This is a genomic window from Cytobacillus sp. S13-E01 (assembly GCF_029193815.1).
GTDB lineage: Bacteria > Bacillota > Bacilli > Bacillales > Bacillaceae_L > Bacillus_BV.
On sequence record NZ_JARFVC010000032.1, the window covers coordinates 1 to 47,297 of the forward strand.

The 47,297-nt window shown below is 37.7% G+C and carries 45 protein-coding genes and 1 tRNA gene; 41 read left to right on the plus strand and 5 right to left on the minus strand.

Annotated elements, in window-relative coordinates:
• The coding region (locus PY093_RS16530; RefSeq protein WP_275644170.1) for a group II intron maturase-specific domain-containing protein at nucleotides 1-597 on the plus strand (597 nt) is incomplete at its 5' end.
• Between the two features lie 209 nt (nucleotides 598-806).
• Here the strand turns inward: PY093_RS16530 and PY093_RS16535 are convergent.
• On the minus strand, nucleotides 807-2,204 hold the full coding sequence (locus PY093_RS16535; protein WP_275646958.1) for a YjiH family protein: 1,398 nt from the start codon (nucleotides 2,202-2,204) through the stop codon (nucleotides 807-809).
• 1,012 nt (nucleotides 2,205-3,216) lie between these two features.
• Here PY093_RS16535 and PY093_RS16540 point away from each other — a divergent pair.
• The 12 genes from PY093_RS16540 (at nucleotide 3,217) to PY093_RS16595 (ending at nucleotide 15,042) form a co-directional block, all read left to right on the plus strand.
• A complete protein-coding gene (locus PY093_RS16540) occupies nucleotides 3,217-3,450 on the plus strand; it encodes a CsbA family protein (protein ID WP_275646959.1) in 234 nt (77 codons plus the stop codon).
• Between the two features lie 232 nt (nucleotides 3,451-3,682).
• Nucleotides 3,683-5,662: an excinuclease ABC subunit UvrB gene (gene uvrB, locus PY093_RS16545; RefSeq protein WP_275646960.1), complete on the plus strand. Its 1,980-nt coding sequence runs from the start codon at nucleotides 3,683-3,685 to the stop codon at nucleotides 5,660-5,662.
• 6 nt (nucleotides 5,663-5,668) lie between these two features.
• Nucleotides 5,669-8,542: an excinuclease ABC subunit UvrA gene (gene uvrA / locus PY093_RS16550; protein ID WP_275646961.1), complete on the plus strand. Its 2,874-nt coding sequence runs from the start codon at nucleotides 5,669-5,671 to the stop codon at nucleotides 8,540-8,542.
• A gap of 289 nt (nucleotides 8,543-8,831) precedes the next feature.
• A complete protein-coding gene (locus PY093_RS16555; protein ID WP_275646962.1) occupies nucleotides 8,832-9,137 on the plus strand; it encodes a magnetosome magnetite crystal formation protein family in 306 nt (101 codons plus the stop codon).
• 70 nt (nucleotides 9,138-9,207) lie between these two features.
• Nucleotides 9,208-10,344: a DUF4097 family beta strand repeat-containing protein gene (locus PY093_RS16560; RefSeq protein ID WP_275646963.1), complete on the plus strand. Its 1,137-nt coding sequence runs from the start codon at nucleotides 9,208-9,210 to the stop codon at nucleotides 10,342-10,344.
• Entirely contained in the window at nucleotides 10,341-10,535 is a 195-nt protein-coding gene (locus PY093_RS16565) for a PspC domain-containing protein (protein ID WP_275646964.1), read from the plus strand. Before PY093_RS16560 ends, PY093_RS16565 begins: the two co-directional genes overlap by 4 nt.
• Nucleotides 10,536-10,809: 274 nt before the next feature.
• Nucleotides 10,810-11,745 (plus strand): HPr(Ser) kinase/phosphatase, encoded by a 936-nt coding sequence (gene hprK / locus PY093_RS16570; protein WP_275646965.1) that lies wholly within the window; start codon nucleotides 10,810-10,812, stop codon nucleotides 11,743-11,745.
• A gap of 68 nt (nucleotides 11,746-11,813) precedes the next feature.
• A complete protein-coding gene (gene lgt / locus PY093_RS16575; RefSeq protein WP_275646966.1) occupies nucleotides 11,814-12,635 on the plus strand; it encodes a prolipoprotein diacylglyceryl transferase in 822 nt (273 codons plus the stop codon).
• Nucleotides 12,636-12,655: 20 nt separating this feature from the next.
• A complete protein-coding gene (locus PY093_RS16580; protein ID WP_275646967.1) occupies nucleotides 12,656-13,600 on the plus strand; it encodes a nucleoside recognition domain-containing protein in 945 nt (314 codons plus the stop codon).
• Nucleotides 13,590-14,231 (plus strand): pyrophosphatase PpaX, encoded by a 642-nt coding sequence (gene ppaX, locus PY093_RS16585; protein WP_275646968.1) that lies wholly within the window; start codon nucleotides 13,590-13,592, stop codon nucleotides 14,229-14,231. Before PY093_RS16580 ends, ppaX begins: the two co-directional genes overlap by 11 nt.
• 2 nt (nucleotides 14,232-14,233) lie before the next feature.
• Nucleotides 14,234-14,764, plus strand: a complete 531-nt coding sequence (locus PY093_RS16590) for an acyltransferase (RefSeq protein WP_275646969.1) — start codon at nucleotides 14,234-14,236, stop codon at nucleotides 14,762-14,764.
• A 20-nt stretch (nucleotides 14,765-14,784) separates the two neighbouring features.
• Nucleotides 14,785-15,042, plus strand: a complete 258-nt coding sequence (locus tag PY093_RS16595) for a hypothetical protein (protein ID WP_275646970.1) — start codon at nucleotides 14,785-14,787, stop codon at nucleotides 15,040-15,042.
• A 255-nt stretch (nucleotides 15,043-15,297) separates the two neighbouring features.
• Here PY093_RS16595 and PY093_RS16600 read toward each other — a convergent pair whose 3' ends face one another.
• Nucleotides 15,298-16,167, minus strand: a complete 870-nt coding sequence (locus tag PY093_RS16600; RefSeq protein ID WP_275646971.1) for a TetR/AcrR family transcriptional regulator — start codon at nucleotides 16,165-16,167, stop codon at nucleotides 15,298-15,300.
• 170 nt (nucleotides 16,168-16,337) lie between these two features.
• Between PY093_RS16600 and PY093_RS16605 the strand changes: the two genes are divergently transcribed.
• The 17 genes from PY093_RS16605 (at nucleotide 16,338) to PY093_RS16685 (ending at nucleotide 34,836) form a co-directional block, all read left to right on the plus strand.
• On the plus strand, nucleotides 16,338-19,448 hold the full coding sequence (locus tag PY093_RS16605; RefSeq protein ID WP_275646972.1) for an efflux RND transporter permease subunit: 3,111 nt from the start codon (nucleotides 16,338-16,340) through the stop codon (nucleotides 19,446-19,448).
• A gap of 307 nt (nucleotides 19,449-19,755) precedes the next feature.
• Nucleotides 19,756-20,382: a hypothetical protein gene (locus tag PY093_RS16610; protein ID WP_275646973.1), complete on the plus strand. Its 627-nt coding sequence runs from the start codon at nucleotides 19,756-19,758 to the stop codon at nucleotides 20,380-20,382.
• Nucleotides 20,383-20,763: 381 nt separating this feature from the next.
• Entirely contained in the window at nucleotides 20,764-21,936 is a 1,173-nt protein-coding gene (locus PY093_RS16615) for an ATP phosphoribosyltransferase regulatory subunit (RefSeq protein ID WP_275646999.1), read from the plus strand.
• Nucleotides 21,936-22,571, plus strand: a complete 636-nt coding sequence (gene hisG / locus PY093_RS16620) for an ATP phosphoribosyltransferase (protein ID WP_275646974.1) — start codon at nucleotides 21,936-21,938, stop codon at nucleotides 22,569-22,571. Before PY093_RS16615 ends, hisG begins: the two co-directional genes overlap by 1 nt.
• Nucleotides 22,572-22,602: 31 nt before the next feature.
• Nucleotides 22,603-23,868 (plus strand): histidinol dehydrogenase, encoded by a 1,266-nt coding sequence (gene hisD / locus PY093_RS16625; protein ID WP_275646975.1) that lies wholly within the window; start codon nucleotides 22,603-22,605, stop codon nucleotides 23,866-23,868.
• Between the two features lie 59 nt (nucleotides 23,869-23,927).
• Complete coding sequence (gene hisB, locus PY093_RS16630; RefSeq protein ID WP_275646976.1) at nucleotides 23,928-24,515, plus strand: imidazoleglycerol-phosphate dehydratase HisB; 588 nt, start codon at nucleotides 23,928-23,930, stop codon at nucleotides 24,513-24,515.
• Complete coding sequence (gene hisH, locus PY093_RS16635) at nucleotides 24,516-25,151, plus strand: imidazole glycerol phosphate synthase subunit HisH (protein WP_275646977.1); 636 nt, start codon at nucleotides 24,516-24,518, stop codon at nucleotides 25,149-25,151.
• A complete protein-coding gene (gene hisA / locus PY093_RS16640; protein ID WP_275646978.1) occupies nucleotides 25,148-25,885 on the plus strand; it encodes a 1-(5-phosphoribosyl)-5-[(5-phosphoribosylamino)methylideneamino]imidazole-4-carboxamide isomerase in 738 nt (245 codons plus the stop codon). The genes hisH and hisA overlap by 4 nt, the downstream gene beginning before the upstream one ends.
• Complete coding sequence (gene hisF, locus PY093_RS16645) at nucleotides 25,882-26,640, plus strand: imidazole glycerol phosphate synthase subunit HisF (protein WP_275646979.1); 759 nt, start codon at nucleotides 25,882-25,884, stop codon at nucleotides 26,638-26,640. The genes hisA and hisF overlap by 4 nt, the downstream gene beginning before the upstream one ends.
• Complete coding sequence (gene hisIE / locus PY093_RS16650) at nucleotides 26,637-27,260, plus strand: bifunctional phosphoribosyl-AMP cyclohydrolase/phosphoribosyl-ATP diphosphatase HisIE (RefSeq protein ID WP_275646980.1); 624 nt, start codon at nucleotides 26,637-26,639, stop codon at nucleotides 27,258-27,260. Before hisF ends, hisIE begins: the two co-directional genes overlap by 4 nt.
• Before the next feature lie 568 nt (nucleotides 27,261-27,828).
• Complete coding sequence (locus PY093_RS16655) at nucleotides 27,829-29,334, plus strand: tetratricopeptide repeat protein (RefSeq protein WP_275646981.1); 1,506 nt, start codon at nucleotides 27,829-27,831, stop codon at nucleotides 29,332-29,334.
• Between the two features lie 378 nt (nucleotides 29,335-29,712).
• On the plus strand, nucleotides 29,713-30,657 hold the full coding sequence (gene trxB / locus PY093_RS16660; protein ID WP_275646982.1) for a thioredoxin-disulfide reductase: 945 nt from the start codon (nucleotides 29,713-29,715) through the stop codon (nucleotides 30,655-30,657).
• 487 nt (nucleotides 30,658-31,144) lie between these two features.
• The gene (locus PY093_RS16665; RefSeq protein WP_275646983.1) at nucleotides 31,145-31,603 is read left to right on the plus strand and encodes an NUDIX hydrolase; all 459 of its coding nucleotides are present in this window, start codon (nucleotides 31,145-31,147) and stop codon (nucleotides 31,601-31,603) included.
• A gap of 36 nt (nucleotides 31,604-31,639) precedes the next feature.
• The gene (gene rapZ / locus PY093_RS16670) at nucleotides 31,640-32,530 is read left to right on the plus strand and encodes an RNase adapter RapZ (protein ID WP_275646984.1); all 891 of its coding nucleotides are present in this window, start codon (nucleotides 31,640-31,642) and stop codon (nucleotides 32,528-32,530) included.
• Nucleotides 32,531-33,511, plus strand: coding sequence for a gluconeogenesis factor YvcK family protein (locus tag PY093_RS16675; RefSeq protein ID WP_275646985.1), 981 nt, complete (start codon nucleotides 32,531-32,533; stop codon nucleotides 33,509-33,511). It abuts the gene before it with no gap.
• 96 nt (nucleotides 33,512-33,607) lie between these two features.
• The gene (gene whiA / locus PY093_RS16680) at nucleotides 33,608-34,552 is read left to right on the plus strand and encodes a DNA-binding protein WhiA (RefSeq protein ID WP_275646986.1); all 945 of its coding nucleotides are present in this window, start codon (nucleotides 33,608-33,610) and stop codon (nucleotides 34,550-34,552) included.
• A gap of 26 nt (nucleotides 34,553-34,578) precedes the next feature.
• On the plus strand, nucleotides 34,579-34,836 hold the full coding sequence (locus PY093_RS16685; RefSeq protein WP_275646987.1) for an HPr family phosphocarrier protein: 258 nt from the start codon (nucleotides 34,579-34,581) through the stop codon (nucleotides 34,834-34,836).
• A gap of 176 nt (nucleotides 34,837-35,012) precedes the next feature.
• Here the strand turns inward: PY093_RS16685 and clpP are convergent, their stop codons facing one another.
• Nucleotides 35,013-35,615 carry an ATP-dependent Clp endopeptidase proteolytic subunit ClpP gene (clpP, locus tag PY093_RS16690; RefSeq protein ID WP_275646988.1) on the minus strand — a complete coding sequence of 201 codons (603 nt, stop codon included), beginning with the start codon at nucleotides 35,613-35,615 and terminating at the stop codon, nucleotides 35,013-35,015.
• Nucleotides 35,616-36,003: 388 nt separating this feature from the next.
• Between clpP and PY093_RS16695 the strand changes: the two genes are divergently transcribed.
• Nucleotides 36,004-36,075 (plus strand) — tRNA-Arg (locus PY093_RS16695).
• Between the two features lie 129 nt (nucleotides 36,076-36,204).
• On the opposite strand, the gene PY093_RS16700 is transcribed toward PY093_RS16695, so the two are convergent.
• The gene (locus PY093_RS16700; RefSeq protein ID WP_275646989.1) at nucleotides 36,205-36,393 is read right to left on the minus strand and encodes a hypothetical protein; all 189 of its coding nucleotides are present in this window, start codon (nucleotides 36,391-36,393) and stop codon (nucleotides 36,205-36,207) included.
• A 397-nt stretch (nucleotides 36,394-36,790) separates the two neighbouring features.
• Between PY093_RS16700 and rpoN the strand changes: the two genes are divergently transcribed.
• From rpoN to eno, 8 genes are all read left to right on the plus strand, one after another.
• On the plus strand, nucleotides 36,791-38,107 hold the full coding sequence (rpoN, locus tag PY093_RS16705) for an RNA polymerase factor sigma-54 (protein ID WP_275646990.1): 1,317 nt from the start codon (nucleotides 36,791-36,793) through the stop codon (nucleotides 38,105-38,107).
• Nucleotides 38,108-38,146: 39 nt separating this feature from the next.
• The gene (locus PY093_RS16710; RefSeq protein ID WP_275647000.1) at nucleotides 38,147-38,389 is read left to right on the plus strand and encodes a glutaredoxin family protein; all 243 of its coding nucleotides are present in this window, start codon (nucleotides 38,147-38,149) and stop codon (nucleotides 38,387-38,389) included.
• Nucleotides 38,390-38,778: 389 nt separating this feature from the next.
• Complete coding sequence (locus PY093_RS16715) at nucleotides 38,779-39,798, plus strand: sugar-binding transcriptional regulator (RefSeq protein ID WP_275646991.1); 1,020 nt, start codon at nucleotides 38,779-38,781, stop codon at nucleotides 39,796-39,798.
• 54 nt (nucleotides 39,799-39,852) lie between these two features.
• Complete coding sequence (gap, locus tag PY093_RS16720) at nucleotides 39,853-40,860, plus strand: type I glyceraldehyde-3-phosphate dehydrogenase (RefSeq protein WP_275646992.1); 1,008 nt, start codon at nucleotides 39,853-39,855, stop codon at nucleotides 40,858-40,860.
• Between the two features lie 217 nt (nucleotides 40,861-41,077).
• Nucleotides 41,078-42,262 carry a phosphoglycerate kinase gene (locus PY093_RS16725; protein ID WP_275646993.1) on the plus strand — a complete coding sequence of 395 codons (1,185 nt, stop codon included), beginning with the start codon at nucleotides 41,078-41,080 and terminating at the stop codon, nucleotides 42,260-42,262.
• 75 nt (nucleotides 42,263-42,337) lie between these two features.
• The gene (tpiA, locus tag PY093_RS16730; protein ID WP_275646994.1) at nucleotides 42,338-43,099 is read left to right on the plus strand and encodes a triose-phosphate isomerase; all 762 of its coding nucleotides are present in this window, start codon (nucleotides 42,338-42,340) and stop codon (nucleotides 43,097-43,099) included.
• Nucleotides 43,092-44,627 (plus strand): 2,3-bisphosphoglycerate-independent phosphoglycerate mutase, encoded by a 1,536-nt coding sequence (gpmI, locus tag PY093_RS16735; protein ID WP_275646995.1) that lies wholly within the window; start codon nucleotides 43,092-43,094, stop codon nucleotides 44,625-44,627. Before tpiA ends, gpmI begins: the two co-directional genes overlap by 8 nt.
• A 34-nt stretch (nucleotides 44,628-44,661) precedes the next feature.
• The gene (gene eno, locus PY093_RS16740) at nucleotides 44,662-45,957 is read left to right on the plus strand and encodes a phosphopyruvate hydratase (protein WP_275646996.1); all 1,296 of its coding nucleotides are present in this window, start codon (nucleotides 44,662-44,664) and stop codon (nucleotides 45,955-45,957) included.
• A 118-nt stretch (nucleotides 45,958-46,075) separates the two neighbouring features.
• Here eno and PY093_RS16745 read toward each other — a convergent pair whose 3' ends face one another.
• Complete coding sequence (locus PY093_RS16745) at nucleotides 46,076-46,219, minus strand: hypothetical protein (protein ID WP_275646997.1); 144 nt, start codon at nucleotides 46,217-46,219, stop codon at nucleotides 46,076-46,078.
• A gap of 246 nt (nucleotides 46,220-46,465) precedes the next feature.
• Here PY093_RS16745 and secG point away from each other — a divergent pair, with 246 nt between their 5' ends.
• Both secG and PY093_RS16755 read left to right on the plus strand, forming a co-directional pair.
• Nucleotides 46,466-46,699 (plus strand): preprotein translocase subunit SecG, encoded by a 234-nt coding sequence (secG, locus tag PY093_RS16750; RefSeq protein ID WP_275646998.1) that lies wholly within the window; start codon nucleotides 46,466-46,468, stop codon nucleotides 46,697-46,699.
• 243 nt (nucleotides 46,700-46,942) lie between these two features.
• Nucleotides 46,943-47,297 (plus strand): DUF4372 domain-containing protein (locus PY093_RS16755; RefSeq protein WP_275645723.1); only part of this gene is annotated, 355 nt, incomplete at its 3' end.

A 47,297-nucleotide genomic window follows, 5' to 3' on the forward strand; every position in this document is an offset into this window, starting at 1 on the left:
TGCAATATTTACGTCAAAAGTAGACGGGCAGGTTATCGAGTGATGGAGAACTCAATCAATTTCCTAGAGGGTGAACTGAAATTAACCGTGAATCGTGAGAAAAGTGCGGTAGGAAGTCCACTGAAACGAAAGTTCCTGGGTTTTTGCCTACTGGCAACTAGAAACGGTGTCAAAATCCGACCACATCATAAGGCTAAGTCTACCGTGAAGCAAAAGTTGAAGAAAATAACAAAGCGGAGCAGAGGGAAGAGCATTGAAGTCCTCTTCAAACAAATCAAGCAGCTAATGACAGGGTGGATAAACTACTACGGCATTGGTGAAATGAAAAGCTTTATGAATGATTTGAATGGTTGGTTGAAACGACGAATCAGACAATACATTTGGAAACAGTGGAAAAACCCACGAACCAAACGTAGGAATCTCATTCAACTAGGTATCGAAAAGCAAAAAGCCTATGAATGGTCAAATACCCGAAAGGGTTACTGGAGGATTTCTGCCAGTTATATCCTTCATAGGTCTTTAACAGATAGAAAACTGGTACAACTCGGATATATGGATATATCCGCAAAATACCAGTTTGTACACTCAAATTATTGAACCGCCGTATACGGGTCCGTACGTACGGTGGTGTGAGAGGGTCGAACGAATCAATCTTCTGATTCGTTCACTCTACTCGATTTAAGTAGGCTACCCTGAAAATAGGGGTGAACTTCGCACGAGAACACTTGCTTTCCACCCGCGAAAAGCGAGCAACTGTAGCGGAAATCAACAGCAAAGTTTAACAGAGTGTTCAAGTAAGAATTTTTTTAAAATAAAAAGTGAGCGAAAAGTACAATAATTGGTAAAGTAATAATGGTACGTTGCAAGAAGATGATCACTAAGTCTAAGAAGCTAACTGGTAGTTTTGATCCTAATAATAGTCCTCCTACTTCAGACATATAAATCAATTGGGTTACAGAAACTCCAGCTATAACAAATCTTGTTAGCTCACTTTCTACGCCACTCCCAATAATGGCAGGAAGGAACATATCAGCAAAGCCGATAACCATTGTTTGGGCAGCTTCACCAGCCTCTGGTACCTGGAGTAAAGTAAGTAAAGGAACAAATGGTGCACCGAGGTATTTGAACACTGGTGTAAATTCAGCAATGACAAGAGCGATTGTGCCAATAGCCATTACAATAGGGATTACACCCATCCACATATCAAGAACATTTTGTAGGCCTCCCTTTAGAACAGACGAATAATTGTTGTTCTTCTTCGCCTGAGTAACAGCTTGTAAAAGTCCCCACCTGAGAGGCTTTACGTTTGCGGGGATAATCTCGTCTATCTTTTTACCTGCATGTTCATAATATGAATCTGGCTTTCTTGATAATGGTGGAATTCTAGGACAAATAAAAGCTGCCGCTAAGCCGGCTATGACAATTGTAAGATAGAATGGTCCAAACATATGTTCAAGCTTCATATAAGAGATAACTACGATAGTAAACGTGATTGATACTACAGAGAAAGTAGTGCCAATTACGGCGGCTTCACGTTTTGTATAGAACCCATCTTCATATTGTTTGTTTGTTAATAAAACACCAATCGTTCCATCGCCTAACCATGAAGCAATACAATCAATTGATGAACGACCTGGTAATGTAAATAAAGGTCGCATAATTTTTGTTAGTAATGCACCACATAGCTCCAATAACCCAAAATCTAATAATAGAGGCAGAAATAACCCAGCAAATAAGAAAACTGTAAATAATACCGGGATTAAATCATATAGTAATAGTCCGCCAGTATTTTCGGACCAAATAAATGACGGACCAACCTCAAATATCACCATTATCGAGAAAACCATACCTAATAATCTTGCAATAAGCCAAATTGGTGAAACGTGAAAAAGCTTATTTAAAAAAGGAGAATCGATAATAATAGCTGGCTTTGATAAACTAGTTATGAGTGATATAAGTCCCGTAAGCGCAACAACAACAGTTGCAATAGATGGAAGGGAATCAGCTAAACCTGTTTGCATCCATTTTGCCATTATAGCAACTGGGATTGTAATGCCTTCAGCAAGTGGAAATGGTATAACAAATAAAACAATACCTATTAACGATGGTATAAGAAATTGTAACAATTCATTTGTGCTGATTGATCGGATACTTTGTGTTTGATTTTGTTCTTGTTTTTTAGTTTGAATAGGTTGACTTTCCATATTTCACCTCGGGAATTTTAAATTTTGTCAATTTAACATAATTTATAATGAGTATTTTTAAATAGTTTACAATTTTGAGTTAAAATATAACTTTTTCTAGTCGTTTCACCTCCACCTGAATTAGAGTGAGCAATTCCTAATCACCCTTAATTGTCAAAGTGCTGACAACGAAAATCGAAAAACAGTAAAGAAGGTCACCTCGCTTGAAATTAATTGTAAGCGGTTACCAAAAAAATACGTATGCACTTTGGCCTATTAATTAAACACCTCTCCTTCATGTGGAATACTATTTAAATTTTCTAACAGATTTTAAAAAACGTAGCCATTTCTCCTTCTAGTACATTAAAATAGCTGTAGTAGAAATAAGTATGCAAGATTCATGCCAATAAACCGAACTCGCGACTGCTCTAACCTTGTACATTTTGTAAACGTCAATTTCCATTAAAGAGCAAAATTCTTTTGCATGAAGTGCAAAGAAAAGTAAGTTTTTTAAATAAACAATGTGGACAAAGTGATATAATTATCATGTGACATGACATTTAAAATACCGTTTACTAGGAGTTGCGATGAAAACGAAAGAATTCGACTCTGCTGAAATCATTGCGATGTTTTATGGTGACCATGGCGACTTCCCAGGCACAATATTAATATACAAATGCATGGTCTAATTCCATGTCTTTAAAGGTTTAAATGTCCTTGTCCATGCTAAAATCGGGATGAAAGTATGAACGGTTTACAAGAAAATATTTAACAATTAATCTACTTGTTAAACCGGGATTTAATCGACATAAGAAAAGCGCAGGGCGCCCACCTATCGGCGACAAGCATAAGACGGATTGGCTTATACCATAGAGCCGAGGGCGCCCGGAGCTATACACTAAAACTATGTACAAACTTTTATCTTTCTTATCTTTTGAAAAAAAGCACATTCTTCCTTTTTGGCGCGGAGATAAGGTATAGTAGATATGGACATTATTCCTAATATTTGAGCGTTGGAAAAGGAGTCATTATCATGATTTTAAAACTAATCCTTGCATTAATTCTGCCCTGTTTACTTGTTATTTTGTTTACAAGGGTAACATATAACCATTATGTCGGAACACTACTCGCGATATCGCTTCTAGTAGCAGCTGTCTATCAGGGGTACACTGACACTATTATAATTGGAGTAATAGATGTAATTTCTTTAACAGGAGGCTTCCTTTACTCTAAGAATATGATGTTCAAAATGAGAACAAAGGCATAAAGGAAACTTCCCTCGGGATAAAAAAGCAGTAAATTCTATGGTGAGAATTTACTGCTTTTCTTTTCTGTCAAAATATAGGCAAAGCTCTTTTAAAATAAATTAATCGAATATAAGTTCGTATTTTTAGTGATTTTTAGCTAAGATGTGGTACAATAATTTTACAACTGGATAATAACTACTAATGTATTTAAAATAGATATGTTTAAACATTTTTCGAATGGAGGCTTTTTTTGTGAATGATCGTTTTGAGTTAGTCTCAAAGTATTCACCACAGGGCGACCAGCCAAAAGCAATTGAGAAGATTGTAGCAGGTATTAATGAAGGCAAAAAACATCAAACCTTACTGGGTGCTACTGGAACAGGGAAAACGTTTACCATCTCAAATGTAATCAAAGAGGTAAACAGACCAACGTTGATTATTGCACATAATAAAACGTTGGCGGGTCAGCTTTATAGTGAATTTAAAGACTTTTTTCCAAACAACGCTGTTGAGTATTTTGTTAGTTATTATGACTATTATCAACCAGAGGCATATGTGCCATCATCAGATACATTTATTGAAAAAGATTCGAGTGTAAATGATGAAATAGATAAATTACGACATTCAGCAACATCATCGCTATTTGAACGTCGAGATGTGATTATTATTGCGAGTGTATCGTGTATTTACGGTTTAGGGTCGCCAGAGGAATATAAAGAATTAGTTGTTTCTCTAAGAGTTGGAATGGAACTAGAACGGAATCAGCTTTTACATAAACTTGTCGATGTTCAATATGCGAGAAATGATATTGACTTCAAACGTGGAACATTCAGAGTTCGTGGAGATGTAGTTGAGATTTTCCCAGCATCACGAGACGAGCATTGTATTCGTATCGAATTTTTCGGGGATGAAATAGATAGAATTCGTGAGGTTGATGCTTTGACGGGAGAGATTTTGGGAGATAGAGATCATGTTGCTATTTTCCCAGCATCCCACTTTGTAACCCGTGAAGAAAAAATGGAGATTGCAATAAAAAATATCGAAGCGGAACTTGAAGAACGACTGAAAGATTTACATGAAAACGGCAATCTTCTTCAGGCGCAGCGTTTAGAACAACGGACGAAATATGATTTAGAAATGATGCGTGAAATGGGCTTTTGCTCTGGGATCGAAAACTACTCACGTCATTTAACACTACGTCCACCAGGTTCTACACCCTATACATTAATGGATTTCTTTCCGGAGGATTTACTAATTGTTATTGATGAGTCACATGTTACACTCCCGCAAATTAGAGGAATGTTCAATGGTGACCAAGCACGCAAACAAGTGCTTGTTGATCATGGCTTCCGTTTACCATCTGCAATGGATAATCGGCCATTACGATTCAATGAATTTGAGGAACATATCAATCAAATTATTTATGTTTCTGCAACACCAGGACCCTATGAGCTTGAACATGCACCAGATGTAATACAGCAAATTATTCGCCCAACTGGCTTACTTGACCCAACGATCGATATTAGACCGATCCATGGCCAAATCGATGATTTACTTGGTGAAATTAACACCAGGGTTGAGCGAAATGAGCGAGTGTTAATTACAACATTAACGAAAAAAATGTCTGAGGACTTAACTAATTACTTAAAAGATGTTGGGATAAAGGTTAACTATTTACATTCAGAAATAAAAACCCTAGAACGTATTGAAATTATCCGAGATCTTCGTCTAGGAAAATACGATGTCCTCGTTGGGATCAACCTTTTACGTGAAGGCTTAGATATCCCAGAGGTTTCGCTTGTTGCGATTTTGGATGCGGATAAAGAAGGCTTTCTTCGTTCTGAACGGTCGCTGATTCAAACAATGGGGCGGGCTGCAAGGAATGAAAAGGGGCATGTGATTATGTATGCTGACAAAATTACCAACTCGATGGAGGTTGCGATTCGAGAAACGCAACGTCGTCGTGAAACCCAAGAAGAGTATAACAAAAAGCACGGTATTACTCCGCAAACCATTAAAAAGGATATCCGTGACTTGATAAAAGCAACACATGCAGCTGAAGGTACAGAAGAATACGATGCAGCACCAAAGCTTGCAAACTTAACAAAAAAAGAACGCAAAAAAGTGATCGCGGATTTAGAAGCAGAAATGAAAGAAGCCGCAAAAGCGCTTGATTTTGAACGTGCTGCCGAGCTTCGCGACCTGGTATTAGAGTTAAAGGCGGAAGGGTGACCAGTCATGGTAATGGATAAAATAATTGTTAAAGGAGCAAGGGCTCACAATCTGAAAAATATCGATGTTACGATTCCAAGAGATAAACTTGTCGTATTAACTGGTCTTTCAGGGTCAGGGAAATCATCGTTAGCATTTGATACAATCTATGCCGAAGGACAACGACGTTATGTTGAATCATTGTCAGCGTATGCTCGTCAATTTTTGGGACAAATGGATAAACCAGATGTAGATGTAATTGAGGGACTTTCTCCAGCCATTTCAATCGACCAAAAAACAACAAGTCGTAATCCGCGGTCAACGGTAGGTACTGTAACAGAGATTTATGACTATTTACGGTTGTTGTTTGCGCGTGTTGGACGACCAACATGCCCAAAGCATCATATCGAAATCTCATCACAAACGATTGAACAAATGGTCGATCGAATCATGGAATACCCAGAAAGAACAAAGCTTCAAGTGCTAGGACCAGTTGTATCAGGGCGTAAAGGAACACATGTTAAAGTATTTGAAGATATAAAAAAACAAGGCTATGTACGTGTTCGCGTTGATGGGGAAATGCTAGAACTGTCTGAAGAAATCGAATTAGAAAAGAATAAAAAGCATTCGATTGAAGTCGTTATTGACCGCATTGTTGTTAAAGAAGGTGTTGAATCCCGTCTTGCAGATTCTCTTGAAGCAGCCCTTAAACTAGGTGAAGGCAGAGTTGTCATTGATGTAATGGGCGAGGAAGAACTATTATTTAGTGAGCTTCATGCTTGTCCGTATTGTGGTTTTTCAATTGGTGAATTAGAACCGAGAATGTTTTCCTTTAATAGCCCGTTCGGAGCATGTCCTGATTGTGATGGATTAGGTTCCAAATTAGAAGTAGATGTCGACCTAGTCATTCCAAATTGGGACTTAACACTTCGGGAACATGCAATTGCACCATGGGAGCCGACAAGTTCTCAGTATTATCCACAGCTTTTAGAATCAATATGTAATCATTTTGGAATTGAAATGGATATCCCAGTTAAGGACATCCCGAAACATTTAATGGATAAGATTTTACATGGTAGTGATGGGGAAGAAATCTACTTCCGTTATGAAAATGATTTTGGACAAGTGCGTGAAAATTACGTTGCATTTGAAGGAATTCTTCGAAATGTAGAACGAAGATACCGCGATACAAGTTCTGATTATATACGTGAACAGATGGAAAAGTATATGGCTGAGCAGCCATGTCCTGGTTGCAAAGGCTATAGGTTGAAAAAAGAAAGTCTTTCTGTTCTTATTTCGGGTCAGCACATTAGCGAAATTACTTCTTACCCTATCAATAAGGTTCATGAATTCTTCACAACTATTGAGTTAACTGAGAAGGAAATGGCAATCGCGAAAATGATTTTTCATGAAATTGTTGAACGAATAGGTTTCTTAATAAATGTTGGCCTGGATTACTTAACGTTAAGTCGCTCTGCAGGTACACTTTCAGGTGGGGAGGCGCAGCGTATTCGTCTGGCGACTCAGATTGGATCACGTTTAACAGGTGTGTTATATATCTTAGATGAACCTTCAATTGGATTACATCAACGCGACAATAACAGGTTAATATCAACATTGCAAAACATGCGTGACATTGGGAACACGCTTATTGTCGTGGAGCATGATGAAGACACGATGCTTGCTGCTGATTACCTAATTGATATTGGTCCAGGAGCGGGTATTCATGGAGGTGAAATCGTCTCTGCTGGAACACCACAAGAAGTAATGAATGATCCTAATTCCTTAACAGGTCAGTACCTTTTAGGTAAAAAGTTCATTCCTTTACCATCTGAACGCCGTAAACCCGATGATCGCTTTATTGAGATTAAAGGAGCAACAGAAAATAATTTAAAGAATGTCAATGTTCGTTTTCCTTTAGGGATGTTTATTGCAGTAACAGGTGTATCAGGCTCTGGAAAAAGTACATTGATTAATGAAATTCTACATAAATCTTTAGCTCAAAGGCTGTACAAGGCAAAAAGTAAACCTGGAGAACACAAAGAGGTAAATGGGATCGAGCATCTTGAGAAAGTTATCGATATTGATCAATCTCCAATCGGGCGAACACCTAGGTCAAATCCTGCAACCTATACAGGTATGTTTGATGATGTGCGTGACGTTTTTGCCTCAACGAATGAAGCGAAAGTACGAGGCTATAAAAAAGGGCGTTTTAGTTTCAATGTAAAAGGTGGTAGATGTGAAGCTTGTCGTGGGGATGGTATCATTAAAATTGAAATGCATTTCCTTCCAGATGTCTACGTTCCGTGTGAAGTCTGCCATGGTAAGCGGTACAATCGTGAAACCCTAGAGGTTAAATACAAGGATAAGAATATATCTGATATTTTAAATATGACGGTTGAGGATGCCCTGTCATTTTTTGAAAACCTTCCCAAAATAAGAAGAAAGCTACAAACAATTTATGATGTAGGCTTAGGTTATATCACATTAGGTCAGCCTGCTACCACTCTATCTGGGGGGGAAGCACAGCGAGTTAAACTAGCATCTGAATTACATCGCCGTTCTACTGGTAAGTCATTCTATATTTTAGACGAACCAACGACTGGTCTTCATGTAGATGATATTGCCCGCTTACTGAAGGTACTCCAACGCCTTGTCCTAAATGGTGAAACTGTTCTTGTCATTGAACACAATCTTGATGTGATAAAGGCGGCAGACTATTTAGTGGATCTTGGACCAGAAGGTGGAGATAAAGGTGGACAAATCGTAGGAACTGGAACACCTGAAGAACTTATTGAAATAGCAGAATCCCACACGGGTTACTATTTAAAGCCAGTTTTGGAACGTGACCGCAAGCGTATGAAAGAGCTCATACAAGAAAAGGAAGCAGTAATAAAGTAATGGAAACAGGACCAATTGACATTTGTTGATTGGTCCTGTTAGTTATAGGAAATAATATTAAGTTGTTAATAAATCCCAATTTAGTTGTATAATAAAGGAAGGAGCTAGCATTTTTACCATATTAATTTTTAAACAAACGTTTGATTAATGAGGATGAGGCCTTATGGCTGAAGTGGTTGAAAAATTTAAACAATCGTTTGGTTGAAAGTATCCATTCTTTTTCAGACTTTAAAATTTTGAAACTATTTAATGCCAGTTCCGTATATGTATGTATAAGGAGATGATGGACATGGATTCAAATAAAATAATTTCGTCATTATGTTACTTCAGTATCTTTTTTGCGGGCTTTATTTTTCCGATAGCTGTGTACTTTATTGTTAGCGACCCTGAGGTAAAGGGACATGCGAAAAAAGCATTGTTCTCACACGTAGTTCCTTTCCTAACCATGGTTTTCTTCATCGTTCCATTCATTTTTACAGGCGGGGTGGAAGCTGCAGCAGCAGGGATGTTCATTATCTTTGGTTTATTTAGTTTAATTAGCTTAATTGTTGTTATTTGGAACGTTGTTAAAGGAATTAAAGTATTAACAATTTAATCAAAAATAAGAACGTATGGGATTAATGAATCCTAAACGCTGACTATAAACTTGCACTGGGGGGTTGAAAATGGTTGAAGACCGTAAACGAATCTTAAAGCTGATTGAAGATGGTAAAATAACTGCGGAAGAAGCGATTATTTTACTAGAAAAACTTGAAAAGGTGGAGATTTCGCCTTCTGAAAAGTATCAAAAGTCAGAGCAGGAAGAGATTGTTCAAGAGCTGTCTACCGTGGTAGATTTTGAGAATCACCAAAACCATAAAAGGGAACAGAAGTCGCAAAAGCAAGCCTCGGCCAAAACAAAGTTTATCGATTTTATTGACAGTGCCTTAAAAAAAATTAAAGATCTTGATCTCGATTTTAATTTTGGCAATGCTACCGAAGTTCACCATATCTTTTTCCATTCAAACGTAGATATTAACCAAATTGAGCTAGATGTTGCAAATGGTAGTATTAAGCTTGTTCCCTGGGATGAAAAAGATGTGCGGATAGAATGTGATGGTAAAGTATATAAAGTAGAATCCCAAGACGAAGCTCGTAACACATTCCTACAGGATGTATTATTTTCGATCGAGGGTGGCAAGCTTACCTTCAGTGTTCAGAAAAAACAAATGAAAGTAAACTCCATCCTATATATACCACAAACTGAATACGAGAAAGTAAAGGTGCGTACGTTTAATGGGCCAATTTCTGGAGAAAAATTGCATGTAACGGAATTTAAAGCTAAGACTGCTAATGGGTCTATTGATATAAATCAATTCCGTTCAACTGAAATTGAGCTTGAAACGGCAAACGGACATATTAAAGCAAAAGATTGTCGTAGCACTGCACTTGATGCCGAAACGATTAACGGTACGCTTGATGTTCGGGGAAGCTTCGGTAAGGTAGACTTACAGAGCTTTAATGGCAATGTAATTTGCTCACTTGCGGACTATTTATCCCATACTGCTCATATAAAAACAACAACAGGTAATATTGACCTTTATGTGTCTGGAATTCTGGCAATAGATGGTGAACTTAAATCAAATCTTGGTGGATTTAAATGCGAGGTTCCAAACATGGATATTGTTGAAGAAAAAAGTGAGGTTGTTCAAAAATTGTTACGCTTCAAAGCGAACAGTGATCAATCAAATCGACTGCATATTTTTGCTGAAACAAAAACGGGCTCTATATTAGTAAAACCAGAAGGGGGTGTGAATAATTGAAAAAACTATATCGATCACGTTCAAATAGAATGCTAGGCGGAGTTTTAGGAGGCCTTGCAGAGTATACAGGAATGGATACATCTCTCCTTCGAATATTATTTGTTTTAGCGTTAATATTAGGGGCAGGCACCCTTGGTTTAGTCTATTTAATCTGGATCTTTGTCGTACCAAATAGAGAGGATGTTATCTAGAAATGAAGTGGCTTGCTAGTATTTTAGGTTCAGTTACGTAAAAATAAAGGGGTAAGCCATAACCGGCTTGCCCCTTCTACTATTTAATAGCTACAATTCGACACCTTCCATGAACGTGTCGAAATCAGTGTTTCGACACTTTCATGGAAGGTGTCGAATTCTATGAAGGGTGTCGAATTTTAAAATTGTACATATTTCTATTATTTGTTTTTTGTTACTAGAAGAAAAGTGCTAAAATGATATTAATGTCTACCTAGTGAAAGGGGAAATGATTGTGCCCAAAGTTCGCACAAAGGATATTATTGAGAAATTCAAGCTTGAGCTAGTAAGTGGGGAGGAGGGAATTAACCGTCCTATCACAACTAGTGATATATCGAGGCCAGGTCTTGAAATGGCTGGATATTTTACATATTACCCAGCTGAGAGAATTCAACTTTTAGGTAAGACTGAGCTTACATTTTATGAACGATTAAGTTCTGAGGAAAAAGTGATTAGAATGGAAAAGCTTTGTACAGATATAACGCCTGGTATTCTAGTTTCACGTGGTATTGACATACCTAAGGAGCTTATTGAAGCGTCTGAGCGTGAATCAGTTCCTGTGATGAGAACTGATTTGAAAACAACAAAACTCTCTAGTAGATTAACGAACTTTTTAGAAAGTAAATTGGCACCTACAACTGCTGTTCACGGGGTACTTGTCGACATTTATGGTGTCGGAGTTTTACTAACGGGTAAGAGTGGTGTTGGAAAGAGTGAAACCGCTTTGGAGCTTGTAAAACGAGGGCACCGTCTTGTTGCAGATGACTGTGTTGAAATTCGTCAAGAAGACCAAGATACATTGGTAGGGACAGCACCAGATTTAATTGAACATCTATTAGAAATACGTGGACTAGGGATAATTAATGTGATGACATTATTTGGTGCAGGAGCTGTGCGTAGTTTTAAGAGAATAACATTGGTTATTAACTTAGAGCTTTGGGATCAAAATAAGCAATATGATCGTCTCGGGCTTGAAGAAGAAAAAATGAAGATTATTGATACCGATATAACGAAGCTAACTGTTCCGGTTCGACCTGGCCGCAACTTAGCTGTTATTATAGAAGTAGCGGCTATGAACTTCCGTTTAAAACGAATGGGAATGAATGCTGCAGAACAATTCTCAAATCGTCTAACAGATGTTATTGAAGATGGTGATCATGAGGAAATCTAAATTTTTATTAGTAGGGATTAGTAGACAGGTGCTTATGGCACCATTAACATTTTAGGAGTTGAGAAAAAATGGAGAGAGATAATATTCAGCCTTTAAATCCAATAGTTTTGGATTTAGGACCCCTTCAAATTTATTGGTATGGTCTTATTATTGGATTAGGTGCAATGCTTGCACTTATTTTTGCCGTTAGGGAATCAGAGAGGCGCGGCTTACATAAAGATACTTTTGTAGACCTCGTTTTGTGGGCTATTCCGATTGCGATTTTATCAGCACGAGCTTATTACGTCATTTTTAAATGGGATTATTATTCACAGAATCCAGACCAAATCATTAAAATTTGGGAAGGTGGATTAGCAATCCACGGTGGTCTAATTGGAGCAGTTATAACGGGAATTATATTTGCAAAGATAAAAGGACTTTCGTTTTGGAAAATAGCAGATATTGGAGCACCAAGTATTTTACTAGGTCAAGCAATTGGTCGTTGGGGAAATTTCATGAACCAAGAAGCACATGGTGGTCCAATACCTGAAGAAAGTATTCAAACGTTTTATAATGTATTACCTGATTTTATTATGGATCAAATGTATATTGATGGAATTTATTACATCCCTACATTTTTATATGAATCAATCTGGAATTTTGTTGGAGTAGTTATCCTAATTCTGCTCAGAAGAGTAAATCTACGTCGTGGCGAGCTATTCTTAAGCTATGTGATTTGGTATTCAGTTGGTCGTTTTTATATTGAAGGATTAAGAACTGACAGCTTAATGCTAACTGAAACATTACGTATTGCTCAAGTAATCTCACTTGTATTAATTGCACTTGCTGTGGGACTTATCATCTATAGAAGAGTTAGTGGTAAAGCAAAAGAAAAATATTTAGATAGATAGGCGGATAGGAGAGAGCAACTTTGGTTGGCACACTAAAGCGGGGATTTGCTGTAGGGCTTCAAACAACATGGACACTTGGTAAAGTTATTTTTCCTGTTACATTGATTGTTACATTATTACGTTATACACCACTATTAGATTGGCTCATTCAAGTTATTACACCTTTGATGGGCTTGATGGGATTGTCTGGAGAAGCGGCAATTCCACTTGTCATCGGTAACTTTTTAAACCTTTATGCCGCAATTGGGGCAATTTTAACACTCGATTTAACAGTAAAGGAAGTATTTATACTAGCGGTTATGCTGTCTTTTTCGCATAATTTGATTATTGAATCAACAGTTGCTGCAAAGGTTGGCATTAAAATCTGGATTGTTGTTACTGTACGTTTATTTTTAGCTTTTTTATCAGCATTCATCATTAATCTTGTTTGGAACGGTGGAGGAGAGCTTGCGCAATATGGCCTTATCACAAAGACTGACGAACCGGTTACAGGCTGGTTTAACATTCTAGTAGAAGCGATTGAAAAAGCCTCACTTGGAATTGTGCAGCTAGTGATTATTGTCATTCCACTGATGATTGCCATTCAAGTGTTAAAGGACTTACAATGGCTTTCTGTCTTTTCAAAATGGATGGCCCCTATCACAAGATTGTTAGGTATGAAAGAAAATACCTCTACAACGCTTGCAGCAGGAATCCTATTTGGATTAGCTTACGGGGCAGGTGTTATGATACAAGCGGTGAAAGAGGATAATGTTAGTAAAAAGGATTTAACGCTAGCCTTTATTTTTCTTGTATCCTGCCATGCGGTTATAGAGGATACACTCATCTTTCTTCCGCTTGGAATCCCAGTTTTACCGTTACTACTCATTCGGTTAGTTGTAGCAATATTATTAACGATTGCGGTAGCATTTATTTGGAAAAGAGCCCAACATACAAGTAGAAAGGAAGCTAGCTATGAAAATTAATACTCTTCTTTTTGATTTAGACGGAACCTTAATTGATACAAATGAGCTTATTATTTCTTCGTTTCTACACACATTCGAAACATATTACCCAGGTCAATATAAAAGGGAAGATGTTTTAAAATATATGGGACCTACCTTGACTGAGACATTTGAGTCAGTTGATAGGACACGCTCTCAAGAGATGATTGATACTTATCGTGCTTACAACATAGGAAATCATGATCTACTAGTGACAGAGTTTGAAGGTGTGTTTGAAACAATCAAAGCATTATATGAAAAGGGATATAAGTTAGGAATTGTAACAACTAAGATGCGAAACGTGGTTGATATGGGGTTGAAGTTAACAAAACTAGATCAATTTTTTGAGGTCGTAGTTGCGCTCGATGATGTTCAACATGCAAAACCAGATCCAGAACCGGTTAATTTAGCATTAATCAAGCTAAATGCAAAAGCAGACGAAGCGATTATGGTAGGTGATAATTTTCATGATATTCTATCTGGAAAAAATGCAGGTACGAAAACAGCTGGGGTTGCATGGACAGCCAAAGGTAAAGACTACTTAGCGACCTTTGAACCAGACTTTATGCTAGAGCATATGGATGATTTACTGAAAATCATTGGAGCCAAATAACCGTGAGAAATACGACAAGATATCCTGTCTCTGGAGCAAACTCCCTTTGGCACATCTATAAAACGGTGCCATTTCTAAAGGTTGTTAAAAATTTTATCGTTATTCAATTGGCTAGATATACTCCAGTCTTATCCGTTAAAAATTGGCTATATCGAAATTTATTACGAATGAAGATTGGCGATCAAACGTCCTTTGCATTAATGGTCATGCTAGATATTATGTTTCCAGAAAAAATCAGTGTCGGCAAAAATACCGTGATTGGCTATAACACAACGATATTAGCACATGAGTATTTAATCAAGGAATATCGTCTTGGTGATGTTATTATTGGTGATGAAGTGTTGATCGGGGCTAATTCAACCCTGTTACCTGGGATTACAATAGGAGATCGAGCGGTTATTTCGGCAGGAACGCTAGTCCATAAGGATGTACCTGCTGGCGTATTTGTTGGCGGCAACCCGATGCGTGTAATTTATACAAAAGAAGAAATGGAACAACGATTAACGGATGATGCAATCTACAATCAGTTATAATACTGGTTGTGGATTTTTTTATGGATTTGGACAGGAAAGATAACCCTTATATTTTAAACAAACGTTTGGTTAATGCCCCTCAGGCTAGTCATATCAAGGGGTTAAAAAAATTAAACAAACGTTTGATTGACAAACAGAGCAATCGAAACAAGAGAGAACAAACGGCTTACTTTGTTCTCTTGTTATCAACATTTACACTCACTCTCTTTGGCTATACAGTACCTGTACTAGGTTCAGGCCATTCCTTAATTCAATTGTTTTTGTTTCTAGATAATTGATCGTTGGTTATTGACTGATCAGTCATCATTTAGATTAACAAAACTTATTATAACTTTGTATGACTGGTCGGTCAAAACTGATGAAAAGATATTAAAAACGTTCATTTAAAAAAATGAACGCTTCATCTAATGATATGGCTGTTTTACGTTATTACTTTAGAAGTACCAGTTCTATCAATTAGAAAGGAGTATAGTGCTAGTACTTCCCTAATCATAACAACACTTCTCAATATACTTGTAAAATAGAAAAGAGTCTTATTGTTTTATATTGTAAAAGGCAGCAATGCTTTTTGTGTATTTTTCAAAACCTGGTACATTATAAAAATTGGATAACATGCCTTGGATGACCGGGATTCTAGGGTTATCTGTGCCTATCTCATTTTCTAAAACCTCTAAAGATATGACCAAATCATCGTTATCCTCTAATAAATGTACTGCATTTTTCAGCTGCACAATAATATCCTTGATTTGGTTTGGATTTTTCATAAAAAATGCTTTTGAGCGAGTGATTAAATCTTCCATCTTGTCTTTTGAAAGAATTGGTTTTTCGTTTTCTAATCCTAGGATAATACTATCCATTCTTCGTAATATATACTGAACAAGTTTCTCTAAATTAGGTATTCCTTCTTTATCAAATAATAAAACCTTAATATATGATTGGAACATACCTTCTAATTGGAACGATAGATCCCACACATGTTGTTCTATCTTATTTCCATATATCGATAATAGACCTTCATTATAAAATCGATGAGTTTCACTGTGCATTTTAAAAATCAACTCTTTCGTTGAGTCATTTAAAGGGATGGCTTGCTCTCTTGATTGCATAACAATAAACTCTTTATGAGCTATTAAGGTCTCAAATAAAGTAGTCAGCTGTTTTATGAACTTTTCTCTAGGAGGTAAATTCAAATTGTCAAATGCTGCAACGTTTTTTTGTAATCGATCGAAATAATGGTTGAGAATGGCTAAAAGTAGGGAATCTTTAGATTTAAAATGCAAATAAAAGGCACCTTTAGAAATACCACTTTCGGTAGCGATTTCCTGAATTGATGTTGAGTTAAAACCTTTTTGTGCGAACAGCTTTATAGCCGACTCTATAATAATTGTATCCTTTGATTTCAAGTGGTGCACCTCCTATACTTAGAGTATATCGAAAAAAAATTAAATGTTATATGTTTTTGTATTGAATTATCTTCTTGTTGACTTATGACTGACTAGTCATATATAGTGTAGAGTGTCATGACTTGATAGTCAATTGTTAATTATGATTTTTAAATCAAGGGAGAGGAAAAATGAAAAACATCATCCGATTTTCATTAAAAAATAAACTAGCAGTTTGGTTACTTACCATTATTGTAACAGTGAGTGGATTATATTCAGGTTTAAACATGAAACTAGAGACCATTCCAAATATTACTACACCACTGGTTACCGTAATGACAATTTATCCAGGGGCGACGCCTGAAGAAGTGGCAGATAAAGTGACCGTTCCTATCGAGAAGCGAGTGAAAAACTTAGATGGCGTCGATATTGTTAGTTCATCATCGTTTCAAAATGCTTCATCAATACAAATTCAATACAACTTTGATAAAGATATGGACAAAGCGCAAGAAGAAGCAAAGGAAGCGATAAGTGGTGTAGTGTTTCCTGAAGGTGTTCAAGCACCTGATGTTTCACGTTTAAGTCTTAATGCATTTCCCGTTATGTCGTTAAGCATTGCCAATAATGAACAAACATTACCGGAATTAACGAAAATAACGGAAGAAACAATTGTACCTGAATTAGAGGGTGTAGAAGGTGTAGCTTCTATTCAAATTTCAGGTCAACAAGTCGAGGAAGTAGTACTTGCATTTAATAAGGAAAAAATGGCTCAATATGGTTTAAGTGAAAGTACAGTTATGAATGTTATTAAAGGATCCAACCTAACATTCCCATTAGGACTATTTACTTTAGGAGATACTGAGAAATCAGTTGTAATCGATGGTGATATTGCTACTGTTGAAGATCTTAAGGCTATTAAAATTCCTGTAATGGCTTCAACAAATGAGCAAATGGTTCCTGATGGTCAACGACCGACTGGTGCACAACCTACGGTGATTCCGACAGTCACATTAGGAGAAATTGCAACACTTACTGGCGAAGGAAAAGCTGAATCGATTTCACGAACAAATGGTGACACATCGATTGGTGTTCAAATTGTGAAATCTGCAGATGCCAATACGGTGGATGTTGTAAATGCAGTAAAGGTGAAACTTAATGAACTAGAATCAAATATTTCTGGGTTAACCGTGACACCAATGTTTGATCAAGGGGCACCAATTGAAGAATCAGTGCAAACGATGTTAAGTAAAGCAATATTTGGTGCGATCTTTGCGATGCTTATTATTTTACTGTTCCTACGAAATGTAAGGACGACAATTATTTCAGTTATTTCGATTCCTCTATCCCTATTAATTGCGATTTTGTTATTAAACCAGTTGGATATCTCCCTCAATATGATGACACTTGGTGCGATGACAGTAGCAATAGGACGAGTAGTTGATGACTCAATCGTAGTTATTGAAAACATTTTTAGACGTATGTCATCAAATGATGAAACAATAAGGGGAAAACAACTTATTGTCGAAGCTACAAAAGAGATGTTTATGCCAATCTTTTCTTCAACGATTGTAACCATTGCTGTATTTTTACCATTAGGATTAGTGGGCGGAATGATTGGTGAACTCTTTTTACCTTTCGCCTTAACAATTGTATTTGCGCTACTTGCTTCATTATTAGTGGCAATTACTATTGTTCCGATGATGGCACATTCTTTATTTAAACAAGGCGTTGCTACAAAGCACGCACATGATGAAAATAAGCAAGGAAAACTAGCAAATGGTTATAAAATAGTACTCAATTGGACGTTAAATCATAAGTGGATTACTTCTGGAATTGCTGTGTTAATGCTAGCAGGTAGTTTATTCCTTGTACCAATAATAGGAGTTAGTTTCTTACCGGCAGACGAACAGAAAATGGTGATCGCAACATTTAAGCCTGAACCTGGGCAAACATTAGATGAGGTAATTGATATTGCAACAGAGGCAGAACAATTTTTCACTGCTCGAAATGATGTAAAGACGGTTCAGTTTTCTGTTGGCGGCGAAAACCCGATGAATCCAGGTCAATCCAATTCTGCATTATTCTATGTGGAATATGAGGCAGACACAGAGAATTTTGATCGTGAGAAAGAAGAAGTCATAAATGAATTAAAAGCAATGACAGGAAAAGGTGAATGGGGAAGTCAAGATTTTTCAGGAATGGGTTCAAGTAATGCTATTTCTATACAGGTGTATGGAGACGACATGAAGGACATAGAACCTGTTATTAATGAAATCGAGAAAATTTTTAAAAGCAATAATTCACTTGCAAATGTAAAAACGAGTGTTTCAGACACGTATGAAGAATATACTCTGGTAGCTGATCAAGAAAAATTGAGTCAGTTGGGCTTATCGGCAGCACAAATTGGTATGGAACTTTCTCAGTTTGGTGCACGTGAATTAGTAACAACGGTTGTTCAAGAAGATAAAGAGTTGAATGTTTATTTAGAGGTTGAAGAAAATAATTATCAAGATATTGAAGACCTTACCAATAAAACAATTACTTCACCACTTGGCGTAGAAGTTGTAATTAAGGATGTAGTAGAGATCATAAAGGGAAGTACTTCAGACACAATTTCAAGACGAGATGGTCGAATATTTGCAGATGTTTCAGGGGAAATCACCACAAAGGATGTAGCGAAAGTATCAGCAGATATCCAACAAGGAGTAGATGAGTTGGATACCCCAGCTAATGTCGATATAACAATGGGTGGTGTTACAGAGGATATCGCTGAATCATTTACACAACTTGGATTAGCAATGTTGGCAGCGATAGCGATTGTGTATTTCATTCTAGTTATCACATTTGGTGGAGGTCTAGCGCCATTTGCGATTCTATTCTCTCTACCGTTTACAATTATTGGTGGATTAGTAGGGTTATTAATTGCAGGTGAAACATTAAGTGTTTCTGCGATGATTGGCGCCCTTATGTTAATTGGTATAGTTGTAACAAATGCCATCGTTCTGATTGACCGAGTCATTCATAAGGAGAATGAAGGTTTATCAACGAGGGATGCCTTACTAGAAGCAGGAGCAACACGTCTTCGTCCGATCCTAATGACAGCCCTCGCTACCATTGGTGCACTTGCACCACTTGCAATTGGTCTTGAAGGAAGTGGACTAATTTCAAAAGGATTGGGTGTAACCGTAATTGGTGGACTAACTAGTTCAACACTATTAACCCTAGTTATTGTTCCGATTGTGTACGAAGGCTTAATGAAAGTGAAAAATCGCAGAAAAGGAAAAGCAGAAAAGTCTGCGTAAATTAATTATGGTAAGAATAGCTCATATCTGAGAGCTATTCTTTTTTTAAAGGGTAAGAAAGTATAATTTTTTTACCTGGTATTTGTGGCTAACTTCGATTGTCGCTACCTGACGTGGCGGGTTTTAATCGACGCGCCGATGGGTGGGCGCGCATTGCGCTTTTCTTCCCTAGTTTTGGTGGTGTCTAGCTCTAAGCGCCCTTGCGCTTTTCGTATACTATCAGACTTAATATGTTGATCATTTTAGACTTTAAACGGCATAGATCAAAAATCCTGGCACAAGATACCTTGGTATCGGTGATTTCTAAATGGAGTCGGGTATAAAAAATATAACTCCGCAAAAAATAAAAAACGGTAACCAAAAGGGCAGTCTGATGCCCGAAATCTTGAAAAAAATAAAAAACGGTAACCAAAAGGGCAGTCTGATGCCCGAAATCTTGAAAAAAATAAAAAACGGTAACCAAAAGGGCAGTCTGATGCCCGAAATCTCGAAAAAAATAGAAAACGGTAATCAAAAGGGCAGTCTGATGCCCGAAATCTCGAAAAAAATAGAAAACGGTAATCAAAAGAGCAATCTGATGCCCGAAATCGCGAAAAAAATAAAAAACGGTAACCAAAAGGGCAGTCTGATGCCCGAAATCGCGAAAAAAATAAAAAACGGTAACCAAAAGGGCAGTCTGATGCCCGAAATCTTGAAAAAAATAAAAAACGGTAACCAAAAGGGCAGTCTGATGCCCGAAATCTCGAAAGAAATAAAAAACGGTAATCAAAAGGGCAGTCTGATGCCCGAAATCTTGAAAAAAATAAAAAACGGTAATCAAAAGGGCAATCTGATGCCCGAAATCTTGAAAAAAATAAAAAACGGTAATCAAAAGGGCAGTCTGATGCCCGAAATCTTGAAAAAAATAAAAAACGGTAATCAAAAGACGTTTTAATCGACGTTCCTCAATACGGGCGCGCCTTGCGCTTTTCTTAGTTAATTAGAATTTATATCCATAAATTCTAAAAAGCATAAGTGCAACTACGCCTCTATATTCGCCCTTCAGGCTCGCCACTCGGCGAGTTTTCTTTATAATGAATCAATTAGGGGAGTGTACAATTGGAAATAATTATCGACCCGTTTGTTTACCGTTTAAGGGTTGACGCATACTGATAAGGGGTGTAAACTACAAATAACTTCACCTTATTAGCATATTAGCGAACTAAAGGATGGTTGAAATTTAATAAAACAAAGAGTGTCAGCCACGTCGCTGATACGACCACTATATATTGTTAACGTCAATTAAAAGGAAGTGTAAAGAGTGTCCAAGTTGTTTATGTTTGAAAAGCCGTTAGGTATGCGGGATACTTTACCTGCATTATATGAAACAAAAAAAGAGATACGAGCAAGAATGAGTGATGAAATCGAGAGGTGGGGCTATCAGTTTATAGAAACGCCGACGTTGGAATATTATGAAACAATCGGAAGTGCTTCAGCAATCCTTGATCAACAGTTATTCAAATTACTTGACCAACAAGGTCATTCATTAGTACTGCGCCCGGATATGACAGCACCAATTGCGAGGGTGGCAGCATCAAGACTTTACCAAGAAGGTTATCCTCTACGTCTTGCGTATGCGGCAAATGTTTTTCGTGCACAGCAACGAGAAGGCGGTAGACCTGCAGAATTTGATCAAATTGGGATTGAGTGTATTGGTGATGGTACGATTAGTGCAGACGCTGAAGTGATCGCGCTTATGATTGCTTCTTTGAAAAAAGCAGGGCTAAAGCAATTTACTGTTGCTATCGGACATATTGGCTATGTGAATGCCTTATTTCTTGAGATTGTTGGTAATGAAGAAAGAGCGAATATCCTACGACGATATCTATATGAAAAAAACTATGTAGGATATCGTGAGCATGTAAAAAGCCTACCGTTGTCATCAATCGATAAACAACGTTTATTACAGTTACTTCAATTGCGAGGAGACGAAACGAAAATTTCTGCTGCTAAAGATTTAGTAGAGAGTGAAAATGGACGTGAAATGGTTGATGAAGTAGAAATACTATGGAAAAACTTGGAGGCTTTTGGGGTTACCGAGCACATCAAGATTGATTTTAATCTAGTCAGTCACATGAGCTACTACACGGGCATTATGTTTGAGGTTTATGCGGAGAACGTTGGGTTTCTACTTGGAAATGGCGGACGTTACGATCAACTATTTGAAAAGTTTGAACGCAAAGCGACTCAAGCAACCGGCTTTGGTATTCACATTGACAGATTAATTGAAGCGCTAGACTCGGTAGAGACGAAAAGTGACATTCATTGTGTTATTTTTAGTGCCGAGCAACGTCTAGACGCAATTCGATATGCGCAAGAAATAAGAGAACAAGGACAAAGGGTTATTTTACAAGATATCTCAGGATTGAAGGATGTCGATGCGTGCACAAATGCATTTTCTGATATTACTTATTTTATTGGGAATAGGCAAAAAAGGGAGGAAGTGTAATGGAAGACTTTCTAACAATTGCAATGCCAAAGGGGAGAATATTTGAAGAAGCAGTGGAGCTTTTACGCAAAGCAAATTACAAGCTTCCACCCGAATTTGACGGCTCTCGTAAACTGATTATTGATGTCCCAGAGGAGAATATTCGCTTTATTTTAGCTAAACCAATGGATGTGACTACATATGTCGAGCATGGTGTTGCAGACCTTGGCATTGCTGGAAAGGACGTCATGCTAGAGGAAGAACGAGATGTGTATGAGGTTCTTGATTTGAAAATTAGTCATTGTTATCTTGCGGTTGCTGGTTTACCGGGAGCGAAAATTCGGGATGTCGCTCCAAAGGTTGCAACAAAGTACCCCAATGTAGCTTCTAGTTATTTCCGCGAGCAAGGTGAGCAAGTTGAAATCATAAAGCTCAATGGTTCTATCGAATTAGCGCCATTAATCGGTCTCGCTGATCGAATTGTCGATATCGTTTCAACAGGCCGCACGTTAAAGGAAAATGGTCTAGTCGAATTAGAGCATATTGCTGATATAACTTCACGTGTGATTGTAAATCCTGTGAGCTACCGAATGAAGGATCAGCGTATTGATGATCTAGTAGAACGACTTTCCAATGTGGTAGATATAATAGAATAAGTTCCTTTTAAAATAGAAAGGATTGAGATAGATGAGAATCCAACGAGTTGCTGGTTCCGTATCTTTAAAACGCTCGTTAGATAGCGGTACGGAAGAACAACGAAAGACAGTGCTGTCGATTATTGAGGATGTTAAGAAAAACGGTGATCAGGCCCTTTTAGACTATACTGAAAAATTTGATGGTGTAAAAGTATCACATATAAAAGTATCGGAAATTGAGATTACTGACGCATATGAAAAAACTGGTACTGAGATTATAAGTGTAATCCATGAAGCAGCCCAAAACATTCGAGATTTTCATAACCGTCAAGTACGAGAATCATGGATGACGATGAAGGAAGATGGAACGATACTAGGACAAAAAATTACTCCACTAGATTCAGTAGGGGTTTATGTGCCTGGTGGCAAAGCGGCCTATCCTTCTTCTGTTTTGATGAATGTTATTCCAGCACAAGTAGCGGGTGTCAAACGAATTGTGATGACATCACCACCTGGTAAAGATGGAACAATTCCTGCGGGTGTACTGGTTGCCGCCAATGAGTTAGGTATAAAAGAAATCTACAAGGTTGGAGGGGCTCAGGCTATAGCTGCACTAGCTTATGGTACAGAAACGATCCAACCAGTGGATAAAATTACTGGACCTGGAAATATCTATGTAGCTTTAGCGAAGAGAGAAGTCTTTGGTGATGTAGCGATTGATATGATCGCCGGTCCAAGTGAAATAGTAGTTCTAGCGGATGATACGGCACTTGCAAATGAAGTAGCAGCAGATCTGCTATCGCAAGCTGAACATGATGAACGAGCATCTAGTATTCTTGTCACAGCATCAATGGAGCTTGCAGAGAAAGTAGCCGTTGAAGTAAAAAAACAATTAGCTACTCTTCCACGAACTGAGATTGCCAAAGCATCGATTGAAGATTTTGGAGCTATATATGTTACTGAAGATTTAGAGGAAGCTATAAAAGTGGTTAATGAACTAGCTCCAGAGCACTTAGAAATTATCACAAAAGATGCAATAGAACTCGTCGGTAAAATTAGACATGCTGGAGCGATCTTTGTCGGTCGTTATAGTTCTGAGCCTGTAGGCGATTACTTTGCAGGACCGAATCATGTCCTCCCAACAAATGGGACAGCACGTTTTTCAAGCCCATTAAACATTGACGACTTCGTCAAAAAATCTAGCATCATAGCATATTCTGAAAAAGCAATCAAACAAAACGGCCCCAAAATCGCTGCCTTCGCAAGACTTGAAGGCCTAGAGGCACACGCACGAGCCGTGGAGGAAAGACTAAAATAAGATTCGACATCTTCGTGGAAGGTGTCGAAAGGTGTCGAAAAAATTTATGGAGGTACGAGATGATACGCCAAGCAGCAATCAAACGAAAAACAAATGAAACAGATATAGAGTTGGAGTTTTCGATAGATGGGGAGGGACACTCGGAGTTAGAGACGGGTGTGCCGTTTTTGACGCATATGCTCGATCTTTTCACGAAACACGGTCAGTTTAATTTAAAGGTGAATGCGAATGGTGATATAGAGGTTGATGGTCACCATACGACTGAAGATATTGGGATTTGCATCGGTCAAGCCTTAAGAGAAGCGCTTGGTGATAAAAAGGGAATCAAGCGCTATGGAAATGCGTTTGTGCCGATGGATGAGGCGTTAGCTCAAGTGGTCATTGATTTAAGCAATCGTCCACATTTTGAGTTGAAGGGGGAGTTTCCAAGCTCACAGGTGGGTACGTTTGACGTAGAACTTGTACATGAATTCCTTTGGAAGGTTGCGCTCGAGGCAAGGATGAACCTGCACGTCATTGTTCACTATGGTCATAACACACATCATATGATTGAGGCGGTTTTTAAAGCATTAGGGCGTGCCCTTGATGAAGCAACAATGATTGACCCGCGCATCAAGGGGGTTCCATCAACGAAAGGAATGTTATAAATGATTGGCATTATTGATTATGGGATGGGGAATTTGTATAGTGTTAGCAAGGCGTTAGAGCGAATGAATTATGAGTATGTCATTTCAGACAAGCCTGAGATTTTAAGACAAGCAAAAGGCTTAATCCTCCCTGGTGTCGGTTCTTTTAAAGACGCAATGGCTATTTTAACTGAAACGGGATTAGCCAGTTTTATAAAAGAGATAACCAATGAAGGTAAACCACTGCTTGGTATTTGTCTTGGGATGCAATTGCTTTTTGAAGAAAGTGAAGAAAATGGAATAACAAAGGGACTCGGACTTTTATCAGGTCGTGTTACACGCTTTCCTGGTACCGCTGCTAATGGGGACACCTATAAAGTACCACATATGGGCTGGAATGATTTAACCTTCCATCACAAATCACCATTATTAGAAGGTGTAGAACAAGGTCACGTGTATTTTGTACATTCCTACTATGTTGATACAACTGATAAAGAAGTTGTTTTAGCAAGCAGTTCGTATGATGTGGATGTACCTGCTGTTGTCGGAAAAGGTAATGTATTAGGAACGCAATTTCATCCAGAAAAAAGCAGTGAAATTGGTTTAGCAATTCTACAAAATTATGCTGACATTGTTGAAGGGAGGATAGCCACATGAGTTCATTTTCAATCTATCCGGCAATTGATATGAGAGGTGGAAAATGCGTACGTCTGATTCAAGGTGATTATAGTAAGGAAACGGTTTATGGAGATTCACCTTTTGATATGGCGAAGCTTTTTACAGATGAAGGTGCCCGGTGGATTCACATGGTTGATCTTGATGGTGCCAAGGAAGGAAAGCGTGTGAATGACCATTTTGTTGTAGAGGTTGCTAGGCAACTTAATGCAAAGGTACAAATAGGTGGAGGTATTCGAACCGAGGAAGATGTCGCTTATTATATTGAAAACGGCATTGATCGGGTTATTTTAGGAAGTGCGGCGATCTCAAACCCTGAATTTGTAAAGGATATGTTAAAAAAATACGGTGGAAAAATCGCGATTGGAATTGATGCAAAGGATGGGTATGTAGCAACTGAAGGTTGGTTAAATACTTCTTCAGTAAAAGCGACAGAGCTTGGTACTGAATTAGCTGAAGCGGGAGCTGAAGTATTTATTTTTACAGACATCGCAACAGATGGCATGCTATCTGGACCGAATGTTGAGGCTGTTACAACATTAGCGAAGATAACTGGAAAACAGGTTATCGCATCTGGGGGAGTTAGTTCGATCGACGACATAAAGGTACTTTCACAGTTCGCAGGTTCTGGTGTCATTGGAGCAATTGTTGGAAAGGCCCTCTACACAAAGCAATTTACAGTCGCTGAAGCAATTCGAGAGGTGGGGACTGAATGATTACGAAACGAATTATACCCTGCTTAGATGTAAAAGATGGTCGCGTTGTGAAAGGCATTCAATTTGTAGGACTTCGTGATGCCGGGGATCCAGTGGAGCTTGCGAAATTTTATGATCAAGAAAAAGCTGATGAATTGGTATTTCTCGATATTTCAGCTTCACATGAAGGTCGAAAAACAATGGTCGAAGTTGTAGAACAGGTTGCTGCAGAGCTAGCGATTCCTTTTACAGTGGGTGGAGGAATTAACTCATTAGACGATATGAAGCGCATTCTTCGGGCAGGAGCAGATAAAGTTTCCCTAAATACCGCTGCTGTTTTAAATCCTGATTTAATTACAGAAGGCGCTGATTTCTTTGGTTCGCAATGTATTGTTGTAGCTATTGACGCGAAATACGATGAAGCGTTAGGGTCATGGCGTGTGTATACACATGGTGGACGAAATGAAACGGAGTGGGAAGTTGTAGCATGGGCGCAGGAAGTTGTTAAGCGTGGCGCTGGTGAAATCCTATTAACAAGTATGGATTGTGATGGTGCCAAAGACGGCTTTAATTTACCATTAACAGTTGCAGTTAGTTCGGCCGTTTCGGTCCCAGTAATCGCATCAGGTGGAGCGGGTAACCCTGAGCATTTTACTGAAGCCTTTACAAAAGGAAAAGCAGATGCGGCATTAGCAGCAAGTATTTTCCACTATAAAGAAACGTCTGTTATTGAAGTCAAGGATTATTTAAAAAAGCAAGGAGTGAGTGTACGATGAATCTAGCCTCTGTCAAGTTTGATGAAAAAGGTCTTGTTCCAGCAATCGTCCAAGATGCAGTAAGTAAAGAGGTTTTAACACTAGCCTATATGAACAAAGAGTCTTTAAAAAAATCTGTAGAATCGAAAGAAACATGGTTTTATAGCCGTTCAAGGCAGGAGTTGTGGCATAAGGGTGAAACATCTGGGAACACTCAGACGATCGTAGATATGCGTTACGATTGTGATCAAGATGCAATATTGGTCCTTGTAAAACCAGCGGGACCTGCATGTCATAAAGGGGAATATTCGTGTTTTCATGAATCATTGTTAGGAGCTGAAAAAAGGGAAGTGTCAACTGATCGTTTTGCAATCCTAAATGAACTTGAAACCATTATTGCACAGCGTGAAACAGAGCTTCCAGAAGGTTCCTATACAACCTACCTATTTGAAGAAGGCGTAGATAAGATTTTGAAAAAGGTAGGTGAAGAAGCTGCTGAAGTAATCATTGCTGCTAAAAATCGTGATGGTGAAGAGTTAAAATGGGAAGCAGCTGATTTACTGTACCATCTACTTGTATTACTTCGAGAGCAAAAACTCCCACTTGATGAAGTGCTAACTGCATTACAGAAACGCAGGTAAATAATTAAAGGCCGTTTTGGTCTTTTTGAAAGATAAGAAAGTATAAAAGTTTGTACCTAGTTTTAGTGTCTAGCTCCGTGCGCCACCCGGCTCTATGGTATAAGCCAAGCCCTTCCCGAAGGCAAAGAACGCCTTCAGTCAGGGCTCGTCTTATGCTTGTCGCCGATAGGCGGGCGCCCTGCGCTTTTCTTATTTGAACTAGCATTATTATCTGGTATAAAAAAGTGGCCGATATTTTAGTCAGGTTAACCATAAGTCCAGTTCTAAATGTTCCGATAGTCGTCAAATTTATCGCCTACCTAGCCAAAAATCCCAGATGAAATTGGCGCCATTCCCGTAAGCATCAGGCGGAGTCCCGGAAAAATCGACCGAATTACGGTTTAATTCGGCCAAGTCCGGATTGGGACAATAAACCGAACAATAATGACGTAAGTAGAACGATACTCCAAATGGGATTATTAATAAAAAAACCTCGTTAATTTAAAGTAATTCTTGTCTTACCCCTATTTATCATCTTTAAAGATATGATATACTACCATCGGTGAGATATTAGAAACTGGAGGATTAAATGGGAAAACAAACATACAATGAAATACAACAGACTGCCCAAATATTGCCATTCGTTCAAACAGGTGAATATTATTTAAAAAAAGGTTTAAAAGCTTATCATAAGCGTGATTTATATAATGCTAAAAAATATTTACAACGAGCAATCCAACTAGAGCCAAGAGACCCATTGATCCTTTTTCAATTGGCAGTAGTTCTTACCGAGATGGGGAAATATCAACAATCCAACAAACTTCATACAACAATTATTGAAGATATAGATACTGATATGACAGAGTGCTTTTACTTTTTAGCAAATAACTTTGCACATTTAGGATTGTTCCAAGAAGCACATAAATATGCAACTATTTATTTAAAAAAAGACCCAGACGGAGAGTTTGCGGAGGACACTGAGGACTTACTTGAATTGCTTACTATCGAAAGTTCAGGTGATGATATAGATTTTGATGTTGAAGACGATTTGATATTAAAACAAGAAAAAGCGCGCGAACTTCTTGAGGAAGGTAACTTGCAAGAGGCAATTTCATTGCTAAATGAAATTACCGAAGAGTACCCAGAGTTTTGGTCTGCTTACAATAATCTCGCCCTTGCTCACTTTTATACTGGTGAGGTTGATATTGCATCAAAGTTGTTAGAAGAGGTATTAGCGAAGAATCCAGGTAATCTTCATGCTTTATGTAATATGCTTGTCTTTCTTTATTATCAAAGAAAGAACCGAAAAGTAAAGGAGCTCATCAGAAAGCTTGAATGTATTTATCCAATATTAACGGAGCATCGCTATAAACTTGGTGCGACATTTGGACTTGTAGGACGTTACGATTTATCATTTAAATGGTTACGTAAGCTTCAACGTCAAGGCTTTGAAGGCGATGAAACGTTCTATTATTGGCTTTCCTACGCTGCTTATTTTACGGGTCACATCCAGTTATCTGAAAATGCCTGGAAAAGGGTAATTGAAGAAAATCCAGATAAAAAGGGTTCTGAGCCTTGGTCAGGTGATCGACCAAACTCACTATTTACCATTAGTCATCCACATGATAAATGGCTTGAAGGAGATTTCATTGAAGAACGTTTATATGGCTTATTCCTTGCTAGTAAGTCGAATAGCCCTGTTTCATGCATTGACTTAAAGGAAAATGGTCTTCATTCAACATTAGAAAAAGAGTTTGCTGAATATGTGGCAAATCTTTTTAAGAAAAAGACAAAATATAAAGCACCACTATATATCCAAGAAGGCTATACAGTATGTGAAATTATCTATACTAGAAACTTATCAGATGAAACCGCAACTGAAGAACTGTATTTGACGTGGTTTATGCTTTATGATCAAATGATTAATGATTCATGCGATCTTACCAATACAACAGCTTGGGCGGCAGCAACTGAATATGTTTGGCGCAAGCGTCAAAATGAACAAATCACTCAAAAACGAATTAGTGAAAAATATGAAATCTCTATTTCTACATTAGGTAAGTATGTAAAATATGTAAACCAGTTATTCGTATAAATGAAAGTTCAAAAAGGCACAGTGACTTTTTGAACTTTTTTTATAAAGATACGAAAGTAAAAGTTTGTACCTAGTTTTGGTGTCTAGCTCCGGGCGCCATCGGACCTGAGGTCATAAGCCAAGCCCTTCCCGAAGGCAAAAAACGCCTTCAGTCAGGGCTTGTCTTATGCTTGACTTGCACAGGATGTGCTGATGTCGATGTTCGCCACAGGACGTGGCGGGTTTTAATCGACGCGCCTTTCGCTTTTCTTATGAGCAGATTAATGGACGTTTTATTTGTAGATTTTATAGGATAGTAATAGGCAATACTAAATACGTCAATAAATGGTATAGCATATTACCTAAATGGTGATTTTGTAATTAAAGGAGTGTCAGTACATGTCAGAAGAAAAAATTTATGATTGTTTAATTGCTGGTGCTGGACCGGCTGGTATGACGGCAGCTGTTTATACATCACGTGCTAATTTGTCTACACTTATGCTTGAACGAGGAATACCAGGTGGGCAAATGGCTAATACGGAAGACGTAGAAAATTATCCAGGATTTGACCACATCTTAGGTCCGGATTTATCAACAAAGATGTTTGATCATGCAAAAAAATTCGGGGCTGAGTATGCGTATGGTGATATAAAAGAAGTAATTGATGGCGAAGAATATAAAACTGTCATTGCTGGAAATAAACAATATAAAGCACGTGCGATTATTATTTCTGCAGGTGCTGAGTATAAAAAATTAGGGGTACCAGGTGAGAAAGAGCTTGGTGGACGTGGTGTTTCATATTGTGCCGTTTGTGATGGTGCATTCTTCAAAGGAAAAGAATTAGTAGTTGTTGGTGGAGGAGACTCTGCAGTTGAGGAAGGGGTCTATTTAACTCGTTTCGCAACTAAGGTTACAATTGTTCATCGACGTGAAGAACTTCGTGCTCAAAAAATACTTCAACAACGTGCTTTTAATAATGACAAAGTAGATTTTATCTGGAATCACACAGTAAAAGAAATTAAAGATAAAGATGGAAAAGTCGGCGGCGTGATTCTTAAAGATACTCAAACAGGCGAGGAACAAGAGTTTAGGACAGATGGCGTATTTATCTATGTAGGGATGGTCCCCCTTTCAAAGCCATTTGCGAGCTTAGGAATTACAAATGCAAACGGTTATATCGAAACAAATGACCGAATGGAAACGAGTGTTGAAGGAATCTTTGCGGCTGGTGATATCAGAGAAAAGTCGCTTCGCCAAATTGTAACAGCAACAGGTGATGGTAGTATTGCCGCACAAAGTGCACAGCATTATATTGAAGAATTAATGGAAAAAATGAAAGCCTAACAGCATAACAACATAAAAACTTCACATTCCGTAATTACTATTTAATCATGCTGTAACACGGATGAAATATTTTTCTAGTATGATAAAAGTAGTAATTGACCCCCTTTTATAAATAGATACAATTTTGGCACGGGTTTCCTTTCCTGTGCCCCTTTTTTATGTCTACAATGGCTAACTTAGCTTAACATTCCTACAAAAGTTTAAGATATAGTGTTAATTATATCCTACCTGCATTCGATGAAACTTAAACTCATCTTAATCGTATAAGATTATGGGGCGAAACTACATTACAAAAATAATATTTCATGCAATTAACACAGCTTGTTCATTGTGACCCTTTGTTAGAAATAGTATAATATATAAAATGATAATGCTTTCAATAAAATGACATTCTAACAGTCATTTTCGTTATTATAGATAGAAAAGCAAAGCAAAGCACAAGGGATACATACTTTCCGCGAAAAAGTCTGAACATGAGGTGAAATGAGTGCAAAGGGTGACCAATTGTGTCTTAGTAAAAGATAACAAAGTTCTACTTCTTCAAAAACCGAGTCGTGGCTGGTGGGTAGCGCCAGGTGGAAAGATGGAACAAGGTGAATCTATAAAAGATTCTTGTATACGTGAATATCGTGAAGAGACTGGAATATATTTAAAAAACCCTTCTGTAAAAGGAATCTTTACCTTTATTATTAAGGATCAAGATGAAATCATTTCTGAATGGATGATGTTTTCTTTCCTCGCGTCAGAGTATGATGGTGTAAATGTTGATGAGTCAGAAGAGGGAAAGGTCGCTTGGCATGATATTGAAAAAGTTGTAGACCTACCGATGGCGCCTGGAGATTTTCATATTATTGATTATTTAATAAAAGGGACTGGGATTATCTATGGAACCTTTACGTACACTCCAAAATTCGAACTGCTAGCATATCGTTTGGATCCGAGCTAAAACAATAGATAATTTGTGTAACAGGAGGGAAAAACAATGAGTACTGGTTCTACAAGTGACATAAAGTTGGTAATCATCACCGGCATGTCAGGGGCAGGGAAAACGGTTGCTATCCAAAGCTTTGAAGACCTAGGATTCTTTTGTGTCGATAATTTACCTCCAACCTTGCTACCTAAGTTTTTAGAGCTTATGAAGGAATCAGGGAGTAAGATGAATAAAGTGGCCCTGGTTATGGACTTGCGCGGCCGTGAATTTTTCGAAAGCCTATTTGAAGCATTAGATGATATTACTGAAAAATCTTGGATTACTCCTCAAATTTTGTTTCTTGATGCAAAAGATTCCATATTAGTTAGTCGCTATAAGGAAACTCGTCGTTCACACCCATTAGCGAACAATGGTTCACCCTTGACAGGAATTGAAAATGAACGAGAAATTCTTGAGGAACTCAAAGGTAGAGCGCAAACCATTTATGATACATCTAATTTAAAGCCGAGAGAGCTTCGCGAAAAAATTCTTAAACAATACTCAACACATTCGAGTCAAACATTTACTGTAAATGTTCTCTCGTTTGGATTTAAGTACGGTATTCCGATTGATGCAGATTTAGTTTTTGATGTACGCTTTTTACCTAACCCCCATTATATCGATACGCTGAGACCAAAAACAGGGCTTGATGAAGATGTATCGTCCTATGTTTTAAAGTGGAGTGAGACTCAAAAGTTTGTTGAAAAGCTTACAGACTTACTCTCGTTTATGCTGCCATATTACAAACGTGAAGGAAAGAGTCAGCTTGTCCTCGCCATAGGATGTACAGGTGGACAGCATCGTTCTGTAACTTTGGCTGAGTATTTTGGAAAGTATTATGCAAAGGACTATAAGACCCATATCTCTCATCGAGACATCGAGAAGAGAAAGGAAAATAAGTAAATGAACGAAATGAAGCAGCCTAGAATAGTCATTATTGGCGGGGGAACGGGGTTGTCTGTATTATTGAGGGGGCTAAAAACCTATCCCCTTGATATTACCGCAATTGTAACAGTAGCCGATGATGGAGGAAGTTCAGGTAGACTACGTAATGAGATGGATATTCCACCTCCAGGTGATATTAGAAATGTACTTGCTGCATTATCTGATGTTGAACCTTTAGTTGAAGAATTATTTCAACACCGTTTTAAACATGGAAGTGGTTTATCAGGGCATTCACTTGGAAATCTGATTCTTGCCGCAATGACTACAATTACCGGCGACTTTGTTCATGCCATTAGTGAAATGAGTAAGGTACTTAATGTACGAGGGCGCGTATTACCAGCAGCTAACCGCAGTGTTATCCTCCATGCTGAAATGGAAGATGGGATGATCGTCACAGGAGAATCAAAAATTCCATACTCAGGTAAAGAGATTAAAAGGGTATTTTTGACCCCGGATGATATTGAGCCTGTCCATGAAACGATATCAGCAATTCAAAGTGCAGATATGATTATCATTGGGCCCGGTAGTTTATATACAAGTATTCTTCCAAATCTGCTGGTACCAAAAATTGGCGAAGAAGTTGTAAGAGCAAAGGCAAGAAAAGTCTACATTTGTAATGTTATGACACAAGCAGGTGAAACACTAAATTATACTGCTAGTGATCATGTTCAAGCTCTGTACTCCCATATGAAAACGAAGTTTATTGATACAATATTAGTAAATAACGAGAGTATTCCTAATCATATTAAAGACAAATATGCCCAAGAGCTAGCTCGATCAGTTGATTATGATATACAACGTCTGTCTGAACTAGGACTTGAGATAATACATGACAAGATAATAAGCTATGATGAAGAAGTAATCCGCCATGATACGAAAAAGGTTGCTGCATTACTATATAGTCTGTTAAATAAAAATCATTTAATTGAAAAGAAATAAGAAAATTTTGATATTCAATCAGTTATAGGAAAGACAGTGCAAACGAATACACTTTGGATGTCTAACATCTAATTTCTAGAATGGGAGATGATGCCCGTGTCATTTGCATCGGAAACTAAGAAAGAGCTTACAAATTTACAATTGAAGCCTTGCTGTGTTCAAGCAGAACTATCAGCTTTAATTAGAATGAATGGCTCACTCTCCTTTTCGAACAAAAAGCTTGTTCTTGATATTCAAACAGAAAATGCAGCAATTGCACGTAGAATTTATACGCTTATAAAAAAAGAATATGATGTAACGATTGAGCTACTCGTTCGTAAAAAGATGAGATTGAAAAAAAATAATGTCTACATTGTAAGGCCTGTTGAAAGAACACAAGAAATTCTAGAAGGTTTAAAAATAGTGAGCAGTACGGATGGTTTTTCTTTTTTAAATCATATTTCAAAAGAACTTATTGGAAAAAAGTGCTGTAAACGCTCCTATTTGCGAGGTGCATTTTTAGCAGGTGGTTCTGTCAATAACCCAGAAACATCCTCCTATCATCTCGAAATATTTTCACTATATAAAGAACATATTGATTCATTATGTGAATTAATGAACTCATTTGATCTCAATGCTAAGACCCTTGAGAGAAAAAAAGGATTTATCACATACTTAAAAGAAGCTGAAAAAATAACCGAATTTTTGAATATAATTGGTGCTCACAACGCATTACTACGGTTTGAGGACATCCGAATTGTCAGGGATATGAGAAACTCCGTAAACCGACTTGTAAATTGTGAAACTGCCAATTTAAATAAAACAATCGGTGCAGCACTAAGGCAGGTTGAAAACATACGTTTTATTGATTCTACTGTCGGTCTAGGCGTTTTACCAGATAAGCTTCGCGAAATCGCTGAGCTGCGCGTCAAATATTCTGACGTCACATTAAAGGAACTAGGGGAAATGGTTTCGGCTGGGAATATCAGTAAGTCTGGTATTAATCATCGTTTACGCAAAATAGATGAAATTGCAGATAAAATACGTGCAGGTCAACTATAACAAACAGGTATAGAGGAGGAATAAACATGGTTGAAAAACAGGTAGAAATAGAATTAAAAACAGGTCTCCAAGCACGACCAGCAGCCTTATTTGTTCAAGAGGCGAACAGGTTTTCATCAGACATCTTTCTAGAGAAAGACGGCAAAAAAGTAAACGCAAAAAGTATTATGGGGCTAATGAGTCTTGCTCTTGGTTCTGGTGCGTTAATTAACTTGATTGCTGAAGGAAGCGACGAAGCAGAGGCTGTGGAAGCATTACACGCATTTGTGAAGCAAGAGGGTTAAAAAAAGAAAAAACAAGCAAATCATTGATTTCGCTTGTTTTTTCTTTTTGTAAGTACATGGTTAAGTTGACACAAGGCGCCCGAGCTAGATACGATAACTTGGTACAAACTTTTATACTTGCTTACTTTTAAAAAAAAGCCGCCAAAATTGGCGGCTTCAAATACCATCTCACATACTTATTTACCAGGGCTCTCGTCAGAATTTCTAGTAAGAACTTTATCAACTAGACCATATTCAAGTGCTCTGTCAGCTGTCATGAAGTTATCACGTTCAGTATCGCGTTCAATTACCTCTAAAGGTTGACCTGTGCGTTCTGATAGAATGATATTAAGCTTTTCACGTAAGAAAAGGATGCGTTTAGCAGCAATTTCAATTTCAGTTGCTTGACCTTGTGCACCACCAAGTGGTTGATGAATCATTACTTCACTGTTTGGTAAAGCAAAGCGTTTTCCTTTTTCACCTGCCGCAAGAAGGAAAGCACCCATTGAAGCTGCCATTCCGATACAAATGGTTGAAACGTTTGGTTTAATAAAATTCATTGTATCATAGATAGCCATACCAGCTGTAATAGATCCACCTGGGCTATTAATGTATAAGGAAATGTCTTTTTCAGGGTCTTCTGCTGCTAAGAATAGTAACTGGGAAACAATAGAATTGGCTACATTATCATCAATTCCACTACCTAGCATGATGATACGGTCTTTTAAAAGACGTGAGTAAATATCATATGCGCGTTCCCCACGGTTTGTTTGCTCAATAACTGTAGGTATTAAATTCATAAAAATCTTCCTCCTTCAAATGTATTTCAAATTATGTATAGCTATATCATACAACTATGGTCAACTAAGGTCAAACGAAAGACCTTACCACAGCTATCTTATTCTATCCAAAGTTCATTAATACCTCTTTTCAAATTAAGGACTGATTTATGATACTTATGAATAAAGAATAGTGGTGAGTAAAAAGGTATATGGGTCTAGCACGCCCCTATCTAATTTTCTACTTTCATCATGATACCCTTTTACTAGGTTTTTAAACCTTCAATTCACTTGCAATAGAAGGAAATCTAACTTATAATGATGAATGCAGTCAGTCTTGCACACTTGAGGCTCGAAAGTTGTCTTATGCTTTGGACCGTTTAAGTATGAGCTCTCTGTATTTTAATTTGCCCTCGTAGTGTAGTGGATAGCACAAGAGATTCCGGTTCTCTTAGGGTGGGTTCAAATCCTGTCGAGGGCGCTAAAAAAAAACCGTCTACCTTTATTGATGAGAGGTAAGACGGTTTTTTATTATACTATAAAATATAGGAATGTATAAAATTTTATCCCTTGTTTAGAAATCTAGCTCCGGTGTCCTGCGCTTTTCTTATTACGCATCTTTATACCCAATCGTCCCGTCATAATCTGCTTCATCAACTGGATTAACACGCCATGTTTGTTGGATAGGATCAAACTCTTCGCCAATTTCTTCAATATGCCCTTGCGTTTTCATCTGTTCTTTAGCTTCAGTTAGCGTTCCTGTTAGTGGCCCGTTAAGTAAGACTTCATTTTTTCTCATTTATCATTCACCCCTTAACACTATGATTCTAACTTCTAACTAAAAACATACATTCATTTAATTGCCTAAAAAGCATTTACCACCGCACTAAAGGCAATATGCCACAGGTACTGGAGGGTTTTAGTTAACGTTCCTCTAGAGCGGGCGCTCTGATGCCCGAAATCGCAAAAAAAATAAAAAACGGTAACTAAACGGGCGCCCTGATGCCCGAAATCGCAAAAAAAGTAAAAAACGGTAACTAAAAGGGCAATCTGATGCCCGAAATCGCGAAAAAAATAAAAAACGGTAACTAAACGGGCAATCTGATGCCCGAAACTCCGCAAGAAATATTTATCATTCACCAAAGGGGGTTGATGTTGTAAAATAGGGGTAAGGATAGGAAATTAGAAGGGAGTGAATGAATATGAAAGCGGGGTTATTTCAACAGCAGTCATTAAAATTAACAATGACAAAAGAATTAACACAGGCTATTACATTACTACAGTATTCATCACTAGAACTGTCTGAATTTTTACAAGAACAGGCACTCGAAAACCCTCTCATTGAAATGAAAGAAATGCAAACGGGAACTTATGAAAAAAAGAAAACTACAATTACAAAGGCAGAAAAAAGTAATCCGCTCGATTACCTCGCTTTGAATGTTCAAACCTTACATCAACATCTTAGTGAACAAATGATGGACTTCAACCTAACTCCCTTTGAACGTACGGTTGCAGATTATATCATTGACCTCATTGATAACAACGGATATTTAACCATGACAAGTGTTGATATTTCGGAACTCCTATCGATTGATGTGGCTTTGGTCGAGACACATATTTTCCGAATTCAAAGTCTTGAACCAGCTGGAGTAGGTGCAAGTAATTTAATGCAATGCTTACTGATTCAGCTTGAGCGATTAGAAAACAGAAATCCACTAGCAGAGTTAATCATCCGTGAACACTTTGATATATTTGCGAGCAAGTCCTGGAAAGAGATAGCAAAAAAATTAAAGATTGAGTTATCACAAATCCAGGAAGTGAGCGATCTAGTCATAACCTTGAATCCCAGACCAGGCAGTGTCTTTTTGGAAGCGAAACCAAAGTATATTGTTCCTGACTTAACGGTAATAGTAAGTAATGATTTGATTAAAGTGGACACCCATGATGAATACTTACCACAACTATCATTAAACCTACAGTATTATAATAAGATCGCATCGGAACAGGATACAACTACAAAAGCATATTTGCAGGAAAAGGCACAACAATGCCAATGGATTTTGAAAAGCTTAGACCAACGAAAACAAACAATGTTTAATGTTATGAATGAAATTATCATCAGACAACCAGACTTTTTTAAAAAAGGGTCTGCCTTTTTAAAGCCATTAACGATGAAGGAAATAGCTGAAGCCTTAGAAATACATGAATCAACTGTAAGTCGGGCCTGTCGTGATAAATATGTACAAACACCTTTTGGAATTGTAGAAATGAAAACATTTTTCAGTAGTGGGATTCAAACAGCGAATTCAATTGACGAAACATCATCTGCTGGGGTAAAGCAATTAATTGAACAAATTGTTTCTAAAGAAAGCAAGAAAAAGCCTTTATCCGATCAAAAAATCGTAAAAAAGTTAGAGGAAGAACATGATATTATCGTTTCAAGGAGAACGATAGCAAAGTACCGAGATCAGCTTGGTATTCTTTCATCCTCACTAAGAAAAAGATATGACTAATGTAAGGAAGTGCTTTTTTTGAAAAAAGTAAACATAATTATGTACTCAAAATTAGATTGTCCATTATGTCTAAAGGCTAAAAAGGTGCTAGAAGAGTTAAATGAGGAAATACCTCTAACAATCGAAGAAATCGATATTTATGAAGATGACGTGCTATTGGAGAAGTATCAAATTATGATTCCGGTCATAGAAATCGATGGAGAAGAGGTTACTTACGGAATTATTAATAAAGATACCGTAAGAAAGCGTTTACTTAAGAAAAACGCAGAGAGTCCCATTTAGCGCCGTATGGACTTGTACAAGAATGTGCTGACGTCGAACGTTCACCTCGGGATATGTCGGCTTTTAGTCAACGGTCATTTTTATTTGACTTGCCGCATGAGATAAGGACATACGGAGAGTGATTGCGATTCACTTATAACGCTCTGACCCACACATATCATAAGGATGAGAGGGAAGTCCTAATAGTCGCCTGAGCGGACAGAGGAAAACAAATACTCAAGTTCAAACATTTTGTATTGAATAACGTTTTAACAACTGATAGAATATACTTGTATTGAAACAAATCATTGACTTCACTTGTGATCAGTGATTTTTTTTACCACTAGCGGGACATAATATGTCATACCGGGACTTAAATAGTCCCTATTGGTAAAAAGGGGAAATTAAGTATGGTAAGCATTTTTGATGTTCAACGTAAATTGTTTCCAGACGTTCTAATTGTTATGCAAAAGCGTTACGAGATCCTGAAATACATACGTCTAATGGAGCCAATTGGAAGACGAAGCTTATCGACAAGTCTTGGACAAAGTGAACGTATCTTACGAAGTGAAGTCCAATTCTTGAAGGAACAAAATCTTATTGATATTGGCACAGCCGGCATGAGTCTCACAAAAGATGGCGCTGAGCTTCTATTTCAATTAGAAGAAATCATGAAAGAAGTTTCTGGTTTAAAAGTTTTGGAAACAAAATTAAAGGAAAAATTAAAAATAAGAGATGTAATTGTTGTATCAGGTGACAGTGATATATCCCCTTGGGTAAAAAAAGAGATGGGAAGGGCGACCGTTGCAAGAATAAAGGAGAGTCTTTCTGGTAAAAATATCGTCGCTGTTACTGGCGGAACAACGCTTGCAGCTGTTGCTGAAATGATGACACCCGATTTAAAAAATCGCGAAATGTTGTTTGTACCTGCTCGTGGAGGATTAGGAGAGCACGTTGAGAATCAGGCTAACACGATTTGTGCAAAAATGGCTGAAAAAGCAATGGGTAACTATCGACTCCTTCACGTACCAGATGTTGTTAGTTTGGAAGCCTACCAATCTTTTGTCATGGAACCTTCTATTCAAGAAGTGATTAATCTCATTAAGTCATCAAGTATGGTCGTTCATGGAATAGGAGACGCTATAACCATGGCAGAACGCAGAAAAACATCACCCCAGGATGTTGAGAAAATCCTTAATGCACACGGTGTTGCAGAAGCCTTTGGTTATTACTTTAATCAAGAGGGTATAGTAGTTCATAAAGTGCGAACAATTGGAATCCAGCTCGAACATCTAAAGCAGATCGATAATGTTATTGCTGTTGCAGGAGGATCATCAAAAGCACAAGCAATTGAAGCGTATATGCAACAGGCACATGATTCAATCTTAATAACAGATGAAGGTGCTGCAAAACAGTTAGTAAGGGAATAACTTCCCAAACATAAATAAATTACAAAATTGAAAGATCTTAAGGAGGAAATAATAATGGCAATAAAAGTTGGTATAAATGGTTTTGGTCGTATAGGTCGTATTGTATTTCGTGCTGCATTAAAAAATCCTAACATTGACATAGTGGCAGTTAATGATTTAACAGATGCTAGTATGCTTGCCCACCTTTTAAAGTATGATACTGTTCATGGAAGATTGGATGCTGAAGTTTCTGTTAATGGCACGAACCTAGTTGTAAATGGGAAAGAAATATTAGTTAAAGCAGAACGTGACCCAGCTCTATTAGGATGGGGTGATCTGGGAGTTGAAGTAGTTGTTGAATCAACAGGTCGTTTTACTAAGCGTTCAGATGCTGCAAAACATCTTGAAGCTGGAGCGAAAAAAGTAATCATTTCTGCACCTGCTTCTGATGAAGATATCACAATCGTTATGGGTGTTAACCATGATAAGTATGATGCTGCAAGCCATCATGTTATTTCAAACGCTTCATGTACAACAAACTGTTTAGCACCATTTGCTAAAGTGTTAAATGACAAGTTTGGTATTCGTCGTGGAATGATGACTACTGTTCACTCATACACAAATGATCAACAAATTCTAGATTTACCACATAAAGATTATCGTCGTGCTCGTGCGGCGGCTGAAAACATTATCCCAACATCAACTGGTGCTGCAAAGGCTGTATCTCTAGTTCTTCCTGAGTTAAAAGGTAAACTAAATGGTGGGGCGATGCGTGTTCCAACTCCAAATGTATCATTAGTTGACTTAGTTGCTGAGCTTGAAAGAGATGTAACAGCAGAAGAAGTTAATGCAGCATTTAAATCTGCTGCGGAAAACGAATTAAAAGGAATTTTATACTATAGCGATGAGCCCCTAGTATCAACTGACTATAATGGAAACCCTGCATCATCTACAATTGATGGACTTTCTACTATGGTTATGGAAGGTAGCATGGTTAAGGTTATTTCATGGTATGACAATGAAAGTGGATATTCACACCGTGTAATCGACTTAATCGACTACATTGCTTCAAAAGGCTTATAAGAGCATATTGCTTGTCGAAAATTAGTCTTGGATTTTCTTGGATAACTTTCCAAACTAAGACTATAATAGAGGTTGGATAAAGGGGGGGGGAACTGATCCCCCTCCCTTTCTTTAAAAGGTAAGAAAGTATAAATTTTTTACTTGGTTTTTGTGTCTAGACCGGGCGGACATGCCCACGTGAGATACAATATTAGTAGAACGGAGGCCTTTTCTAAAGATGAACAAAAAATCATTAAGAGATGTCGATCTAAATGGTAAACGAGTGTTTTGTCGTGTTGATTTTAACGTTCCCATGAAAGATGGTAGTGTAACGGATGATACGCGTATACGAGCTGCATTACCAACGATTCACTATTTAAGTGAACAAGGCGCAAAGGTTATTTTAGCAAGCCACCTTGGTCGTCCTAAAGGAAATGTTGTAGAAGAGTTACGCTTAGGAGCAGTAGCTACACGTTTAAGTGAGCTTTTAGGTAAAGAAGTGCGCAAATCGGATGAAGCTTTCGGTGAATCAGTAAAACAGGAAATTGAACAATTAGCTCAAGGTGATGTAATCCTGCTTGAAAATGTTCGCTTTTACCCAGGTGAGGAAAAAAATGATCCAGAACTTGCAAAATCATTTGCAGAACTTGCCGACCTTTATGTCAATGACGCATTTGGAGCGGCACACCGTGCACACGCATCAACGGAAGGAATAGCAAAGTATATCCCTGCTGTATCTGGTTTCTTAATGGAAAAAGAGCTTGAAGTTTTAGGGAAAGCTTTATCAAACCCAGAACGTCCGTTTACTGCCATTATTGGTGGAGCGAAAGTAAAAGATAAAATTGGGGTTATTGACAACCTACTCGATAACGTAGACAACCTGATCATCGGTGGTGGACTTGCTTATACTTTTGTAAAAGCGGTCGGTTATGAAGTTGGTAAATCACTTTTAGAGGAAGATAAAGTCGATTTAGCAAAATCATTTATCGAAAAAGCAAAAGAAAAAGGCGTTAAATTTTATATGCCAGTCGATGCTGTTGTTGCTGATGATTTTTCAAATGATGCTAATACGAAAGTAGTATCAATTGATTCGATTCCAAGTGATTGGGAAGCATTAGATATTGGACCAGAAACAAGTAGATTATACAGTGACGTGATTTCAAATTCAAAACTAGTCATTTGGAACGGCCCTATGGGTGTGTTTGAATTGGAAGCATTTGCTAATGGAACAAAGGCTGTTGGTCAAGCATTAGCTGAGGCAACAAATACATATACAGTTATTGGTGGCGGAGATTCAGCTGCTGCTGTAGAAAAGTTTGGTTTTGCAAAAAAAATGGACCACATCTCAACTGGTGGTGGAGCATCCTTAGAGTTTATGGAAGGAAAAGCATTACCTGGAGTTGTCGCTTTAAACGATCGCTAAGCATGAATTGGTAGAAATAAGGGTACAAGATAGAATAGAGAATTTTTTTAAAAAAAGTAGTAAAAGAGGTGTAGCATGAGAAAACCAATTATCGCAGGAAACTGGAAAATGCACAAAGTTCTTTCAGCAGCTATTTCATTTGTTGATGAGGTTAAGGGGTCTATTCCTTCTTCACAAGTAGTAGATGCAGTAATATGTGCACCATCACTATTTTTAGGACAATTAAATACGAATGTAAAAGGGACTGAATTGAAAATTGGTGCCCAAAATATGCATTTCGAAGAAAGTGGAGCATTTACTGGAGAGGTAAGTCCGGTAGCATTAAAAGACCTTGATGTTCATTATGTCATTATCGGTCATTCAGAGCGACGTGAAATGTTTGCTGAAACGGATGAAACAGTGAATAAGAAAACATTAGCAGCATTCAAGCATGGATTAACACCGATTGTCTGTTGTGGAGAAACACTAGAACAACGTGAAGCTGGACAAACAAATGATGTAGTTGGAACACAAATTCAAAAAGCATTGACTGGATTAACAGAAGACCAAGCAAAAGAAGTCGTGATTGCCTATGAACCAATTTGGGCGATTGGAACAGGCAAATCATCCTCGGCTGAAGAAGCAAATGAAGTTTGTGCATATATCCGCAAAATTGTTGCCGGAAAATACTCCGATGTAGTGGCAGACGATGTTCGTATTCAATATGGTGGTAGTGTTAAACCATCTAATATTAAAGAATACTTATCACAATCTGATATTGATGGTGCATTAGTTGGTGGTGCAAGCTTAGAACCACAGTCTTTCCTTCAGCTTTTGGAGGCAGGTAATAATGAGTAAGAAACCAGTAGCACTGATCATTCTAGATGGATTCGCACTTCGTGATGAAACTAAAGGTAACGCAGTAACTCAAGCGAATAAGCCAAATTTTGATCGTTATTGGAATCAGTATCCACATGCTACTTTAAAAGCTAGTGGTGAAGCAGTTGGACTACCTGAAGGCCAAATGGGGAATTCAGAAGTAGGACATCTAAATATAGGAGCGGGACGCGTTGTTTACCAGAGTTTAACTCGTGTAAACGTTGCAATTCGAGAAGGCGAGTTTGAACAGAACGAAACATTTTTACAAGCTATGAAACATGCAAAAGAAAAAGGGACAAATCTTCACGTTTTTGGACTACTTTCTGATGGTGGGGTTCATAGTCATAACCAACATTTATATGCACTATTAAAGCTTGCAGCTGCTGAAGGTGTGGAAAATGTCTATGTACACGCATTTTTAGATGGTAGAGACGTTAGTCCTCAATCTGCAAAGGGGTACATTGAAGAATTAAATGAAAAGATCGAAGAAATTGGTGTTGGAGAGGTTGCAACCATTTCCGGCCGTTACTACTCGATGGACCGCGACAAACGGTGGGACCGAGTAGAAAAGTCATATCGTGCCATGGTTTATGGCGAAGGACCTACCTATCACAATGCGTTAGAATGTGTAGAGGACTCTTATCAAAATGGAATATACGATGAATTTGTGTTACCTTCGGTTATTTTAAAAGAGGATGGTTCAGCGGTTGCAACGATTCAGGACAATGATGCTGTTATTTTTTATAACTTCCGTCCTGATCGTGCAATCCAAATCTCGAATACCTTCACAAATGACGATTTTAGAGCCTTTGATCGTGGAGAAAGACATCCAAGGAACTTGAATTTTGTATGTTTAACCCATTTTAGTGAAACAGTTCAAGGTTATGTAGCCTTTAAACCATCCAACTTAGATAATACGCTTGGAGAAGTTTTAGCTCAAAATGGATTAAAGCAGCTTCGGATTGCAGAAACTGAAAAATATCCACATGTTACCTTCTTTATGAGTGGTGGGCGCGAAGCAGAGTTCTCTGGTGAAGAACGGATTTTAATTAATTCACCAAAGGTTGCTACCTATGATTTGCAGCCTGAAATGAGCGCGTACGAGGTAAAAGATGCACTTTTAAAAGAAATTGCAGCTGATAAGCATGATGCAATTCTTTTAAACTTTGCCAACCCAGATATGGTTGGACATTCTGGGATGCTTGAGCCTACAATTAAAGCAATTGAAGTTGTAGATGAATGCCTAGGCGAAATTGTTGAGGCGATTTTAGCTAAAGGTGGAGCAGTAATTATTACAGCTGACCATGGAAATGCGGATGAAGTTGTGACCTTAGAAGGAGATCCAATGACAGCACATACGACAAATCCAGTTCCAGTTATTATTACAATGGAAAACTTACAACTGCGTGAGGATGGCGTTCTTGGTGACTTAGCACCAACAATATTAGATATACTAAATGTAGGGAAACCAGCTGAAATGACAGGTTATAGTTTACTTAAAAAATAAAAATAAAAATACGATACATAAGGAGAGATTTTTCATGTCAATTATCATTGATATTTATGCACGCGAAGTATTAGATTCTCGAGGGAATCCAACAGTTGAAGTAGAAGTTTATACTGAATCAGGCGCATTTGGTCGTGCAATCGTACCAAGTGGTGCTTCAACAGGTGAACATGAAGCAGTTGAATTACGAGACGGCGACAAAAGTCGTTATTTAGGTAAAGGTGTCTTAAATGCGGTTCATAATGTAAATGAAAAAATCGCACCAGAAATCGTTGGCTTTGATGTAACTGATCAAGTGGCAATTGACCATGCTCTAATTGAACTTGATGGTACACCTAACAAAGGTAACTTTGGTGCAAATGCTATTCTTGGTGTATCAATGGCTGTTGCACATGCTGCTGCTGATTTCTTAGAAGTTCCACTCTACCAATACCTTGGTGGCTTTAATGCAAAAACTCTTCCAACTCCAATGATGAACATTATCAATGGTGGAGAGCATGCGGATAATAATGTAGATATTCAAGAGTTCATGGTAATGCCTGTAGGTGCAGAAACGTTTAAAGAAGCATTACGAATGGGAACTGAAATCTTCCATAGCTTAAAAGCAGTTTTAAAAGAAAAAGGCTTAAACACAGCTGTAGGTGATGAAGGTGGTTTCGCACCTAACTTAGCATCAAATGAAGAGGCACTCCAAACAATTATGACTGCAATTGAAAAAGCTGGTTACAAACCAGGTGAGCAAGTAAAGCTTGCGATGGATGCTGCATCTTCTGAATTCTATAATAAAGAAGACGGCAAGTACCACCTAAAAGGTGAAGGTAAAATATTTACATCAGAAGAAATGGTTTCTTTCTATGAAGACCTAGCAAATAAATACCCAATCATCTCAATTGAAGATGGATTAGATGAAAATGATTGGGAAGGTCACAAACTACTAACTGAGCGTCTTGGTAACAGGATTCAACTAGTAGGTGATGATTTATTTGTCACAAACACTGAAAAATTAAGCCAAGGTATCGAAAAAGGGATTGCAAACTCAATCCTTATCAAGGTTAACCAAATCGGTACACTGACTGAAACATTTGATGCTATTGAAATGGCGAAGCGTGCAGGTTACACCGCTGTTATCTCCCACCGTTCTGGTGAAACAGAAGATAACACAATCGCTGATATTGCTGTTGCAACAAACGCTGGCCAAATCAAAACAGGTGCACCATCAAGAACGGACCGTGTAGCTAAATACAATCAATTGCTTCGTATCGAAGACCAATTGGTTCACACGGCACAATATGCTGGGGCTAATGCATTCTATAACTTAAGAAATAAATAATAAAAGTGGTGTCAGGCAATGTCTGACACCATTTTTATATTTAAAATTTGGTATGGCGGGATTACCACTGAGTTGGCGGGATTCCCCGCCTTTAAGATGGCTGAAAACTTAATCGATATTAGTAAACACCTTTTTCATTCTTACTTTTGTTACCCTTCGATGTCTTTTCAGGTCCTTCTGCCTTTGGTTTGTTCTCCCCTAAGTAAATCCGTTGATATTTCTTTGATGTTCTTAATAAATCATCATAATCTTCGTTGATCATTGTTTTTCACCTCCTTTTTTAATGTGTTCAGAACCAAGTCAATTTACAAGCATGTTAGCTGGTAGATGCAACCAGATAGGAGGAAAAGGGCTTCGCTGCTATAGTCCACTTATTCTAAAGCTATTGTCCACAAATCTATTTTATGGTACATTTAAACTACTGCTAAATGTGTTTAGACTAAAACACAAGTAATCGCCTACGCCTATGGGCAAATTACTAGCCAAGAATTTTTTAGGAGGTGTCTTTGTGCACGCATTATTTTTAACATTACTTGTTATCGTAAGTATTGGCTTAATCGTTGTAGTACTTTTACAATCTGGAAAAAGTGCAGGTCTTTCAGGAGCAATTTCTGGTGGTGCTGAACAATTATTCGGAAAGCAAAAGGCTCGTGGTCTTGATGCTGTATTACAAAAAACGACAATTGTTTTATCTGTTCTATTCTTTATCCTAACAATTGCAGTTTCTTATGTTGGCTTATAAATTTTAATACATGTGTAAAAGGGTCTGACCATACGTAGGTCTGATCCTTTTTTTTTGCTGTTTAGGAATTTACACTAGCATTGCATTAAATAAAAATCAATTTGTCAAGACTAATTCAACATAAATTTATATTGAATTTTTTGTAATAATTGGTAATTTTTAGTTCAAATAGATACAAAAAAACCTTATAATTAGGTGGAAGGTAGGTTGTCCTGTCCAAATCCCAATTATAAGGAGAAATCTATGGACAAGAATACCATAAAAACAGTTTTTAAGGAATACATCCACCCTATGGATGAAACAGTTATTTTAAAAATGGTTGATCAGATGAAGCTTGATAAATATGTGAAAAAGCTTGATAGTCTAACCTTTACAAAACTATTTATTTATGCTCAGCTGAAGCAGCTTGATAGCCTTAAAAAAATTAGATTCAAGGTGAAGCACAAAAAGAACTTACAAAAAGAACTAGGCTTAAAAAACATAAGTATATCTCAACTGTCCCGCAAACTTTCGGATCTTCCTCCAGCTATTTTCGAGGCTATTCTGCATCATCTTGTAGAACAAATCCATCGGGAATTCGGAAAAGAAAAGGGTGACG

What these genes read in the sequence shown, in the direction of transcription:
- gap (WP_275646992.1), top strand. Translation starts at nt 39,853, where the DNA reads ATGGCAATAAAAGTTGGTATAAATGGTTTTGGTCGTATAGGTCGTATT.
- PY093_RS16710 (WP_275647000.1), top strand. Translation starts at nt 38,147, where the DNA reads ATGTACTCAAAATTAGATTGTCCATTATGTCTAAAGGCTAAAAAGGTG.
- PY093_RS16655 (WP_275646981.1), top strand. Translation starts at nt 27,829, where the DNA reads ATGGGAAAACAAACATACAATGAAATACAACAGACTGCCCAAATATTG.
- PY093_RS16595 (WP_275646970.1), top strand. Translation starts at nt 14,785, where the DNA reads ATGGATTTGGACAGGAAAGATAACCCTTATATTTTAAACAAACGTTTG.
- PY093_RS16700 (WP_275646989.1), bottom strand. Translation starts at nt 36,393, where the DNA reads ATGAGAAAAAATGAAGTCTTACTTAACGGGCCACTAACAGGAACGCTA.
- rapZ (WP_275646984.1), top strand. Translation starts at nt 31,640, where the DNA reads ATGAGTACTGGTTCTACAAGTGACATAAAGTTGGTAATCATCACCGGC.
- rpoN (WP_275646990.1), top strand. Translation starts at nt 36,791, where the DNA reads ATGAATATGAAAGCGGGGTTATTTCAACAGCAGTCATTAAAATTAACA.
- hisA (WP_275646978.1), top strand. Translation starts at nt 25,148, where the DNA reads ATGAGTTCATTTTCAATCTATCCGGCAATTGATATGAGAGGTGGAAAA.
- lgt (WP_275646966.1), top strand. Translation starts at nt 11,814, where the DNA reads ATGGAGAGAGATAATATTCAGCCTTTAAATCCAATAGTTTTGGATTTA.
- PY093_RS16555 (WP_275646962.1), top strand. Translation starts at nt 8,832, where the DNA reads ATGGATTCAAATAAAATAATTTCGTCATTATGTTACTTCAGTATCTTT.
- clpP (WP_275646988.1), bottom strand. Translation starts at nt 35,615, where the DNA reads ATGAATTTAATACCTACAGTTATTGAGCAAACAAACCGTGGGGAACGC.
- hisB (WP_275646976.1), top strand. Translation starts at nt 23,928, where the DNA reads ATGATACGCCAAGCAGCAATCAAACGAAAAACAAATGAAACAGATATA.
- PY093_RS16560 (WP_275646963.1), top strand. Translation starts at nt 9,208, where the DNA reads ATGGTTGAAGACCGTAAACGAATCTTAAAGCTGATTGAAGATGGTAAA.
- PY093_RS16745 (WP_275646997.1), bottom strand. Translation starts at nt 46,219, where the DNA reads ATGATCAACGAAGATTATGATGATTTATTAAGAACATCAAAGAAATAT.
- PY093_RS16685 (WP_275646987.1), top strand. Translation starts at nt 34,579, where the DNA reads ATGGTTGAAAAACAGGTAGAAATAGAATTAAAAACAGGTCTCCAAGCA.
- tpiA (WP_275646994.1), top strand. Translation starts at nt 42,338, where the DNA reads ATGAGAAAACCAATTATCGCAGGAAACTGGAAAATGCACAAAGTTCTT.
- ppaX (WP_275646968.1), top strand. Translation starts at nt 13,590, where the DNA reads ATGAAAATTAATACTCTTCTTTTTGATTTAGACGGAACCTTAATTGAT.
- gpmI (WP_275646995.1), top strand. Translation starts at nt 43,092, where the DNA reads ATGAGTAAGAAACCAGTAGCACTGATCATTCTAGATGGATTCGCACTT.
- PY093_RS16610 (WP_275646973.1), top strand. Translation starts at nt 19,756, where the DNA reads ATGGAGTCGGGTATAAAAAATATAACTCCGCAAAAAATAAAAAACGGT.
- uvrA (WP_275646961.1), top strand. Translation starts at nt 5,669, where the DNA reads ATGGTAATGGATAAAATAATTGTTAAAGGAGCAAGGGCTCACAATCTG.
- PY093_RS16605 (WP_275646972.1), top strand. Translation starts at nt 16,338, where the DNA reads ATGAAAAACATCATCCGATTTTCATTAAAAAATAAACTAGCAGTTTGG.
- PY093_RS16725 (WP_275646993.1), top strand. Translation starts at nt 41,078, where the DNA reads ATGAACAAAAAATCATTAAGAGATGTCGATCTAAATGGTAAACGAGTG.
- eno (WP_275646996.1), top strand. Translation starts at nt 44,662, where the DNA reads ATGTCAATTATCATTGATATTTATGCACGCGAAGTATTAGATTCTCGA.
- PY093_RS16675 (WP_275646985.1), top strand. Translation starts at nt 32,531, where the DNA reads ATGAACGAAATGAAGCAGCCTAGAATAGTCATTATTGGCGGGGGAACG.
- PY093_RS16540 (WP_275646959.1), top strand. Translation starts at nt 3,217, where the DNA reads ATGATTTTAAAACTAATCCTTGCATTAATTCTGCCCTGTTTACTTGTT.
- hisD (WP_275646975.1), top strand. Translation starts at nt 22,603, where the DNA reads ATGAGAATCCAACGAGTTGCTGGTTCCGTATCTTTAAAACGCTCGTTA.
- trxB (WP_275646982.1), top strand. Translation starts at nt 29,713, where the DNA reads ATGTCAGAAGAAAAAATTTATGATTGTTTAATTGCTGGTGCTGGACCG.
- hisH (WP_275646977.1), top strand. Translation starts at nt 24,516, where the DNA reads ATGATTGGCATTATTGATTATGGGATGGGGAATTTGTATAGTGTTAGC.
- PY093_RS16615 (WP_275646999.1), top strand. Translation starts at nt 20,764, where the DNA reads ATGTTTGAAAAGCCGTTAGGTATGCGGGATACTTTACCTGCATTATAT.
- hisG (WP_275646974.1), top strand. Translation starts at nt 21,936, where the DNA reads ATGGAAGACTTTCTAACAATTGCAATGCCAAAGGGGAGAATATTTGAA.
- PY093_RS16535 (WP_275646958.1), bottom strand. Translation starts at nt 2,204, where the DNA reads ATGGAAAGTCAACCTATTCAAACTAAAAAACAAGAACAAAATCAAACA.
- PY093_RS16715 (WP_275646991.1), top strand. Translation starts at nt 38,779, where the DNA reads ATGGTAAGCATTTTTGATGTTCAACGTAAATTGTTTCCAGACGTTCTA.
- hisF (WP_275646979.1), top strand. Translation starts at nt 25,882, where the DNA reads ATGATTACGAAACGAATTATACCCTGCTTAGATGTAAAAGATGGTCGC.
- hisIE (WP_275646980.1), top strand. Translation starts at nt 26,637, where the DNA reads ATGAATCTAGCCTCTGTCAAGTTTGATGAAAAAGGTCTTGTTCCAGCA.